Source organism: Chryseobacterium potabilaquae (assembly GCF_902728265.1).
GTDB classification, from domain to species: Bacteria; Bacteroidota; Bacteroidia; order Flavobacteriales; family Weeksellaceae; genus Chryseobacterium; species Chryseobacterium potabilaquae.
The window spans coordinates 1-57,671 of sequence record NZ_CACVBR010000024.1 but is presented as its reverse complement, the minus strand read 5'-3'; the positions used below and the strand labels follow the sequence as shown (position 1 = coordinate 57,671).

The 57,671-nt window shown below is 32.6% G+C and carries 51 protein-coding genes and 1 tRNA gene (1 of these 52 running past the window's edge); 20 read left to right on the top strand and 32 right to left on the bottom strand.

The window, feature by feature from the left end; translation table 11 throughout:
• From ftsZ to mraZ, 13 genes are all read right to left on the bottom strand, one after another.
• Positions 1-210: the 5' end (the start) of a cell division protein FtsZ gene (gene ftsZ, locus CHRY9293_RS12575; protein ID WP_162033296.1), read on the bottom strand. Its footprint begins 1,674 nt before the window's first position; the window shows 210 of its 1,884 coding nt (coding positions 1-210); its start codon is at positions 208-210; the stop codon falls past the left edge of the window.
• Between the two features lie 81 nt (positions 211-291).
• Positions 292-1,674, bottom strand: coding sequence for a cell division protein FtsA (ftsA, locus tag CHRY9293_RS12570; RefSeq protein WP_162033295.1), 1,383 nt, complete (start codon positions 1,672-1,674; stop codon positions 292-294).
• Between the two features lie 21 nt (positions 1,675-1,695).
• A complete protein-coding gene (locus CHRY9293_RS12565) occupies positions 1,696-2,658 on the bottom strand; it encodes a cell division protein FtsQ/DivIB (protein WP_162033294.1) in 963 nt (320 codons plus the stop codon).
• A gap of 57 nt (positions 2,659-2,715) precedes the next feature.
• Positions 2,716-4,086, bottom strand: a complete 1,371-nt coding sequence (murC, locus tag CHRY9293_RS12560; RefSeq protein WP_162033293.1) for a UDP-N-acetylmuramate--L-alanine ligase — start codon at positions 4,084-4,086, stop codon at positions 2,716-2,718.
• 61 nt (positions 4,087-4,147) lie between these two features.
• Entirely contained in the window at positions 4,148-5,257 is a 1,110-nt protein-coding gene (gene murG, locus CHRY9293_RS12555) for an undecaprenyldiphospho-muramoylpentapeptide beta-N-acetylglucosaminyltransferase (RefSeq protein ID WP_162033292.1), read from the bottom strand.
• 15 nt (positions 5,258-5,272) lie between these two features.
• The gene (locus tag CHRY9293_RS12550; protein ID WP_162033291.1) at positions 5,273-6,511 is read right to left on the bottom strand and encodes an FtsW/RodA/SpoVE family cell cycle protein; all 1,239 of its coding nucleotides are present in this window, start codon (positions 6,509-6,511) and stop codon (positions 5,273-5,275) included.
• Positions 6,512-6,576: 65 nt separating this feature from the next.
• A complete protein-coding gene (murD, locus tag CHRY9293_RS12545; protein WP_162033290.1) occupies positions 6,577-7,905 on the bottom strand; it encodes a UDP-N-acetylmuramoyl-L-alanine--D-glutamate ligase in 1,329 nt (442 codons plus the stop codon).
• A 35-nt stretch (positions 7,906-7,940) separates the two neighbouring features.
• A complete protein-coding gene (gene mraY / locus CHRY9293_RS12540) occupies positions 7,941-9,182 on the bottom strand; it encodes a phospho-N-acetylmuramoyl-pentapeptide-transferase (RefSeq protein ID WP_122545522.1) in 1,242 nt (413 codons plus the stop codon).
• Between the two features lie 26 nt (positions 9,183-9,208).
• Complete coding sequence (locus CHRY9293_RS12535) at positions 9,209-10,669, bottom strand: UDP-N-acetylmuramoyl-L-alanyl-D-glutamate--2,6-diaminopimelate ligase (protein WP_162033289.1); 1,461 nt, start codon at positions 10,667-10,669, stop codon at positions 9,209-9,211.
• A gap of 22 nt (positions 10,670-10,691) precedes the next feature.
• Positions 10,692-12,683, bottom strand: a complete 1,992-nt coding sequence (locus tag CHRY9293_RS12530; protein WP_162033288.1) for a penicillin-binding transpeptidase domain-containing protein — start codon at positions 12,681-12,683, stop codon at positions 10,692-10,694.
• The gene (locus tag CHRY9293_RS12525; protein WP_122545519.1) at positions 12,667-13,032 is read right to left on the bottom strand and encodes an FtsL-like putative cell division protein; all 366 of its coding nucleotides are present in this window, start codon (positions 13,030-13,032) and stop codon (positions 12,667-12,669) included. The genes CHRY9293_RS12530 and CHRY9293_RS12525 overlap by 17 nt, the downstream gene beginning before the upstream one ends.
• Before the next feature lie 61 nt (positions 13,033-13,093).
• Entirely contained in the window at positions 13,094-13,987 is an 894-nt protein-coding gene (gene rsmH / locus CHRY9293_RS12520; protein ID WP_122545518.1) for a 16S rRNA (cytosine(1402)-N(4))-methyltransferase RsmH, read from the bottom strand.
• A 24-nt stretch (positions 13,988-14,011) separates the two neighbouring features.
• The gene (gene mraZ / locus CHRY9293_RS12515) at positions 14,012-14,482 is read right to left on the bottom strand and encodes a division/cell wall cluster transcriptional repressor MraZ (protein WP_162033287.1); all 471 of its coding nucleotides are present in this window, start codon (positions 14,480-14,482) and stop codon (positions 14,012-14,014) included.
• 270 nt (positions 14,483-14,752) lie between these two features.
• On the opposite strand from mraZ, the gene CHRY9293_RS12510 reads away from it, so the two are divergent.
• Genes CHRY9293_RS12510 through CHRY9293_RS12500 form a run of 3 tightly spaced genes read left to right on the top strand, consistent with a single transcriptional unit; the run spans position 14,753 to position 16,638 of the window.
• Positions 14,753-15,514, top strand: a complete 762-nt coding sequence (locus tag CHRY9293_RS12510; protein WP_162033286.1) for an alpha/beta fold hydrolase — start codon at positions 14,753-14,755, stop codon at positions 15,512-15,514.
• Between the two features lie 58 nt (positions 15,515-15,572).
• Complete coding sequence (gene yihA / locus CHRY9293_RS12505) at positions 15,573-16,196, top strand: ribosome biogenesis GTP-binding protein YihA/YsxC (protein ID WP_162033285.1); 624 nt, start codon at positions 15,573-15,575, stop codon at positions 16,194-16,196.
• Entirely contained in the window at positions 16,189-16,638 is a 450-nt protein-coding gene (locus CHRY9293_RS12500; RefSeq protein WP_162033284.1) for a GNAT family N-acetyltransferase, read from the top strand. Before yihA ends, CHRY9293_RS12500 begins: the two co-directional genes overlap by 8 nt.
• A gap of 33 nt (positions 16,639-16,671) precedes the next feature.
• On the opposite strand, the gene msrA is transcribed toward CHRY9293_RS12500, so the two are convergent.
• The 7 genes from msrA to CHRY9293_RS12465 form a co-directional block, all read right to left on the bottom strand.
• A complete protein-coding gene (msrA, locus tag CHRY9293_RS12495; RefSeq protein WP_162033283.1) occupies positions 16,672-17,229 on the bottom strand; it encodes a peptide-methionine (S)-S-oxide reductase MsrA in 558 nt (185 codons plus the stop codon).
• A gap of 139 nt (positions 17,230-17,368) precedes the next feature.
• The gene (locus tag CHRY9293_RS12490) at positions 17,369-18,337 is read right to left on the bottom strand and encodes an ROK family protein (RefSeq protein WP_162033282.1); all 969 of its coding nucleotides are present in this window, start codon (positions 18,335-18,337) and stop codon (positions 17,369-17,371) included.
• Between the two features lie 84 nt (positions 18,338-18,421).
• Positions 18,422-19,633, bottom strand: a complete 1,212-nt coding sequence (locus CHRY9293_RS12485) for a PepSY-associated TM helix domain-containing protein (RefSeq protein WP_162033281.1) — start codon at positions 19,631-19,633, stop codon at positions 18,422-18,424.
• 240 nt (positions 19,634-19,873) lie between these two features.
• Positions 19,874-22,012, bottom strand: coding sequence for a TonB-dependent siderophore receptor (locus CHRY9293_RS12480; RefSeq protein WP_162033280.1), 2,139 nt, complete (start codon positions 22,010-22,012; stop codon positions 19,874-19,876).
• Positions 22,013-22,330: 318 nt separating this feature from the next.
• The gene (secA, locus tag CHRY9293_RS12475; protein WP_162033279.1) at positions 22,331-25,405 is read right to left on the bottom strand and encodes a preprotein translocase subunit SecA; all 3,075 of its coding nucleotides are present in this window, start codon (positions 25,403-25,405) and stop codon (positions 22,331-22,333) included.
• Positions 25,406-25,529: 124 nt separating this feature from the next.
• Complete coding sequence (locus CHRY9293_RS12470) at positions 25,530-25,751, bottom strand: DUF2795 domain-containing protein (RefSeq protein WP_002662059.1); 222 nt, start codon at positions 25,749-25,751, stop codon at positions 25,530-25,532.
• A gap of 144 nt (positions 25,752-25,895) precedes the next feature.
• Entirely contained in the window at positions 25,896-26,921 is a 1,026-nt protein-coding gene (locus tag CHRY9293_RS12465) for a GDP-mannose 4,6-dehydratase (protein ID WP_162033278.1), read from the bottom strand.
• A gap of 86 nt (positions 26,922-27,007) precedes the next feature.
• On the opposite strand from CHRY9293_RS12465, the gene CHRY9293_RS12460 reads away from it, so the two are divergent.
• Genes CHRY9293_RS12460 through hemF form a run of 3 tightly spaced genes read left to right on the top strand, consistent with a single transcriptional unit; the run spans position 27,008 to position 31,374 of the window.
• Entirely contained in the window at positions 27,008-27,805 is a 798-nt protein-coding gene (locus tag CHRY9293_RS12460) for a DUF2797 domain-containing protein (RefSeq protein WP_162033277.1), read from the top strand.
• Between the two features lie 26 nt (positions 27,806-27,831).
• Positions 27,832-30,411, top strand: a complete 2,580-nt coding sequence (locus CHRY9293_RS12455) for an AsmA family protein (RefSeq protein WP_162033276.1) — start codon at positions 27,832-27,834, stop codon at positions 30,409-30,411.
• A 54-nt stretch (positions 30,412-30,465) separates the two neighbouring features.
• Positions 30,466-31,374: an oxygen-dependent coproporphyrinogen oxidase gene (hemF, locus tag CHRY9293_RS12450; RefSeq protein WP_185153217.1), complete on the top strand. Its 909-nt coding sequence runs from the start codon at positions 30,466-30,468 to the stop codon at positions 31,372-31,374.
• A 219-nt stretch (positions 31,375-31,593) separates the two neighbouring features.
• Here the strand turns inward: hemF and CHRY9293_RS12445 are convergent, their stop codons facing one another.
• Entirely contained in the window at positions 31,594-31,944 is a 351-nt protein-coding gene (locus tag CHRY9293_RS12445; RefSeq protein ID WP_162033274.1) for a hypothetical protein, read from the bottom strand.
• A 151-nt stretch (positions 31,945-32,095) separates the two neighbouring features.
• Here CHRY9293_RS12445 and CHRY9293_RS12440 point away from each other — a divergent pair, with 151 nt between their 5' ends.
• The 3 genes from CHRY9293_RS12440 (at position 32,096) to CHRY9293_RS12430 (ending at position 34,427) form a co-directional block, all read left to right on the top strand.
• Positions 32,096-32,290: a hypothetical protein gene (locus tag CHRY9293_RS12440; RefSeq protein ID WP_122545504.1), complete on the top strand. Its 195-nt coding sequence runs from the start codon at positions 32,096-32,098 to the stop codon at positions 32,288-32,290.
• Positions 32,291-32,557: 267 nt separating this feature from the next.
• Positions 32,558-33,208: a prephenate dehydratase gene (locus CHRY9293_RS12435; protein WP_162033273.1), complete on the top strand. Its 651-nt coding sequence runs from the start codon at positions 32,558-32,560 to the stop codon at positions 33,206-33,208.
• A 172-nt stretch (positions 33,209-33,380) separates the two neighbouring features.
• Positions 33,381-34,427 (top strand): PA0069 family radical SAM protein, encoded by a 1,047-nt coding sequence (locus tag CHRY9293_RS12430; protein ID WP_162033272.1) that lies wholly within the window; start codon positions 33,381-33,383, stop codon positions 34,425-34,427.
• 55 nt (positions 34,428-34,482) lie between these two features.
• Here the strand turns inward: CHRY9293_RS12430 and CHRY9293_RS12425 are convergent, their stop codons facing one another.
• Positions 34,483-35,433, bottom strand: a complete 951-nt coding sequence (locus CHRY9293_RS12425) for an isopenicillin N synthase family dioxygenase (protein ID WP_162033271.1) — start codon at positions 35,431-35,433, stop codon at positions 34,483-34,485.
• Between the two features lie 223 nt (positions 35,434-35,656).
• Between CHRY9293_RS12425 and menD the strand changes: the two genes are divergently transcribed.
• Positions 35,657-37,333 (top strand): 2-succinyl-5-enolpyruvyl-6-hydroxy-3-cyclohexene-1-carboxylic-acid synthase, encoded by a 1,677-nt coding sequence (gene menD, locus CHRY9293_RS12420; RefSeq protein ID WP_162033270.1) that lies wholly within the window; start codon positions 35,657-35,659, stop codon positions 37,331-37,333.
• On the opposite strand, the gene CHRY9293_RS12415 is transcribed toward menD, so the two are convergent.
• Both CHRY9293_RS12415 and CHRY9293_RS12410 read right to left on the bottom strand, forming a co-directional pair.
• On the bottom strand, positions 37,330-37,956 hold the full coding sequence (locus CHRY9293_RS12415) for an aminotransferase class IV (protein WP_122545499.1): 627 nt from the start codon (positions 37,954-37,956) through the stop codon (positions 37,330-37,332). The two genes, menD and CHRY9293_RS12415, sit on opposite strands and share 4 nt — an antisense overlap.
• Complete coding sequence (locus tag CHRY9293_RS12410) at positions 37,940-38,917, bottom strand: aminodeoxychorismate synthase component I (RefSeq protein WP_162033269.1); 978 nt, start codon at positions 38,915-38,917, stop codon at positions 37,940-37,942. Before CHRY9293_RS12410 ends, CHRY9293_RS12415 begins: the two co-directional genes overlap by 17 nt.
• Before the next feature lie 49 nt (positions 38,918-38,966).
• Between CHRY9293_RS12410 and CHRY9293_RS12405 the strand changes: the two genes are divergently transcribed.
• The 4 genes from CHRY9293_RS12405 to CHRY9293_RS12390 all read left to right on the top strand — a co-directional run bounded on the left by CHRY9293_RS12405 (position 38,967) and on the right by CHRY9293_RS12390 (position 41,855).
• Positions 38,967-39,686 carry a hypothetical protein gene (locus CHRY9293_RS12405; RefSeq protein ID WP_162033268.1) on the top strand — a complete coding sequence of 240 codons (720 nt, stop codon included), beginning with the start codon at positions 38,967-38,969 and terminating at the stop codon, positions 39,684-39,686.
• 73 nt (positions 39,687-39,759) lie between these two features.
• Positions 39,760-40,497, top strand: coding sequence for a beta-carotene 15,15'-monooxygenase (locus tag CHRY9293_RS12400; RefSeq protein WP_162033267.1), 738 nt, complete (start codon positions 39,760-39,762; stop codon positions 40,495-40,497).
• Positions 40,498-40,499: 2 nt separating this feature from the next.
• Positions 40,500-41,582, top strand: coding sequence for an AI-2E family transporter (locus tag CHRY9293_RS12395; RefSeq protein WP_162033266.1), 1,083 nt, complete (start codon positions 40,500-40,502; stop codon positions 41,580-41,582).
• Between the two features lie 18 nt (positions 41,583-41,600).
• Positions 41,601-41,855 carry a DUF3820 family protein gene (locus CHRY9293_RS12390; RefSeq protein ID WP_162033299.1) on the top strand — a complete coding sequence of 85 codons (255 nt, stop codon included), beginning with the start codon at positions 41,601-41,603 and terminating at the stop codon, positions 41,853-41,855.
• 51 nt (positions 41,856-41,906) lie between these two features.
• Here the strand turns inward: CHRY9293_RS12390 and uvrB are convergent, their stop codons facing one another.
• A complete protein-coding gene (gene uvrB / locus CHRY9293_RS12385) occupies positions 41,907-43,898 on the bottom strand; it encodes an excinuclease ABC subunit UvrB (RefSeq protein WP_162033265.1) in 1,992 nt (663 codons plus the stop codon).
• 194 nt (positions 43,899-44,092) lie between these two features.
• Between uvrB and CHRY9293_RS12380 the strand changes: the two genes are divergently transcribed.
• Positions 44,093-44,998 carry a PQQ-dependent sugar dehydrogenase gene (locus CHRY9293_RS12380; RefSeq protein ID WP_262887715.1) on the top strand — a complete coding sequence of 302 codons (906 nt, stop codon included), beginning with the start codon at positions 44,093-44,095 and terminating at the stop codon, positions 44,996-44,998.
• Positions 44,962-45,300, top strand: a complete 339-nt coding sequence (locus CHRY9293_RS18885) for a PQQ-dependent sugar dehydrogenase (protein WP_262887714.1) — start codon at positions 44,962-44,964, stop codon at positions 45,298-45,300. Before CHRY9293_RS12380 ends, CHRY9293_RS18885 begins: the two co-directional genes overlap by 37 nt.
• Positions 45,301-45,342: 42 nt before the next feature.
• Here CHRY9293_RS18885 and CHRY9293_RS12375 read toward each other — a convergent pair whose 3' ends face one another.
• The gene (locus CHRY9293_RS12375; protein WP_162033264.1) at positions 45,343-47,778 is read right to left on the bottom strand and encodes a TonB-dependent receptor plug domain-containing protein; all 2,436 of its coding nucleotides are present in this window, start codon (positions 47,776-47,778) and stop codon (positions 45,343-45,345) included.
• A gap of 278 nt (positions 47,779-48,056) precedes the next feature.
• On the opposite strand from CHRY9293_RS12375, the gene CHRY9293_RS12370 reads away from it, so the two are divergent.
• Positions 48,057-49,310 carry a pyridoxal-dependent decarboxylase gene (locus CHRY9293_RS12370; protein ID WP_162033263.1) on the top strand — a complete coding sequence of 418 codons (1,254 nt, stop codon included), beginning with the start codon at positions 48,057-48,059 and terminating at the stop codon, positions 49,308-49,310.
• Here the strand turns inward: CHRY9293_RS12370 and CHRY9293_RS12365 are convergent.
• The 4 genes from CHRY9293_RS12365 to CHRY9293_RS12350 all read right to left on the bottom strand — a co-directional run bounded on the left by CHRY9293_RS12365 (position 49,307) and on the right by CHRY9293_RS12350 (position 52,733).
• Positions 49,307-49,933, bottom strand: coding sequence for a DUF502 domain-containing protein (locus tag CHRY9293_RS12365; protein WP_162033262.1), 627 nt, complete (start codon positions 49,931-49,933; stop codon positions 49,307-49,309). The genes CHRY9293_RS12370 and CHRY9293_RS12365 overlap by 4 nt on opposite strands.
• A gap of 20 nt (positions 49,934-49,953) precedes the next feature.
• A complete protein-coding gene (miaE, locus tag CHRY9293_RS12360; protein ID WP_162033261.1) occupies positions 49,954-50,532 on the bottom strand; it encodes a tRNA-(ms[2]io[6]A)-hydroxylase in 579 nt (192 codons plus the stop codon).
• A 92-nt stretch (positions 50,533-50,624) separates the two neighbouring features.
• Positions 50,625-51,713, bottom strand: a complete 1,089-nt coding sequence (locus tag CHRY9293_RS12355) for an acyltransferase family protein (RefSeq protein ID WP_162033260.1) — start codon at positions 51,711-51,713, stop codon at positions 50,625-50,627.
• Between the two features lie 132 nt (positions 51,714-51,845).
• A complete protein-coding gene (locus CHRY9293_RS12350; protein WP_162033259.1) occupies positions 51,846-52,733 on the bottom strand; it encodes a neutral zinc metallopeptidase in 888 nt (295 codons plus the stop codon).
• A gap of 182 nt (positions 52,734-52,915) precedes the next feature.
• On the opposite strand from CHRY9293_RS12350, the gene rplU reads away from it, so the two are divergent.
• The 3 genes from rplU to CHRY9293_RS12335 all read left to right on the top strand — a co-directional run bounded on the left by rplU (position 52,916) and on the right by CHRY9293_RS12335 (position 54,273).
• Positions 52,916-53,488: a 50S ribosomal protein L21 gene (gene rplU / locus CHRY9293_RS12345; protein ID WP_162033258.1), complete on the top strand. Its 573-nt coding sequence runs from the start codon at positions 52,916-52,918 to the stop codon at positions 53,486-53,488.
• Positions 53,489-53,503: 15 nt separating this feature from the next.
• Complete coding sequence (gene rpmA / locus CHRY9293_RS12340; protein ID WP_122545485.1) at positions 53,504-53,761, top strand: 50S ribosomal protein L27; 258 nt, start codon at positions 53,504-53,506, stop codon at positions 53,759-53,761.
• Between the two features lie 344 nt (positions 53,762-54,105).
• Positions 54,106-54,273, top strand: a complete 168-nt coding sequence (locus CHRY9293_RS12335; RefSeq protein ID WP_122635319.1) for a bacteriocin — start codon at positions 54,106-54,108, stop codon at positions 54,271-54,273.
• Positions 54,274-54,341: 68 nt separating this feature from the next.
• On the opposite strand, the gene CHRY9293_RS12330 is transcribed toward CHRY9293_RS12335, so the two are convergent.
• Both CHRY9293_RS12330 and CHRY9293_RS12325 read right to left on the bottom strand, forming a co-directional pair.
• Entirely contained in the window at positions 54,342-56,867 is a 2,526-nt protein-coding gene (locus CHRY9293_RS12330; RefSeq protein ID WP_162033257.1) for a DUF5686 family protein, read from the bottom strand.
• A 244-nt stretch (positions 56,868-57,111) separates the two neighbouring features.
• A tRNA-Asn gene (locus CHRY9293_RS12325) sits at positions 57,112-57,185 on the bottom strand.
• Positions 57,186-57,671: the final 486 nt, after the last annotated feature.

The following is a 57,671-nucleotide window of genomic DNA, read 5'->3' as shown; positions in this document are numbered from 1 at the left end:
TGTTCCTAATTGGACTTTATTAGCAACAGGGTTATTATCTAAAGTTTGAGCATCAGTATTACAAATCACGAAATCTACCCCGTGAATTCCTTTTTCGTACATGTGTTTAAGGGCATTGTTGCCACCACCTCCAACACCGATTACTTTTATAATTGATGAATTTCCTTTTGGTAAATCAAATGAAAATCCTTGAGCACCTATATTTTCCATAACTATACTTTTTATGATAACTGATTAATGATAATTGATAAGAGAAAAATCGTTTATCGCTTATCATACATCATTTATAATTTATTCTACTTCTTCAAAGAATTTTTTAACTTTTTCCATGAGAGACTGACCAAAAGTTAATTTAGCCTTTCTGTTTTCCTGCTGTTTATTTAGAGTATTTGGCTCCTGATTGGTAACTTCCTCTTCTATATTTTGCAATGTTTCTTCAACCATGGTAGTGATACTTTGCTTAGGTTGTTCTTTAACTGGAAGTTCTTCTATCACGGCGTTATGCTTTTTATCTCTAATTTTTAAACTCTCCATCAGTAATCCAATAGAAGTTGCAAATTCAGGGCCTTTAAGATATTGATTTTTATCATTAGCAATATACTCATTTGCAAAACCAATTCTACTGTCAAAGCCTGTTGTATAGTTAGCAAGCTGACGAAGATGTTTCAAGTTTGAGCCACCACCAGTCAACACAATTCCCGCAATTAGCTTTTTCTTTTGTTCAAATGCTCCATATGCTTTCAATTCTGTATTGACCATTTCTAGAATTTCTTCTACTCTAGCATTAATAATTTGGGCTAATGTTTTTAAAGAAATTTCTTTATCAGGTCTTCCATGAAGACCGGGAATAGTAACATAAGTGCTGTCTTTTTCTAGTTCAGGAACTGCAGAACCAAATTTTACTTTTAATTGCTCTGCGTGCTTCTCTATGATTGAACAACCCTCTTTTATATCTTCTGTAATAATTCCACCACCATAGGGTATTACACAAGTATGACGAATAATATTATCTTTAAAAATAGCAATATCTGTAGTACCACCACCAATATCTACGATGGCTACACCTGCTTCTTTTTCTTCTTTGGTTAATACAGCTTCAGAAGAAGCTAAAGGCTCTAAAGTGAGTGCTTCCATTTCTAAGCCGGCTTCTCTTACGCATCTTGCAATGTTTCGGATACTACCCATTTGTCCTACAACGACATGAAAATTGGCTTCTAAACGCTTTCCATGCATACCTATAGGTTCTTGGATTTCACCTTCCGAATCTACTTTATACTCCTGTGGAAGAACATGAATAATTTCTTCTCCGGGGAGCATGACTAGTTTCTTTACTTGCTCTTTTAGTGCCTCAATATCATCATCGGTAATGAATTTGTCAGGATGCTCACGCATAATATAATCAGAGTGTTGCAAAGAACGGATATGTTTTCCTGCGATGCCAACTGTTACTTTACGAATGGGTACCCCGGCACTGGATTGTGCTTCGGATACAGCTGCTTTTATGGAATTAATGGTTTGTGAAATATTGTTCACAATTCCTTTATGAACCCCAAGACTTTTCGCTTTTCCTACTCCGAGAACTTCTATTTTCCCGTGCGCATTCCTCCTTCCGACAATGGCGACAATCTTTGTTGTCCCAATGTCCAGACCTACTGAATACTCTTGATTTTCCATTTTATATCGATTTGATTTTCTTTATTTGACTTTATCTTTTGTTTTCGACTTTACAGTCGTTGGTTTCTTCTCGATTTTTTTATTTTCTTTCGAGGAGACGACTACTGTTTTTGGTTTTAGTGTTTCCTTTTTTAATAAACCTGAGCTTGCTTTTTTTACCTCATGCTTTGGTTTTGTTTCATGCTTCTTAGCTATCACTAAAGCAGGAGCTTTTGCAAGTTCTTTATGTGCTGCTTTTAAGATGCTATCATTTTCTTTAAAATGCGGGTTTAATGTAGTTACAATTTGATTTTGATACTTTACAGAAATCATATTATACTTTTGCGGATCCTGATAGACAAGATACTTTTCCACAAATGTTTTAAAACCTTTTACTTTAAAGTCAATATTATCCAAATCACCAATTTCTACTTTATAATTACCTTCACTAGTTAGAAGGTTATAGTCATTATTATCTTTTGAAATCCCAATAAAATACTTTCTACTGAAATCATCTCCATCAATTTTTTTTACTAATTCGGCTAGCTTTTCATATTCATCAGACTCCACTTTTCCAGTAACTAACATACATGGATGAGAATAGGCTTTCGAAATAGGAAATTCAATTCCTTTTTCATCTACATAAAAGTCTTTTCCGTCTTTGTTTAATCTAAAAATGGGAACCCTCTGTTCAATAATTAAATTTAGCTTTCCGTTTAAATTTAAATAGACATTCGCACTATCTACGGCAGGGAGGGCATTGATTGTCTTTTCTAAAGAGGGAATATTTAAATCTCCCACTTTTCGCGATGGGTTTTCTTTTTTTATAATTTCTCTAATATCCTTTTCATCAATAAAATAAACAGCTGTTTTGTCGTTCATTTTTACAGAAATTTTATTATCAGTGATGGTCTGACTACTGAATTTCTTCAATGAGAAACTCAGCAGGAATCCAAGAATGATCACTGTGATAACAATTTTTAATATTCTGTATTTATTTTTCATTGTCTTTATAATGACAGATTTCGGACATAAGATATCAGAAACTGTAAAATTTCAATATTAATTCTTATTTATATTATTTTTCATCCATTCACAAATTGGGTCATATAGAGTGTCTATATTTCCTGCACCTACTGTGAGAAGAATATCAAAATCTTTTTCTTTTATTTTATTGAAAGCATCAGCTAATGTCGATACTTCTTTTTTATTTAATGTCACTTTTTCTAATAGCCAATCTGACGTGATTCCTTCAAAATTCTCCTGAAGTTCTCTTGCAGGATAAATATCTAATAAAATTAATTCATCAGTATTACTGAGACTTTCTGCAAAACCATCTGCAAAATCTCTTGTTCTACTGAATAAATGGGGTTGAAAGACTATTAATATATTTTTTTCAGGGTAAAATGTTTTAACTGAGCTCACAACTGCATTGATTTCTGTCGGATGATGAGCATAATCATCAATATAAATTTTACCGTTCTGATAAATATGTTTAGTATATCTTCTTTTAATTCCTTTAAAATTTGCAATTGCTTTTTTTAGGGACTCAAAATCTACCCCTAAATTATAAAGAATAGCCAAGGCTACCGTTGCATTTTCTACATTATGAATTCCTGGAATTTCCCAAACAAAATCTTTTACTGTTTCGGTTGGAGTGTGAAAATCAAAATAGATTTTATCATAATCCATTCTAAGGTTATCCGAATAATAATCAGCATTTTCATTTACAGCGTAAGTATAATGATCTCTACCTATTTCAATCCCCTTTCTTACAAAAAGTTTTTTATCACTGGGAACCAGTTGGGCAAATTGCTTGAATCCTTCTTCAATATGAGTTTTATCACCATAAATATCTAAATGATCAGCATCTGTTGAGGTAACGACAGCCCAATCTGGAGAAAGGTTTAGAAAACTTCTGTCATATTCATCTGCTTCAACTACAGAATATTTTGATCCATTATATAAAAAGTTCGATTTGAAATTCTCTGAAATTCCTCCTAGAAAACATGAAAAAGGTAAATCGGCTTCTTTACATAAATGTGATATAAGAGTGGATGTTGTTGTTTTTCCATGAGTTCCGGCTACAGCAATACATTCGGTATTAGCTGTTATTAATCCCAATACTTTGGAACGTTTTAAAACTTCAAATTGATTTTCATTGAAGTAATCTAGAATATCTAGTTTCTTAATAGCGGGGGTATAGATAACCAATGTATTCTCTTTTGAAAGAGATGTGATTTTTTGGTCAATGTCATCCTCGAAAGTAATATCAATTCCCTCCTTCATCAGCTGTTGAGTAAGTTTAGTGTTGGTTTTATCATAGCCCAATACATGCTTCCCTGAAGCATTAAAATAGCGTGCCAAAGCACTCATTCCTATTCCTCCAATTCCAACGAAATAAAAATTTTGATATGTTTCTAAAATGTTCATTTTTAATATATTACTCTATTTTATGAAATGTATTCAACATATTTGATATACTTGAATATATTTATAATCTATTTTTTATAATTTTAAATATCTCGTCAACAATTTCTTTTGTTGCATTGGGCTTAGAAAAATAGGTGATATTTTCAGCCATTTCTTTTCTTACATTTTCGTGCTCCGTAATTTCTGATAATGTCTCCCAGAATTTTTCTTGTATCTCCGAATCCTTTACCATTTTGGCTGCATTTCTTTCTACCAAATTCATCGCATTTTTAGTTTGATGATCTTCCGCTGCAAAAGGAAAAGGAACCAACAATACGGGCCTTTGTGCAACAGCCAGTTCTGAAATAGCAATTGCACCTGCTCTCGACACAATTATATCCGCTGCAGAATAGGCCGTTTCCATATCTTTAATAAACTCGACAATCTTGATATTAGTGTTATTACTATTTTTGTTTTTCTCAATGATATCTTTATAATCAAGTTTTCCTGTTTGCCAGATAAGCTGATAGTCCTTATTTTTTAGATCATTTAAATGGGCTGTCCATGCATTATTTAAAGTTCTTGATCCTAAAGATCCTCCTACGGAAAGAATGGTAAGTTTGTCTTTGTCTAATCCCATTTTTTCTTTTGCATGAGATGTTTCTTGCATCCCAAAAATGATATTTTCACGGATGGGATTTCCTAAAAATTTTATTTTTTCAGATGGAAAGCCCTCAACTTGTGGATAAGCTGTAAATACAGCCTTTGCTTTTTTACTTAGAATTTTATTTGTAATCCCAGCATAGGCATTTTGCTCTTGAATGAAAATGGGAATACCTAATTTGCTGGCTTCATATAGTGCCGGTCCACTAGCAAAACCTCCTGTACCAATGGCAAAATCGGGAGAAAAGCTTTTAATAATTTTTTTGGACTTGGATAAACTTTTTAAAATTTTAAAAGGGAGACTCAAATTGGATAGTATATTTCCCCTATCTATTCCGGCAATGTTAATTCCTTCTATGCTGTATCCTGCTTGTGGAATCTTTTCCATTTCCATTTTTCCATTGGCTCCAATGAACAAAAACTCTGAATCTGGAAATCTTTTCTTGATTTCGTCCGCAATGGCTATAGCAGGAAAGATATGCCCTCCTGTTCCTCCACCAGATAATAATATTTTTAACTTTTTGTTCATTCCCCTTATTTGTACTTAAGCGATATCGTTAATTTCCGCTATATTTTGTTTTTTACCCATACCTTCTTCATCATATATTTGTATTCGTGAGCTTATATTTAATATAATTCCTAATTGTAAGTAGGTGACTAGCATGGAAGTTCCCCCATAACTTATTAAGGGAAGAGGCTGTCCTGTTACCGGAATTAAATTGATTGCTACAGCAATGTTTACAGAGAGTTGTATAAAAATCATAACTCCAAGACTGAGAACAAGTAATGACCCAAAAAAGGCAGGCATTTTACTTGCGATCATTATAATCCTAATCATCATGATCAAATATAAACTGATGAGAAAAGCGGCCCCAATTAATCCATATTCTTCAACAATTACAGCAAAAATAAAATCAGAAGCAGATTGTGGAAGCATTTGCTTTAAGGCACTTTTTCCAGGTCCAATTCCTGTAATTCCCCCATGGACAATCGCTGCTTTGGCTTGCATTACCTGATAATTTTTTGCTTTTACACTTTCGTCATCAACATCCGCGTGTTTTGTTTTGCTAGAGGTAAAAGTTTCTATACGACTCATCCATGTATGAACACGATTTCCACCAATCAGGCTCGTATTTAGAGCAATGAGTAAGAACAAGACAATCGCAACAAATGAAGCCGAAATAAACCCTGTAATATATTTCCAATGAAGCTGACCGATCACCAAAACAATTATGGAAACCATCAAAATCATTAGTGCCGTAGAGCCATTATCTTTTGCAACTAATACAAATACCAATAGAATGGGTCCAAAAATGTATGTAATGTTTTCGATTGGAAGTCTCTCTCTCGTAATTTTTTTTGTTAAGTATCTGCATAGATAAATAATAAGCATTAAGAATGCGAACGAAGAAGGTTGAAATGAAATAGGAGTTCCTGGAATTTTTAGCCATCTGGAAGCACTTGCTCCATCAATAGTTTGTCCAGTAAACATAGTGAAAATCAATAAAATAATCATTAGACCAAGTAATATACTGCTTAGCTTTCCGATGTATTCATATTTTATCATTCCTACAATTCTCATAATACCCAAACCTAAAATCACAAAAAACATATGCTTGATAACGTGACCTGTTGTGGTCCCGTTATTTACAATATATTCTAGATTCGAACTTGCAGAGTATACAGGGAAAATAGAGAAAATAGAGATCACAAGAATGACCATCCAAAGAACTTTATCTCCCTTTAGAAATTCAAATCTATTTTCTGTTTCTTGTTCGTTCATAATATTGAATTCATGTACATTGTACTAAATAATATGATATTTACCTTTCAGACAATATTTTATTTTTAATCTTTTAAAACCTGTTCTTTAAATTGACCACCTCTGTCTTCATAACTTTTAAATAAATCAAAGCTTGCACAACAAGGTGATAATAAAACAGTATCTCCTTTTGTTGCTAAAGATTTTGATATTTTTACAGCTTCTTTCATACTTGATGTATCATAAATGAATTCCTTTTTCTCTTTGAAAAAATTTATAATTTTATGATTATCAATTCCTAAACAAACAATTGCTTTTACTTTCCTTTTGACTAAGTCTTCAATTTCGGTATAATCATTTCCTTTATCCAATCCTCCTACAATCCAAATAGTGGGAGTTTTCATGCTTTCTAACGCATAGTAGGTGGCATTTACGTTAGTTGCCTTGCTATCATTAATGTATTTTACCTCATTAATCTCTGTTACCAACTCTAATCGATGTTCAACTGCTTGGAAAGTCATTAATGAATTTCTTATACTTTCATTATTAACATCTAATATTTTACCCGCGATTGATGCCGCTAAACTATTTGCAATATTATGAGTCCCAAGCAAAGATAACTCCTCAATTTTCATTGAAAATTTGTCTTTTAATTGTACTACAATTTGATCCTCTTCAATAAATCCTCCTTCCGATAGTTGCTCCTTTGTAGAAAAAGGGATCATTTTTGCTTTTATTTCTAACTTTTCAAGAATACTCTTACTCATTTCATCATCTTTATTATAGATGAAAAAATTATCATTCTCTTGATTTTCAGTTATTCTAAATTTTGCAAGTGCATATTCCTCATAGTTATAATTGTATTGATCTAAATGATCTTGTGATAAATTCAACAATAAAGAAATATAAGGTCTGAAGTTTTGGATATCATCTAGTTGGAAAGAACTTACCTCTAAAACATAATATTCATAATTTTCATCAGCAACTTGTTTCGCAAAGCTGTAGCCAATATTTCCTCCTAAGCCTACATTTAATTCATCCTTTTTTAAAATATAATAAACTAACGACGTTGTAGTTGTTTTTCCATTGCTTCCTGTAATGGCAATTATTTTTGCATCGGTGAACTCTGATGCAAATTCAATTTCGGATGAAATTCTAATTCCCTTTTCTTGAATTTTATAGATTATTTCTGCTTTTTTAGGAATTCCTGGACTTTTCACAATCCAATCTGCACTTAAAATCTTTTCTTCAGTGTGATATCCTTCTTCAAATTCAATTTCATTTTCTAGGAGAAACTGTTTATAGTTATCCTTAATAGCAGATTTGTCTGAAAGAAATACTTCCAAGCCTCTTTTTTTAGCTAAGTAAGCTGCTCCGCAACCACTTTCTCCCCCTCCTAAAACAACTATTTTCATATTAATCTTTTTTACACTAATATACTTTACAAGGTTTATCTCATTTTTAATGTGATTAAGCATACGATAGCCAACATCACGCCTATAATGATCATTCTATTCACAATTTTACTTTCATGGAATCCTCCTTTTTGATAATGATGATGTAAGGGAGACATTCTAAATAGTCTATTGTTCTGAGCATACTCCAATCCATATTTTTTCTTTCTGTATTTGAATACAATTACTTGAAGCATGACAGATACATTCTCTATTAAAAATATTCCGCATAACACAGGAATCAATAATTCTTTTCTTAGGATAATAGCGAGAACTGCAATAACTCCTCCTAGCATCAAACTTCCCGTATCTCCCATAAAAACTTGTGCAGGATAGGTGTTATACCAGAAAAAACCAATGACAGCACCCACCATTGCTACCGCAAAAATGGTTGTTTCTCCCATGTTGGGAAGAAACATAATATTGAGGTAATCGGCAAAAATTATATTTCCGGAAAGATAAGCAAACAAGGCTAAGGTTAGTAAGATGACAACGCTTGTTCCTGCTGCGAGACCATCAATTCCATCCGTAATATTGGCTCCGTTAGACACGGCTGTTACAATAAAAATTACGATAGGGATAAAGACAATCCATGCCCATTCATGGGCATCTTTATCATTCATCCAAAATAAAATTCCACTATAATCAAACTCATTATTTTTAGCAAAAGGTACGGTAGAAACGGTTATTTTTTCTGTAGGCATGAAATTCTGTTCTACGTTATTCCGATTAACTACTTTTGCATCCGCATATTTTCTTTTAACAGTAATATCAGGGTGAAAATACATCGTAATTCCTACAATTAATCCTAAACCAACTTGTCCTACAATTTTGAATTTGCCGCTTAATCCGTCTTTGTTTTTTTTCACTTTTTTTAGATAATCATCTAAAAAACCAATAGCCCCCATCCACAGCATGGAAACAAGAAGAAGTACAATATAGATATTGGTAATTCTAGTAAATAGTAAAACAGGGATAAGAGTGGCTAAAATAATAATCAGCCCCCCCATAGTTGGGGTTCCTTCTTTTTGTTTCTGACCATCTAAGCCCAGATCTCTGACCAATTCACCCATTTGTTTTGTTCTCAGATAATTGATGACTCTTTTTCCGTAAACAAGTGCAATAATCAAAGAAAATAAAACGGACATACCTGCACGAAACGATATGTATTTTAGCATTCCCAATCCCGGTATATGGATTCCTTGACTGGTTAGATATTCATATAGATAGTATAACATGATTCCTTTTTAATTTTCAATTAAGCTTACTTACTCATTAATTTCCAAAGTTCATTGATTATTTCCTTATCATCAAAATGATGCTTCACACCATTAATTTCTTGATATGTTTCATGGCCTTTGCCAGCAACCAATATAATGTCTTTGGGTTCTGCAAATTTTATGGCCATTTTTATGGCTTCTTTTCTATCGGGAATTGAAGTGTATTTGCTGAAATTTTGAGGTTCAACGCCTGCTTCAATCTCTTTTATAATTTGATTAGCATCTTCTGTTCTTGGATTGTCAGAGGTAATAATTGCCAATGTTGACTTTTTTGTCGCAATATTTCCCATTTCAGGTCTTTTTGAATGATCTCTATCTCCTCCACAACCAAAAACGGTGATTAATCTCTCATTTTTAGTTCGAATATCGTTAATGCTATCCAAAATATTTTCTAAGGCATCGGGAGTATGTGCATAATCAACAATAAAGAAAATACCCCCATCTGATTTGAAGGTTTCAAATCTTCCAGAAACTCTTTTTAATTGACTAATTGCCTGAAGAACTTCATTTTGCTCATAACCCAGTTCTGTAGCAATTCCAAAAACAAGCAGCAAATTGTAAACATTGAATTTTCCTGTTAATGTTGTCCAGAATTCTTTTCCATTAAAATTTAATAACATTCCATTGAAGTCAACTTCTAAAAGTTTTCCATGATAGTCAGCCATTGTCTTCAAGGCGTAAGATTTCTTTTTTGCCTTGGTATTTTGAAGCATGATATTTCCATTTCTGTCATCAATATTGGTAACAGCGATAGCAGTATTATCAAGTTCGTCAAAAAATCTTTTCTTTGTTTTTAGATATTCATCAAAAGTTTTGTGATAATCTAAATGATCATGGGTAAGGTTTGTAAAACCTGCTATTTTAAAATGTAATCCTTCTATTCTGTTTTGAGAAATTCCATGAGAGCTTACTTCCATAAAGGCAAATTCACAGCCTTCTTTCACAGCCTGAGCTAAAATTTGGTTAATGCTAATGACATCAGGCGTAGTGTGGGTAGCTGGAATTATTGTATTTCCTATTCTAATTTCAACAGTAGAAAGTAAAGCGGAGGTATATCCTAAATTTTTGAAAACATCAAAAAGTAACGTCGTAACAGATGTTTTCCCATTAGTCCCCGTAATCCCAATTAATTTTAATTTTTCTGATGGATTTCCATAGAAATTTGATGCTAAGTGACCTAAAACCTTAGATGTATCCTTTACTTTAATGTAAGTGATATTCTCATCAATATGGGTAGGAAACTCTTCACAGACAATAGTTTTAGCACCTTTTTCTACAGATGATGCAATATATGAATGTCCATCTACAGTTGTTCCTCTCATAGCAATATATAGAGAGTTGTTGGTAACTTTTCTACTGTCGAACACCAATCCCGAAACCTCACGATTATTATTACCATGAGTTTCTAAAACGGGGATTCTATTTAATAATTCAATTAATTGCATTTCTTTTTTAATGCTTAATATTTTAATTTTGTAGAGATAAATAAATCCTTTGGTTTTTACTTATAGTGGTTCCCTCCAAAGGAAATTGCTCTTTAATTCTTCCTACTCCTTTATAGTCAACCCGGTATCCCAGATTTTCTAATTGTGGAATGATATTCTTGCCTACTAGACCTACTACATTGGGCATCTGCTTGTTATTGACTGATATTTTCAGATTGGGTTCCACCATTTTGTTGAGATCAACTTTTTTGTCCACCAGCATTTCTTTTTCAATATTTTGTGGAGTTTTTAGGAATGTTTTTCCCGCAATTTCCTTAAATACAGGTGCTGAAACAGTTCCTCCATAAAAACCTTTTGCTGTATTGGGCTCACTAATCATTACATAGCAAGTATATTTAGGGCTATCAGCGGGGTAGAAGCCTGCAAATGAAGCTCGATATTTCATGGGACCAGGAAGCCAATATTCGAACCTTGCTGTTCCTGTTTTTCCTGCCATTTTTAAATTAGGAGTAAAAATACTACGTCCGGTTCCTTTTTCTACCGCTTTTGTTAAAGCATTGGTCATCATTTGGATAGCTTTTTCAGAAGCCATTTTATTTACCATTACTTCTGGTTGAGCTTGATACATAACTCTACCATCTTTCATAATCTTATCTATAAATAATGGTTTCAGCATTTTACCACCATTAGCAACCCCGTTATAGAAAGTTGCTAATTGTAATAAGTTGATGTTAGATGAGTATCCATATGCAATGGAAGCTAGTGTGGCGGCATTCCATCTTTTATTTTTTGGAGTTACAATTTTTGGTTTTGTAATTCCGGGAAGTTCGATGTCCATTTTATCAAACAATTTCCATCGTTTGAGATGATCAAGAAATATTTGTGGTTTATCTGCATAGTATTTAGTGATGAGCTTTGCAGTTCCTACGTTACTAGATTTTGCTAAAACATCGCTAATGTCGTAAATTCCACCCCCGTGACCATCTGAAATTCTTTGCTTTGCATAGGTCCAGACACCATTTCCAACATTGACCGTAGTGTTTTCATCAATGAATCCATCATCCATTGCAGCGAGGAGAGAAATGGTTTTGAATGTAGATCCTGGTTCAATATTATCTTTTAAGGCATAATTATATGAGTCTACGTAATCTCCGGATTCGGTTCTTCTTAAGTTAACTAATGCACGAACCTTTCCGGTAGAAACTTCCATGACAATTACAGTACCATGTTTTGCTTCAAAATTAACCAGTTGTTTTTCAAGAGCGGAATGGGCAATATCTTGAATTCTAAGATCTAATGTAGTGTATACATCTTCCCCATCAATAGGTTCCTGAACTTTCCAAAAATCGATAGGTTTCCATTGGGATGAATTGATTCTTTGCTCCAACCTTTTTCCGTCAGTTCCTTTCAAATACTTTGAGAAAGCGCCTTCAAGACCAGAGCTATATTCGCCATTATCTATCCCTATCGTGCCTGCTCCAATTTCTGTTGTAGCTAATTCTCTTTTATAATTTCTATCAACGATGAATCCTCCTTTATTTTTACCTCTTTTAAAGATTGGGAATTTTCTTATTCTGTCGTATTGATCATAATCTAAGCCTTTCACCAACGTATAATATTGGTTTTTCTTTTTCCGCTGTTCGTCAAATTTCTGCCTAAACTCACCTCTTGACTTGCCAAACATTTTCCCTAAAGAATCACATAAAGCGCTGATATTATTACTGTAAATTGTGTCTTTTATTGTTTTAAAGTCGAGATAAATATCATAGCGCATTACTGTTGTAGCTAAAATCGATCCATCGGAGGCAAATAAATTTCCCCTAGCCGCTTTTAAAGTTGCCTCGCGATAATTTTTATTAATATAATCATCTTTTATTTCTTGGACATTCGTATTTTGAAGAATGACAATTCTGGTTAAAAACAATATAAACACGCCTAAAGCTACTACTGCAAAGAGGTAGCCCCATCTTAACGTTTTTTTACGTTTGTTATCGTATTCATTTTGCTTTTGCATCTGTCTTGTCCAGTTTTATTAGCAATTTGTGAGGATGATTTTCTAATGTCATCAAAGAATCTTTAGCAACTTCTTTTCCCAGTTCAGATTCCATTTTTACTTTTATAAGTTTACTTTGTGCGTATGCGTTTCTTGATTTATATTCTTCTGTTTCTTCTTTTAGAGCGTTGACAATTTCAATTTTTTTATTCACTAAATGATTACTATAAATCATCACCATCATCAAAACAAAAAGAAGTGAAAAATATTTATAGTGTGTCTTGATCTCATCACGATTCAAGAAGTTTCCTTTTATAATATCTATAAAAGTCAATTTCTTTTGGGGACGATATGTTGGTCTTTTTGCCACAACTATTTTAATAATTTCTCAACTGAAGTTCAGTTTTTTATAACACTATAATTTCTAATATTTAAACTTTAATTCCTATTCTCATTTTTGCACTTCTTGCTCTCGAGTTTTCTTCAACTTCTTTTTCGTCAGGAATTATTGCTTTACTTTTTAATAATTCGAATGCCTTTTTATAATTTCCGTATATATCTCTTTGAGGTTCGCCTTCAAACATTCCATTTTTTAAAAACCTTTTAACAAGACGGTCTTCCAATGAATGGTAGGAAATTACGACCAGTCTTCCATTAGGCTTTAGTATGCTATATGATTGTACGAGCATTTCCTTTAAAACTTCGAGTTCCTGATTTACTTCAATTCTTATAGCCTGAAAAAGTTGAGCATAAAATTTATTAACCTTGTGAGGAGGGATATAACTAAAAAGTTTTTTTAAGTCCTCGGTAGTTTGTATGCTTTTTACTTTTCTATGGTGAACAATATCTCTTGCCAATTTTCTTGCCTCTCTTAATTCGCCATAATGGTAAAAAATGTCAGCAAGCTCTTCTTCTTCGTATTCATTAATTACTCTTTTAGCATCTAGATTTTGCATCACATTCATTCTCATATCTAAAGGAGCATTACTTCTTGTAGAGAATCCTCTTTCTGCTTCATCAAATTGATGAGAAGAGACCCCAAGATCAGCTAAAATTCCATCAACTTGATGTATTCCATACATTAATAATGAGTTTTCTAGAAATCGGAAATTCTGATTGATCAGTGTAAATCTAGGATCATCAATTTTATTTTTAAGAGCGTCTAAATCTTGATCAAAACTAAATAATCTTCCTTCATGGGAGAGTCTACTCAATATTTCTTTTGAGTGGCCACCACCACCAAAAGTACAGTCTACATAGATTCCGTCTGGATTTGTTACCAAATCATCAACACTTTGCTTCAACAAAACGGGGTTATGATACATGTTTGAGTTGTGTTTTTTCGCTTTTTATATAGCGTGGTTATCTTCATTGAAAGAGCCCATCACATCTTCGGCAAGGCTCGCGAAATCAATTTCGTTGGTAGAAATAACTTTTTCATAAGTTTCCTTATTCCAAATTTCAAAAAGTTCTCCTGCGCTTGTAATTACAATATCTTTATGAAGGGATGCAAAATTTGCTAAGTCCTTCGATATCTGTAATCTTCCTGCGTTATCCAATTCTACTGTTTTTACTCCTGCCGTAAACATTCTTATGAAATCAGCATTCTTTTTAATGAATCTGTTTAGTTTATTAATTTTGCTCATTACCTTTTCCCATGCATTCATAGGATAAACCTCTAAGCAATTTTGGAACACAGATCTTTTGACTACAAAAACCTTATTGTCGAAGTTTTCCATCTGTTTAATAAGAGATGAAGGAACTTTTAAGCGGCCTTTGTCGTCAATTTTGCACTCATATGTTCCAATGAAATTTTCCATTTGGGACAAATGTATACAATAATTTCCAATAATTCCCACTTTTTCCCACTTTTTCCCTTAATGTTAATAAGTTTTGTTTTGATTCATGCTTTTAATGTGTAACTTATTGGCATGTAATACCTTGTTTAATCTGTTATTTGTGCCATAACAAAGAGAGTTTGAAAAAATTATTGAAAACAGCTTTATTATATTATTTTTACTTTAAATTAGAGATATCAAAATTTTTTTGAGGTTTAATTTGTATTTTTGCAGGGCTTTATTAGGCATTTTATGATATTTAGTACAAAAAAAGAAAAGAAATATACCTTTGTAGAAGCAGGGGAAGGACGTCCATTAGTGTTGTTACACGGATTAATGGGTGGGTTGAGTAATTTTGATAAAATGGTGGATTTTTTTTCAGATAGAGGCTTTAAAGTATACGTACCTCAGTTGCCTATCTATGATTTGCCAGTTCTCAATACGAATCTTACAACTCTTGCAAAATATATTATTAAGTTTATAGAAAGTCATATTTCTGAACCTATAACTATTGTAGGTAATTCAATGGGAGGACATATTGGACTTATTCTGACATTAGCAAGACCTGATTTGGTGAAAAATCTGGTTCTAACAGGGAGTTCAGGCTTATACGAAAGAACTTTTGGAGATAGTTTCCCCAGAAAAAATGATAGATCATATATAAGAAAAAAGACAGAAGAAGTTTTTTATGATCCAGAGGTAGCAACAGAAGACTTGGTTGACGAAGTGTTTTCAGTGGTAAATGATAGAATGAAAGGAATAAAAACGGTAATGTTGGCAAGAAGTGCTATTAAACATAATATGCTAAATGATCTTCCTAAAATTTTGACCCCGACCTGCTTGATATGGGGAAAGCAAGATAATGTAACCCCCCCTGAAGTTGCTCAAGATATGCATAAGTTTATTCCCAATTCAGATTTATTTTGGATAGATAAATGTGGTCATGCAGCAATGATGGAAAAGCCAAATGAATTTAATGAAATTCTGTATGGCTGGTTAAAAGATAAAATGTAAAATATATAAAACCATCAAGAAGACGCTTGGTGGTTTATTTTTCTAAAAATATTCGAAAATGGTTATTAAAACAGCGGATTTTGTAAAAAGTAGTGGAAAATGGCAAGAGTGTCCAGAACCGAATATACCCGAATATGCTTTTATTGGGAGATCTAATGTGGGAAAATCCTCATTGATTAATGCAATGATGAATAAAAAAGATTTAGCTAAGACATCCCAAACTCCAGGAAAAACCCAATTAATCAATCATTTTTTAGTAAATGATGGCTGGTATTTAACGGATTTGCCGGGGTATGGGTATGCAAAAGTATCTAAAGTTCAGAGAAAGGATTTTGAAAAATTAATCACGAATTATATTTTAAATAGAAGGAATTTGGTTAATCTTTTTGTGTTGATTGATGTAAGGCATAATCCCCAAAAAATTGATTTAGAATTTATTCAATGGTGTGGAGAAAGCGGGATTCCTTTTTCGATTATATTTACAAAAGCAGATAAACTGAAAGGTAATGCTGTTGTGAAAAATGTGGATGCATATAAAGCTGAACTACATAGAACATGGGAAGATCTACCGGAATTATACATTACTTCTGCTGAAAAAAAAGAAGGATGTGACGAAATTTTGAATTTTATAGGAAAAACAAATGATTTTCTAGTATCCAATAATGTGAGTTTTGATGAATAATATGGTTTGGAAAATTAAAAGCTTTCATGAGTTTTCTGTAGAAGAATTATATGCTGTCTTAAAAGCGAGAGTAGATGTTTTTGTTGTTGAACAGAATTGCCCTTATCCTGATTTGGATAGTTTTGATCAAAAAGCAATCCATATTTGGGCTGAAGAAAAAGAGACTATTTTAGCTTATTGTAGAGTCTTTAATAAAGGTGTTAAATATAATGAAGCTTCTTTAGGAAGGGTTTTAACTACCGAGCAGGGCAGGGGGGAAAATTTAGGGAAACAATTGATCAGATTTGCAATTGACGTTATTGAGAATAGGTTTAATACCTCTGAAATTAGAATTTCTGCACAGGATTATCTCTTGAACTTTTATGGTGGATTTGGTTTTGAAGATACAGGAAAGAAATATTTAGAAGATGATATTCCGCATACCGAGATGGTAAAAAAATAGAAATGGCTGTCTAAAAAGGCAGCCATTTTTTTATTATAAACTTGTTTCTAACATTTCTAATTCTCCAAAATGGATTTTAAATTTTTGGATTTTGGGACCTACTACACTACTGCAATAGGGTTGGGTGGGATTGGCATTGTAATATCCTTGATGATATTGTTCCGCCGGCCAAAATTTCTCAAAAGGTGCTAGTTCTGTAACGTAGGTGCCATTCCATTTTCCGGATGCTTCGGATCGTTTAATGGCTTGCTCGGCTTTTTGTTTCTCGATATCATCTTTATAAAAAATAATAGAGCGATATTGAGTTCCTATATCATTACCCTGTCGATTAAGTTGCGTTGGGTCGTGAAGAAAGAAAAATACTTCCATCAATTGTTCATAAGAAATTATGGATGGATCATAAGTGATTTTTACAACTTCTGCGTGCCCAGTTTCTCCCGTACACACTTCCTGGTAAGTTGGATGGCTTTGGTGCCCACCAGCGTATCCTGAAATGGCAGATTCAACCCCTTTTAATATATTAAAACAGCTTTCTACGCACCAAAAACAGCCACCGCCAAAAATGATTTCTTCCAAGTTATTCTTATCCATATATAGTCTGGTTATTTTTATTTATTACTTTAGTAATATAAGTCCAAATTAATAAAAGTTCTTTCCTATTGATTGAAAGAAAGCTCTAAAGCTAAAAACAGATTGTTTAGCTTATAATTAATGTTATAATGATGAAAGATTATTTTTCCCAAACTAATGCGCTTGCTCCAAGAATAGCAGCATCAGCTTCATCAAGTTCACTGAAAACTAACTTTACTTTGTTTCTAAATATAGGGAGAAGATTTCTTTCCATATAAAGTTTAGCCGGTTTTATTATAAAATCCCCTGCCTTAATAACCCCTCCAAACAAAAGGATGGCCTCTGGGGATGAAAACATGACAAAGTTTGCCAATGCTTCTCCCAATTTTTGCCCTGTATATCTAAAAACTTCAATTGCAATCGGATCTCCTTTTAATGCACATTCATGTACAGTTTTCGAATTAATGGATTCTTCCGGATATTGGTTTAGCATAGATTCGGGAAATTCTGCTCTCATTTTTTTTGCAGTGATGGCAATACCAGTTGCTGATGCGTATGCTTCAAGACTGCCTTCAGATCCTGTACTCCAATGTTTTCTGCCTCCTGGTTTTACAATAGTATGTCCGAGTTCACCGGCAAAGCCATCATGGCCATATATAAGTTTACCGCTGGCAACAATTCCACTTCCCACACCTGTTCCGAGTGTAATCATAATGAAATCTTTCATTCCTCTTGCTGCTCCAAATAACATTTCTCCGAAAGCGGCAGCATTGGCATCATTGGTAATTGTACAAGGCATATTGAACTTGGCGGTCATCATTTCTCCAAAGGGAATTACTCCTTTCCAGGGAAGATTGGGAGCTTGTTCTATTGTTCCCTTATAATAATTTCCATTGGGTGCTCCTACACCTATACCATCAAAATTTTTTTCTTTTCCATGACGTTCTATAAGAGGATGGATTTTTTGGTATAAAGCATCTATAAAATCTTCTACTTTTTCGTAAGCGTCTGTTCTTAGGTTTCCTTTTTCAAGAACTTCCCCACGATGGTTAACCACTCCGAACTTAGTATTCGTACCGCCTATGTCAATTCCTAGGGCAACGTGTTTTGATAAATCTATTAATGACATTTCTATTCTTAAAATTCTAAAACGTTAAAATTATAAAAAAGATTGTATTAATGATTAATAACTAGACATTTATTTGAAAAAGTTTTATAATCCCTTTGCTACTTTCTTTTTTCTTCTTCCCCACCAAATCAAAAAACCGGTTACGGGTAATGATGCACATATGATGCTTACGACGAAGGCAATGATTTTTGTAGGTAAACCTAAAATAGCTCCCACGTGAATATCATAATTGGCAGCTACCACTTTTTCACCCATGTTTTTGTCTTTAGGATCATGGGAATGAAGTAATTCCCCTGAATTTTCATCAAAGATTAAGCTGCTATTTTTATGATAAGAATAAGATAAATGCTTTACGAAGACCTCAAAATTAGGATGGGTGTGATCGTCCATATGTTCATGTCCAAGATCTAAAGAAAAGCCATAAGAATTTGGGTATTTTTCTTGTATGGTATAGATTATTTTATCTAAAGTAATATCTGTTCTTACTTCTATTGGGGCTTTTGTTTTTATATGAGAAAAATCCGGATATTGAGTTTCTCCGCCCGAGAAGACCACATAAATCATAGATTGTACGATTAGAAATGCATAAAAAAGGCCCGTTATAGAGAAAATTAGGGCAAAGATTGAAGCATAAAAACCTAAAATATTGTGAAGATCATAGTTTTTTCTTTTCCAGCTTTTTATATTTTTCCAGCTAAATGAAAAACGTTGTTTTCTTGCTGCTTTATTTTTAGGCCACCATAGAATGATCCCGGAGATGAGCATAATAATAAAAATAATTACAGGGATCCCCGTAAGATATTTACCCCAATCTTGTTTTAATAGATAGCTCCAATGAATCATTTTGACGATATTGAAAAATCCATTTTTTTCATCATAAGTTCTTAAAACTTTTCCATTATAAGGATTTACATAAGCAACTTTATAGATTGGATATTCGTCAAAATAGTTCCAGGAGTCTACGTTATGTTCATACCAGTAAAATAAGTATGACATTTTTTTGTCCATCGGAATATTTACCCAATGGATAGGGTATTTTTCTTTTACTTGTTCAGCTACTGCCTTTTCCAAAACTCGGATAGGAAGAATCTGTTTTTTATCAATATTTTGTTCATGATGATAAATGACATCTTTTCTTGTCATATTTTCTATCTCGTCTTTAAATACATATAAAGCCCCAGTAATTGAGATAATAAATATTAAAACCCCGACAGATAAGCCCAACCATAAATGAATTTTTCCAATCCATTTCTTAAAAATATTAGGCTTTTTTTTATGATGATGTTTCTTTTTCATTTTTTCTTCAGTTCGACAAAGATAAACTTTAATTTTTATTTAGAATCAGTTAAAACAGATGCTTGCCCACGAAGCTTTTTAGTAAAAAAATGTTGGTTTCCATAATTGGGATGATAAATGGATAAGCCAAACTACATAGGTGGTTTGGCTTATCATTTTTGTTAATAAAAATTTATTTTATGATAATACTTTTTATTCATTGTAAAAAATTAGCCTATCTAACGATTAATTTTTAATGATTTAAAATTTATATCCTATTGATACTCTGAAATTCCTTGGAGCTTCTGCCTGATAGTAGTAATAATTTCCATAAGGAGATCCTGAATATAGATATCTATTGAATACATTAAATACATTTAATCCTACCCTGAATTTTGTATTTTCCCAAGAAAGACCTGCATCAAATTTTACATAATCATCAAGATCTTTTTGTGCAGCGGTATTTGCCCAAGCCCAAGTACTTCTATCGGCCATATATGTTCCTCCAAAGCTTAATCCAAACCCTTCTAATGTACCGTTAGTAAAGGTATAATTCAACCATCCATTTGCAGTGTGTTTAGCATAGCCAGGAATTCTTTTTCCTACCGGGTTTTCTGCTGGATCATTCGATTCTGTAATTTTATTTTCTGTGAAAGCATAATTGAAGATAGCATTGAACCCTTTAGTAATTTCACCTTTAAGATCAAATTCAATACCTTGTACTCTTGTTTTGCCTAAATCAATGACAAAGTTTTCTGCATTTATTTTGTTCAAAGGATCATTTACTGTTTCATTTCTCTTTATAATGTTATATAATGATAATGTTGTGTTCCATTTTCCATTAAACCAATCCCTTTTTACTCCAATTTCCATGTTGTTTCCTGTAATGGGTTTAGGGATTCCCCCTGATCTGAACAAACCTGCTTGTGGGGTAAAAGATTGATCATATAATCCATACACGGAAGTATTACTATCAATGGAATAGCTAACACCTATACGAGGGGAGATTTTATCTGCCTCGGCTTGGGTACCATAAGAGTTTTCTTTTACATTGGTGTAACGTGCGGCCAATGTTACTCTCAAAGCATCATCCAAGAAACCTAATTCATCTTGTACATATATACCTGTATAATTTTGTTCAATAGTTCCCAATGGTGTAGCTCTACTTTCTAATGATGTGCTGGTATTAAACTCGGCATATCCGTTAGATGGAGGAGCGTAGGTTGTTGAATTTATATTAAAAGGCTCCGAATTTGTATCCAAATCATGCCATTGATTCCAGTCTGCCAGATATTTTTTTGAGCCTAAGTCTAGCCCGGTTAATATTTTATGGGAAATATTACCTGTTTTAACATACCCATTTAAGAACACCTGACCGAATTTCATGACATTACTTGCTTCCCAAAAATAGAGCGTTCTGATCATTTCGCCATTGGGTGAAAATTTAGAAGGCCATATATCACTCCCTAAAGTGTATTCATTAATATAAGTTAGTTGAGAAGTTAATTTCCAATTTTCGTTAAAAGTATGTTGTAAATTAATATTTACGGTATTGTTGTCAACATTGGTTGGGTCTATACCAGGATCTGTCATTGTATAGTCTACCGGTTTAGTGGCGTACCCCTCATAGCTAAATACATAAGCAGAACCTACCTCGGACATTTTTGCCTTTTGGTATATATATTCTGCGGTCAAAGTTGTTTTATCTGTAAGGTTTACTTTTAAGGATGGGTTGATAATATATCTATCATTAAATTCATATTTTCTGAAACTGTTTTTATTCTGAGCCATTAAATTTAATCTGAATGAAACTTTGTCAGTAATTTTTGTATCCACATCTGTTTCTCCTCTATACATATTAAAGCTACCTAATGTTACTCTTGCTGATCCATTTAATGATTGTCCGGTAGGCTTTTTAGTAACAATATTGTAGATCCCACTAGGCTCGCCATTTGACATTAAAAAACCTGAAGGCCCTTTAATAAATTCAATATGATCGACGAATGACATATCTTCACTTAGAGGACCCCAGTTTGAAGTTACATTCACCCCGTTCATGAAGGCTGCCGCTCTCGAACCTCTCATATTTACTCTTGTATACATATCTCCCCAATGTTCTAATCTTTGTGCACCAGATACATTCCTAAGTACCCCATCGCTAAGTGTGGTAACTTGTTGGTCTTCTAAGGCTCTATTGGTAATGATGGAAATATTTTGAGGAATTTTTATTAAAGCTTCATCTAATCTCATAGATGAAGAACCTTCTTTTTCAACATATTTTTTGTAATACTTTCCATTTACGATTACTTCTTCAATATCATTAGATTTTATAGAATCTTGTTGTTGGGCAAATGCCATGGTTGTTGCAAAAAATGTTGCTGCTACTGTAAGTTTTCTCATTTTGATGTAGTAAATCCTTAGTATATTATTTTCTTTTTAATTGATGTAATACTTACTTTTCAATATTAGAGATTGAATTTTTTTATTACTATAAATTGAACCTCTATGATATTCTGTCTAGAAATAATAATTCTGGGGCGAATATTTCTGATATCAATAACTAAATATTTTTGCAAATATATTGTTTTTAATTATTCTAAATTAAAAACAAAGTTGATATTTATCATGTAATTAATATGAATTGTAATATTGATTTCATAAAATAAAAAACGCATCATTGAAAAATGATGCGTTTTTTATATGTGTATTTTGATTTTTTTAAGAAGGAATTTCACCCTTGTATAAGAACGAAATAATCTCTTTATTGAGTTTATCAATCATTTCACTGAATAAGTGGAAAGACTCTTGTTTGTAAATTACGAGTGGGTCTTTCTGCTCATAAACAGCACCTTGTGAAGATCTTCTTAGATCGTCCATTTCTCTAAGGTGTAGTTTCCAATTTTCATCAATAATAGCTAAAGTAATATTCTTTTCAAAATCATTGATTAAGCTATCACATTTAGTTTCGAATGCTTCTTTTAGATCAGTAACAATAGTCATGGTCTTATGTCCATCACTAAATGGAACTTGGATCATTTTGAACATGGCTCCTTGGTTTTGATATACATTTTCAATGATTGGGAATGACTTATCCTTTAATAAATTAAGCTTCATTTGATAATCTTCCTGAGCTGCGTTGAATAAAGCATTGGTAAGATCTTGTATACTTTTGCTCTTAAAATCATTTTCAGAAATAGGAGATTCCATGGTAAACGTTTTAATGATTTCATATTCGAAATCTTTATAGTTTCCATTAGCCCTTCCTTTAACCACAAGAGAGTTAGCCACATCAAAGATCATATTGGCAATGTCATACTTCAAATGATCTCCAAATAGAGCATTCTTTCTTCTTTTATAAATGACATCACGCTGTTTATTCATGACATCATCATACTCAAGAAGTCTCTTTCTTATTCCAAAGTTATTTTCCTCTACTTTTTTCTGAGCTCTTTCAATAGATTTGGTAATCATAGAATGTTGAATTACTTCACCGTCTTTATGACCCATTCTATCCATCATTTTAGCAATTCTTTCAGAACCAAATAAACGCATTAGATTATCTTCAAGAGATACATAGAATTGAGAACTTCCAGGATCTCCTTGACGTCCGGCTCTACCTCTAAGCTGTCTGTCAACACGTCTTGAGTCATGTCTTTCAGTACCTATGATGGCTAAACCTCCGGCATCTTTTACTTCTTTTGTCAACTTAATATCGGTACCACGACCTGCCATGTTTGTTGCAATGGTTACAACTCCTGGTCTTCCGGCCTCAGCTACAATTTCTGCTTCCTTTTTGTGAAGTTTTGCATTCAATACCTGATGCTGAACCTTTCTTAGTTGTAAAGCTTTTGATAGTAATTGAGAAATTTCAACGGAAGTAGTACCAACAAGTACGGGTCTTCCTTCTGCGGTTAGCTTTTCAACTTCTTCAATAACAGCGTTATATTTTTCTCTATTAGTTTTATATACTAAATCTTGTCTGTCATGTCTTAAAATAGCACGATTGGTGGGAATTACTACGACATCTAATTTGTAGATTTCCCATAATTCACCAGCTTCCGTTTCTGCGGTTCCTGTCATTCCCGCAAGTTTATTATACATACGGAAATAATTCTGAAGAGTAATCGTGGCAAAAGTTTGAGTTGCTGCCTCAATTTTTACATTTTCCTTCGCTTCAATGGCTTGGTGAAGACCATCTGAGTAGCGACGCCCTTCCATGATACGGCCAGTTTGTTCATCAACAATTTTTACCTCTCCATCAATTACTACATATTCGTCATCTTTTTCAAATAATGTATAGGCCTTTAATAATTGGCTCATAGTATGAACTCTTTCTGATTTTTCAGCAAAATCAGAGAAAAGTTTTTCTTTAGCTTCAAACTCTTCTTCTTTAGATAAGTTTTTAGCTTCTACTTCTGCGATTTCAGTTCCTATATCCGGAAGAACAAAGAAATTAGGATCGGAATTTCCTTGTGACATATACTCAACACCTTTGTCCGTAAGATCAACCTGATTGTTCTTTTCTTCAATTACAAAATAAAGATCTTTATCTACGGTGGGCATCTCACGGTTATTGTCCTGCATATATTGAGCTTCTACTTTTTGGAGCAAAGCTCTATTTCCGCTTTCTGATAAGAACTTAATGAGTTGTCTGTTTTTAGGAAGACCTCTATAAGCTTGTAGTAATTTAAATCCACCTTCTTTTGTATTTCCTGCTGCAATTAATTTTTTTGCTTCATTAAAAATAGCGGAAACCGTTTTCTTTTGAACCTCAACGATTCTATCAATAGATGGTTTTAATACATCAAATTCCTGTCTGTCGCCTTGTGGAACAGGCCCGGAAATAATTAATGGTGTCCTGGCGTCATCTACCAATACAGAGTCAACTTCATCAACGATAGCAAAGTTTAGCTCTCCTTGTACTAATTCAGAAGGAGAAGTTACCATGTTATCCCTTAGGTAGTCGAATCCAAACTCATTATTTGTTCCGTAAGTAATATCTGATTGGTATGCTTTTCTTCTTCCATCTGAATTAGGCTGATGATTATCAATACAATCGATAGACATGCCATGGAACTGATAAAGAGGTCCCATCCAAGCAGAGTCTCTTTTGGCAAGGTAATCATTTACAGTTACTACATGCACCCCTCTTTCAGGGAGAGCATTTAAGAAAATTGGTAATGTACCTACTAGCGTTTTACCTTCACCAGTAGCCATCTCAGCAATTTTACCACTGTGAAGAATAACTCCTCCAATAAATTGAACATCATAATGAACCATATCCCATATGACTGCTGTTCCCGCAGCATCCCATGAGTTTTTCCAAATAGCTGTATTCCCTTGGATTTCAATAAAGTCTTTTCCTGCGGCAGCCAATTCTCTGTCCCAATCATTTGCTGTCACACGAATTTCTCCATTTTGTGCCCATCTTCTTGCTGTTTCTTTTACTAATGCAAAAGCCTCCGGAAGAATTTGGCTCAAAACTTTTTCTTCTATTTCGTAAGATTCTTTCTTGAGAGCTTCTATCTTGGAGAAAAGAGCTTCTTTTTCATCAACATTGGGTGATGTTTTTATTTGCTCCTGTATTTGCTCTATTTGGGCAGTTATTTTACTGGTTGAAGATTTAATATTCTCTTTAAACTCAGCTGTTTTTTCTCTTAAACCGTCATCAGACAATTGCTGAATATTAGGTTCAACAGCTTTGATTTTTGTGACAACTTTTTTTACTTCTTTTAGGTCCTGCGCTTTTTTGTCTCCCAAAAACCCTTTAAGAACTTTGTTTAAAAAACTCATAAATTTTTTGCTTTATGCCTAAAGCGATATGCTTTAAGCGTTTTTAATAACACGCTTATCGTGCAAAATTAGTATATAAAGAAGGCAAAAAAGCTCTAAGCGAGGCCTAAAGCTCATTGCTATATTAATATTCGTCTTCGTTCCATAGGAAGTCTTCATCCGTAGGATAATCACTCCAAACTTCTTCAATAGACTCATAAATTTCTCCTTCATCCTCAATGGCCTGAAGGTTTTCCACTACTTCCATAGGTGCACCAGTTCTGATTGCATAATCAATAAGTTCTGCTTTAGTCATTGGCCAAGGTGCGTCACTTAAATATGAAGCTAATTCTAATGTCCAGTACATAATTTTCTAATTTTTTGCAAAAGTATAAAAATAGCTCATATTATATGCTTTTTTATACCTGATTTTCAATTCTTTTTATTTAATTTTTTCTCATGGCTCTCCTTGAGCCATTTTTATAGCTGTGTGTAAGAACCTACTAAGAAGTCATTTTCTCAAAAACCATTCCACAAATTTTTTTATGCCATTTTGGAAGTTTATGGCAGGTTTATAGCCGATTAAAGCCTTTGCTTTTGTAATATCGGCATTCGTCTTTTGAACATCTCCAGGTTGCATTGGAAGATTTTTTTTAAGGGCAATTTTCCCAAGATTATGCTCAATAGTAGAGAGCATCTCATTCAGATTAATGACTTGGTTCTCTCCTAAATTAATAATTTCATATACATTGTGATTGTTCTCTATGTAATGAATAGATTTAGTAATCCCATCAATGATATCATCTATATAGGTGTAGTCTCTAGCCGTTGTTCCATCGCCGTAAAAAGGGATTTCTTTATCTTCTGAAATAAGTTTCGTGAACTTATGAATAGCAAGATCAGGCCTTTGTCGAGGACCATACACAGTGAAAAACCGTAATTGAATCATATCAATGCGATATAGGTCGTGATACACGTGTCCTAGCACCTCTCCACATTTTTTGGTAGCTGCATATGGTGAGATGGGAGTGTCTACATTATCGGTCTCGGTAAAGGGTATCTTTTTGTTATTTCCGTACACGCTTGATGAAGATGCACATATAAATTTTTTTATACCCAAATCTTTACAAATCTCCCAAAGATTCATCGTTCCCCGAATGTTAACTTCTTCATATTCTAAGGGGCTTTCAATGGAAGGCCGAACACCGGCAAGTGCGGCTAAATGTATAACTAAGTCAATTGTATGGTTTTTAAAAATGTTTTCGAGCCCTTTTTTATCTCTTATATCTTGATAATAAAGCTTGTAATGATCTGATTGAGATAGGGAAATTAATTTTTTGATATCATCATCTTTCTTATTTGTGAAATCAAATTCTGAAAAATTTTGAATAGACTCTAAAGTATTCTTAATTTTTATATGATAGCTATAAAAATCATCGAAATTGTCAATGTTTATGACAGAATGTCCATTTTGTAATAATTGTTCAATAAGATGGGAACCAATAAATCCACTTCCTCCAGTAACAAGATAATTCATTTGTGATTTTTTCTGTAACAACAAAAATATAAATTTACTTTGTGTAAAAATATAATCATTAAATTTACTTAAAAAAGTGATATAGTATGCAGTTTCAAGGGCAAATTTTAAAAATGACAAGTTTTGATGGTAAACCGATCCAGTATTATCTTAATCTTTCGGGAGATCTTATTCATATGAATGAATTGATTGGGAAAGAATTAACGATAAAACATAGTGGTTTCCAATGTGTAAACTGCGGGGAAAATAAGGTAATATATAGAATGGGGTTTTGTAAAAACTGTTTTTTTGAAAGTCCTTATGCTAGTGATACTATTATTCGACCGGAGCTATCTACGGCACATTTAGGAATTGCTGAACGAGATTTAGAAGTTGAAAAAGAAATCCAATTGCAACCCCATACTGTTTATTTAGCTTATACAGGAGATGTGAAAGTGGGGGTAACAAGAAATACCCAAGTGCCTACTAGATGGATTGATCAAGGAGCAACATTTGCATTGCCAATTGCAAGAACAGAAAACCGATATGAGGCGGGAATGATAGAGGTTGCATTAAAGCAGCATATTCCGGATAAAACCAGCTGGAAAAAAATGCTTCAAGATGATTTAGAAGATGACGTGGATCTAGCAGATTTTCAACGAAAGATAAAGGAGTATTTTCCTGAAGATTTTCAAAAGTTTTATAGTGAAGGAGAAAACATGTGGAGATTTGATTATCCTTTTGAGAGGCCCAAAAAAGTAAGTTCTTTTACACTAGATAAGAAACCGGAATTTAGAGGAAGGCTAACCGGAATTAAAGGCCAGTATCTTGGTTTTGAAGGAGGTGATTTTATAAATGTAAGAGGACATGAAGGATATGTGATTGATTTGAGTATCCATAAATAACAATAGATTATTGGTAATTTAGTCAAATGGGAAGTAAGAAAAAATGGGTTAGAAAGTTGTTGTTGTTTTTCGGAGGTTTGTTTATAATTCTTTTATTAGCAAACTTTGGATTGAATCTTTGGCTTAAAACTCAGCTTCCTGACTATATTAAAAATAATACAGATTATAAGATTTCTTATAAAACAATAGAAGTAGATCTAGGGAATGGAAGTGTTTTCTCAACAGGGATCTCTATTAGTAATAAAAACCCTCAAAATGATAATATACTCGGTTTACAAGGAACAATTGATACTTTAAGAATGAGTAGATTTGGGATGTATAAGGCTATTTTTAATGATGAAATTAATTCTTCAGATCTTTTACTTGCCAGACCTAATCTTGATGTTACATTAGCTAAACCCGTCGATCATAAAACAGGCAAAAAAAGAAAAGAGTTTTTGTTTGAAAATATTACTATTAGGAAAGGGAAAATTTCTATTTTTAAATCTACAAGGCAGAAACTTTTGTCAGTTGATCCTCTTGATTTATATGTTGAAAATTTACAGTTGACAGAAGAATCTGTAAAAAATAAGCTTCCTATCATTTTCGATCAATATAATATTCAAGGAGGAAATTTCTTTTTTCGTCCGAATAATATATATGCTTTAAAAATTAAGACTGTAGAAACGATTAACGGGCAAGTTTCAATTGAAGGTCTGAGGTTGATCCCATTGTTGACTGTTGATCAATTTAAAAGATTTTATTCAAGAAAAGCCAACATGGTTAAGGGGGAAATTAGAAAAATGAGGTTTAAGAATGTTGTATTAGATAACAATAAAATTTCTATTACCCATGCTTATTTTCAGAATCCTAATTTTTCAGTGTATAGAACAAATGCTTTGCCTCAAAAGTCCAATGAATTTTTTCCTTTTGAAATTAACTTGAATGAAATGAATATGGATAATGGGGCAATTCAAGTGGTGAAGGCAGATGGAACGAACGCTGTGTTTGCTAAAAATATTAATATGAAAGTGGATCAGCTAAAACTGGATGAGAAAAAAACAAAAGAAGCTTTTCCGTTAGACTTTAAAAATTTTCAGATTTCAGGGAAAGATATATTATTTTCCGACCATGAGGATTATAAAATTGGTGATCTTGCCTTAAATACCAAAAGTGGAGAATTAAGAAATATTTCAGTCATATCAAATAACTCTTCTTTACAAGAAACTAAGACGAATTTAAGTATTGATCATATAGCCTTTAATCTTAATAAATTAAAGTTTATTAATCAAAAACTGAATATTGATGTTAAAGACCTTTTAGTAGAAAATAGTAATGGAACTATTAAAGAAAGTAAGCGAGGTAGAAAAGATAAAAAAACGGATTTAACAGGGGTACAGTTCCCGGTTTTGATAAGAAAGGTTACATTAAAGAATGCCAATATATCTTATGAGAAAAATAATCAGGAATTAAAACTTAATGAGCTTAATGCTAGCCTTAATAATATAGAATTTACCTCAAAGTCGAAAACAGGAGGATTGGGAATAAATGTAAAAGATTATATTTTTACAACGAAAAATTTAGGATATAATACAACGTTTTATCGTTTGAGTGTAATGTTTTTGAAATGGGATAAAAATAGCTTTCAGGTGGATAATTTTGCAATGAAACCTCTTGTTTCTAGGGCTCATTTTGTTAAAATGATACCAGTTGAAAGAGATTTATATGATCTGAAAGTGGAAAAGATTTTTGGTGAAGGGGATTGGAATATTTTCTCACAAAACAAATTTATTAATGTATCTCAACTAACCATTCAAAAGGCTGATGCGAATATTTTCAGAAGTAAAATTCCAAAAGACGATCCGAAAGAAAAGCTTTTATATTCCGGAATGCTTAGATCTATAAAACTTCCTCTATTCGTTAAGAATTTGGACGTGAGAAGTTCAGTTTTGGTATACGAAGAAGACACTCCTGAAAGTGTGGGGCCAGGAAAGCTTACTTTCAGTAATTTTAATATGAACGTTAAGAATCTGAACTCTGCAAAAATGAAAGGCAAACCGACTTTGGTAGATATTGATATCAATTGTTCGTTTATGAAACTTGCACCCTTAGCCGTCAACTGGAATTTTGATGTAGCCGATACACAGGATGTCTTTACTATTTCTGGGAGAGCGATTAATTTGCCAGCAAGAGGAATTAATCCTTTTATCCGACCTTATTTACACATTATGGCCACCGGGAGTATACAAGAAATGCTTTTTAGTTTCAAAGGAAATCCGTTTGGCTTGAATGGAAGTTTTAATTTGAGGCACAAAGATTTGAAAGTAGCTATTTTAGATAAGAATAATCAGGAGAAAAAAGGACTTTTAACTGCAGTTGCTAACCTTTTGGTAAAATCAACATCAAGCAAATTACCTGAAACAGTTGTGATTGAAGGAGTAGAACGCGATCCTACAAAATCTTTCTTCAATTTGTTTTGGAAAGGCATAGAATTAGGACTTAAGAAAACCCTGATTAGTAAACATATAGAAAAGAAAGAACGTAAATTAAAAAAAGTGGTTTCAGATGTGAAAAAAATGAAGAAGAATGTACAAGAAATAAAGCAAGAGATAAAAAAAATAAAATAAAAATAGGCTAGAAGGAGTTATAGCCAGTATTAGTTAATTTTAGTAATTATGAGCATTAAGAATAAATTTATCACATTTATACATGATTTACAAGATGAAATTTGCCAAACTCTTGAAGAAATAGACGGTAAAGCTACTTTTCAAGAAGATTTATGGGAGCGCTCGGGAGGCGGAGGCGGCCGGACTCGTGTAATTGCAGATGGAAATGTATTTGAAAAAGGCGGTGTAAATATTTCAGTAGTTGATGGTGATTTGCCTCCCCTAATGGCAGAACAGTTTGGTGTTGAAAATACTCAATTTATGGCGTGTGGCATTTCACTCGTTATTCATCCTATTAATCCTTTTGTTCCAACAGTTCATGCTAACTTTCGGTATTTTGAATTATATGATCAAAATGGGGAATTAAAAGATAGTTGGTTTGGTGGAGGTGCCGATCTTACTCCTTATTATCTTGAAGAAAAAGATGGGAGTCATTTTCATCAAGCATTTAAAGATGCGTGTGATCCTTTTGGAAGTGAACTTTATCCTATGTATAAGAAAAAATGCGATGAATACTTTGTAAATAAACATCGCAATAATGAAGCTCGAGGTATTGGAGGTATTTTTTATGATTATCTTCGTCCTGACAGTGAAAAAAATGCTGAAGAACTTTTAGCGTTTTCCCAAGCCAATGGAAATGCTTTTTTAAAAGCTTACCTTCCTCTCGTAGAAAAAAATAAAAATGTTTCTTATGATGAATCCCATCGAAATTGGCAAGCTTATAGACGGGGCCGTTATGTGGAATTCAATCTTATTCATGATCGAGGAACTTTATTTGGATTAAAAACAGGAGGTCGTATAGAGTCTATATTTATGAGTCTACCCCCCATTGCAAGGTGGGAATATGATTTCCATCCGGTATCAGGTAGTCCAGAGTCACAACTTTTGGAATGGTTAAAGCCTCGAGATTGGATTAATATTTAAAATAAAAAGATAGGCTTAGTGGGTGTATATATTAGATTTCCTATATATGCGTCTCCACAATATTTTATATCTTAGTACGAAATAAGATACGGTAAAATTAATTTAAAAGAGGCTGGCCAAAAAAGGCCGGCCTCATGGTTGTTAACAAAGTAATGTTGGTAATATACTTCCCAAACTTAATTGATGAGATTTATTGATATTTTTTAGATTTAATTCTTTTTAAAAATTGTACTCATCATTTTCTTCAACAGGTATATTTCTTAAAAAAGAATCAAATTTTTCTCCTGAATAATTGCTATCGGCCCCGTAAGAGTCAATAATCATCCCTCGGTTACCTAATGTATCTTTGACAACATACAAAACAGCGTTATCATCAGGATTACTATCACCTTCAAAGCGGTATGTTTTCAGGATGGTTAAATCAGAAGGATGATAATTTTTTTCAGAGTTTTCAAGTTTCATTTCTTCTTTTTCATTCATTCTGAACTCTCTCTTTATCCCTCTTTCTGATAATTTCCTCATAACTTCACTTAATGTTGTCATTTTGTCCATATTTCCAGCGTTTTCCATAGTTATCTTTTAAGAATAAATGCAATAATTAAACCATAAAGGGGTGATTTAATTATAATTTTTCTTAAATTCTTTGTTAACAAAATTTATAATTAAAAGAAGGTGGATAGGTATGCTTTTTGTAGTAATAATCAAGTAAATCGGACAAAATATGAAAAAAGAAGTTGGAGTTTTAGTTGCTGGAGGAGTTGGTCTTTTAGCAGTATTAAGTTTTATTGGGATTAGAAAAATTTTAACTAGAAAGGAAAAAAAATATAGTGATAATTATTCTGATTATCATAGACATTTCGATACTAATTATCAAGATGAAGAACATCACGGAGTAGAACTTTATGCAGTGAAGTAGAAAATAGTTTAATTAACCAGTGTATATTTTAAAAAAAAGAGGAAAATGTGTAGAATAGGGTTTCTATAGAAACTTTTTCCTCTTTTATATGATATGTAATTGAGTTTTAATGTGTTTTACTTTCTTTTAAAACGGATAACCTTAATTTAAAAGTATTGACATAGTCCTAATAAGAAATAGTTATAATAACTAGTTCAAATTGAAAATTATAATGTATAATTAGAGATATGGCCCCAAATATATAATCATTCTAAAAATTTGAAATCTATGCTAAGAAAAAATAACATTTGGAGAGGAGTTATAAAATATTGGGCAGGAATTATTTTGTTTTGTGTGTTTTTTTATGGCTGTTCTCTTAGGAAAAAATCTCTTTCAGATAAAGTAGCTTACCTTGGGCCTCCTGGATCTTTTACTCATTTAGCTGCGGGCAAAAAATTTCCTGCAGAATTATTGGTTTTTCAAAATAGTATTGAGGATTGTTTCATTTCCGTTCATTCAGGAAAAATAAAGAAAGCCGTGGTTCCCTTAAGAAATTCGATAGGAGGTGTTGTTGTGCCCACTCAAAAGGCCTTGAAAGAGTTTAGCGATATTAAAATAGAAGACTCACTAGAATTGCCGATATCTCAAAACTTAATGGTTATTCCTGGAACAAATGATATTAAAAAGATTTATTCTCATCCACAGGCATTAAGACAATCCCGGCATTTTATCGACAGTTTATATCCTAATGTTCCAAGAATAGAATATTCTTCTACCTCAGCTGCTGCAAAATGGGTTTCCGAACATCCTGAAGAAAAAGGAGCCGCTATTGCCAATACGGAAGCAGCTAAGTTATATAAATTGAAAATTATTTATACTAATATTCAAGAGGATAAAAATAACAAAACACAGTTTATCATAATCTCTTCCAAAAAATAAAAATAAATACCCTAATATTTGTATAATGACAAGATGAAATAATAGGGAATTCGTTGGCTATCAGACTGATTAGTTTCAACGCTTTATAAGAACCTATTCTATTTTTTGTGGAAAACTTGAGTGTTAAAACTCATTATTTTAGAAAATTCTCATTCTATTTTTGTTCTATCATATGAAGAATGAAAATATTATAAAAGGTCAAGGGGCTCAGAGGAATGTAATCAATCGGTTTGATCGATATACATATGAACCCGGGTATGAAGATTTTGAAACAGTGAAAACATCTTTTACTGAAGTTTATCCTAAAACAATTGTAAATCAGGTTAAAAGTGAAGATTTACCAATGGATTATTCTATGAATCCATACCAAGGATGCGAGCATGGTTGTTCTTATTGCTTTGCAAGGCCCACTCATGAATATTGGGGCTATAGCGCAGGAATTGATTTTGAAAGAAAAATTATGGTGAAAAGAAATGCACCTCAATTATTGGAAAAACTTTTTCAAAGGAGAGGGTATAAGGCAGCATCTATTTTGCTTTCTGGAAATACAGATTGCTATCAGCCAGCAGAAAGACAATTTGAAATTACCAGAAGGTTACTGCAAATTTGTCTTGATTATAGACATCCTGTTAGTATTTTGACAAAAAATGCATTGGTTTTAAGAGATTTGGATATTCTAAAGCCTATGTCTGAGCAAAACTTAGTTTCTGTTTCCCTAAGTATTCCCACTATGAATGAAGACTTAAGAAGAAAGATGGAGCCAAGAACTAGCTCTACAAATAATAAATTAAAAGCTATAGAAATTCTTTCTAAGAATAAAATATCTGTTAACGTAATGGTTGCGCCTATTATTCCCGGACTGAATAGTGATGAACCGCTGAATATTTTAAAAACAATTTCTGATGCAGGGGCTTTAAGTTTTGGATATACTTTAATAAGGTTAAATGATTCTGTAGAGCCTGTTTTTGTTAATTGGATTGAATCTCACTTTGCTGATAGAGCGCAAAAAGTTTTGAACTTAATTCGTTCCATGAGAAAAGGAAAGTTGAGTGAAAAAAAATATTTTGAGAGGCAAAAAGGTGAAGGAAATACGGCAAAAATGATTCATGATACCTTTAAAATTGGGCGGAAGAAGTTTTTTGACGGAAAGAATTTTCCTTCTCTTTCTACTGCAGCTTTTACGGGATCAAAAGATCTACAATTAAGATTATTTGAATGAAAATAAAAACACTGCTTTAGTAAAAAGCAGTGTTTTTATTATTACGGTTGATAAACTATTTTTTGATTAGGCCTAGCTCAATTAATCTTTCATGTAAAAAATCACCGGCAGTTATATCTTCATATAGTTTCGGCGTATTTTCATCAACACAATTTTCAAGTGCATTTAATGACATTTCACTTACAGGGTGCATGAAAAAGGGAATTGAGTATCTTGAGGTACCCCACATTTCTCTTGGAGGGTTTACAACCCTATGAATAGTAGATTTCAATTTATTATTAGTATGCCTAGAAAGCATATCCCCTACATTGATCATCAATTCATCAGGCTCTGCAATGGCATCAATCCAGTCTCCTTTATGATTCTGAACCTGGAGACCTTTTCCTTGAGCTCCCATTAGGAGAGTTATGAGATTAATATCTCCATGTGCAGCTGCCCTTACAGCGTCATCCGGTTCTTCTGTAATAGGAGGATAATGTAGGGGTCTTAGAATTGAATTGCCTTCTGCAATCTTGTTATCAAAATAAAATTCATCTAAACCGAGATGCAATGCTAAAGCCCTTAAGACATATTGTCCTGTCTTTTCCAACATCTGGAAGGCCTCTTTTCCAACATTATTGAAGTCATGAAGCTCATCAACAATAACATTGTCGGGATATTCAGTTTTGTATTTTGAATCTGCAGATAAGTACTGTCCAAAATGCCAAAATTCTTTTAAATCTCCCTTTTTGAAACCTTTTGCTGTCTCTTTACCAAATCCAACGTAGCCCCTTTGTCCACCAATACCCGGTATCTCATATTTTTTTTTGGTTTCAACTGGTAGTTCAAAAAAGTTTTTAACTTCTCCGTATAGTTTTTCCACCAAGCTCTCATCTAGGAAGTGGCCTTTTAAAGCAACAAATCCAATTTCTTCATAAGCTTTTCCGATTTCATTTACAAATTTCTGTTTGCGTTCCGGTTCACCCGAAAGGAAATCACGCAGGTCTACACTAGGTATTTTATCCATTTTTAGAAATTTAACGTGGCTGCTAAATTACATTTTTTTAATTATTTTTATCAACACTTAGTATAAAATAGGAAAAATGTATCGTTAGAATAGAAGAGTTTTTTTTGGATTTAATAACGAAGAGTTTTTATATTTAAAGGTCTAAATTTTTAAATCTATAAAAATGAATAATTATAAGGATGAATCGTTTTTCAGAGTTGATTTTATAAACTAAATTTGCGGTATGAAAAAATATTCTTCTAAGAGAAGCATTCAGATACTTGCACACCTTTTTCAGCAGTATGGTATTTCAGATATTATCATTTCACCAGGATCTCGAAACGCTCCTTTAGCGATACACTTTTCAGAAGTTGATAAGTTTAATTGCTATAGTATTGTAGATGAAAGAAGCGCTGCTTTTGTAGGGATTGGAATGGCAAAAAGTGAAAAAAAACCGGTTGCAATAACCTGTACAAGTGGTTCTGCAGCGGCAAATTATTATCCCGCCGTAACAGAAGCATTTTATCAGAATGTTCCTCTTTTGATCTTAACTGCAGATAGACCCACAGATTTTGTTGATATATTTGATGGACAGACTATAAGACAAAAAGATATTTTTCATCAACATTCTTATGGGGATTTTCAACTGTTGGAGGATAGTAATGAGAATGCTGAAGACACCAATTTTGAAATAATAAAGAAAGCAATTGAACTCTGTTTTGAAAAACAAGGCCCAGTTCATATTAATATTCCATTAGAAGAACCTCTTTATGACTTAGTCTCTGAACTTCCCAATTTTCCCACGGTAGAAAAAACAATTAGGAAGAAAGAATATGAAATTCCCTCCCATTTAGTTGTAGAATGGAATACTTCTCAAAGGATTATGATTCTGGTAGGTACAAGAGATAATAGTCCTGAGTTGGAAAATCAATTGCTACAGTTGGTTAAAAATCATTCTGTTGTAGTATTGAGTGAAGCAAATTCTAATTTATATAATGAAAAATTTTTCAAACATATTGATCGCTATATTTTCAATTTTTCTATAGAAGATTATAAAACGTATGCTCCGGATTTATTAATAACGATAGGTCAAAATGTGGTTTCTAAAAAAGTAAAACAGTTTTTAAGAAGTGCTCGTCCCAAGAAACATTGGCATTTAGATGAAATTTGGCAACCAGATACTTATTTCGCACTCACTGACAAAATTGAAACGAAACCCGAAGCCTTCTTTTCTAAATTGTTTAACTTTATCAACTTAGAGCCCAGTGCATATTATAATCTTTGGGATGTTTTACGAAATAAAAAAGATTCAAAACATTTACTTTTTTTAAATAAAGTAGAGTTTTCAGACTTTTATTTTTTCAATAAAGTTTCACAATCAGTTCCAGAAAATTATAATATTCATTTTAGCAATAGCTCTGCGATTCGTTATGCTCAGTTATTTGATTTTGGTAAAAGAAGGATTTATTGTAATAGAGGGACCAGTGGAATTGATGGTTCAACTTCCACCGCCATGGGTTTTGCTATTAAGAATAGCAATCCCACATTACTTGTTACAGGTGATTTGAGCTTTTTTTATGATATTAATGGACTTTGGAATCAATATATTCCCCCTTTTGTAAGAATTATTATCTTTAATAATGGGGAAGGAAATATATTTAAAATTATTCCGGGGCCCGGTAATGCCAATCCGAATACGTTAGATGAATTTATTGCCACTAAACATCATAAAAGTGCAGAATACCTTACTAAACATTTTGGGTTTTCTTATGTAAAAGTAGAAGATGAGCCTACGCTTGATAGAGTTTTAGAAAACTTTTTTAAACCAGATATTAAGCCAAAAATATTAGAAGTGAATACACAGGGCAAAAACAATGCGGATATTTTAAAATCTTATTTTGAATTTATAAAATCAAGTTAAAAGTTTAAATATTCTTCATTACCAGGGACGTTAATAATTCTGTCGATAGGATAAATAAACATATCATCAAAATCATTTAAAGCATTAATGATTTGGAAGTGAGAAAACTCCATTATATTTTGCAATGTGATTTCTATTTCTTTGATTTCTTTTCGTTTTAAAAGATTTTGTCTTTGTATTCCATTAAGAAGATAAGATTTTGGAGTATACCAATCCTTACCTTTGCGAAATAAGAGATTAGAGAAGGATGTATCGGTGATATGGTTATTTTTTACAATAATAATCTCTTCCGCTTTTGCTTTTGTTTTCATCTTTTCTAGCTCTTTTCGATCTTCAAACTTAAATGAATAATCAAAAGTATTATTTTCAATCAATTGGAAATCTAATATTTCCGGAATAGCATAGGGGATCATTTGGGTACGAATTTTTTTATCTAAATCATAAGCAATTCTTAATTTAAATAGTCCGTCCTCTTTGTGTTTAAGACTTTTATAGATTTTTGCTAAATCAATAGAGTCTTCTTTCCCAAAATGAGAAAAAGTTTGGTTTACTCTTTTTTGATGAAATTCTAACAGGAAAACTTCCTGATCTTCTACTTTGATGCTTTCAATGAATTGGTACATAGATTTTATTTTTCATTTCCTGATATTCGTCTTCTAATTTACTCATGTGTGTTATCCCTCCTCCACTTTTGAAATAAAGATGATTTCCTTCTTTTTCAATAAAGCGTATCATAACACAGCTGTCCAGATTCTCTCCATCAAACCAACCACATACTCCTGTGTAAAACCCTCTATTGTATTTTTCTGCAGCAAGAACTATTTCTAACGTTTTCGATTTTGGAGCTCCTAAAATTGAACCGGCAGGAAGAAGTTCTTTCATTATACTTCCAATTTTTCCCTTAAATTCAGGCTTCAATATCCCTGATACTTCTGAACTCATGGCATATAAATCCTTTTGCTCAGTTTTGATAAAATCAATATGCTGAAAAGTATCTACTTGTACATTATCCGCAACTATGCTAAGGTCATTTCGAAGCAAATCGACTACGGTATAATGTTCTGCCTTTTCTTTTTTATCGTTCTTTAATGTTTCAACAGCATTCTCCAAGGAGGCATCGATGGTTCCTTTCATGGGATAAGTCAAAATTTTCGTATCCATGATTTTTACAAAAGTTTCAGGAGAAAAAAATACAAAAAAATCTTTATAAAATACCTTGTATTTAGCATCGGCACGATAAAATATTTCTTCGAGGGTTAAATTGGTTTCAATTTTAGTTTTTCTGGTATAATTGGCAAGATATGAATTTCCTGCCTGAATATTTTTTTGAACAAAATCAAAACCATTTTTGAAGCTTTCTAAATTTTCAGGAAAGGATTTCCATGTAATTTTTTCCTGTAATTTAGGTTTTGATTTTGTAGTTGAAATACCTTGGAAATCAATTATTAAACCTGAACTTTCGATTTCATTCTCTAGATATACTTCTACATTCTCTGCAAGGAAATCGATGATAAAAAAATAAGGAACTTTCCGAAGAGAAAGCTCATCCATCTCCATAAATTTTTGATGATTCATTGAAAACATTTGACAAAAGTAATTATTGATGTTTACTTTTGCACTAAATTTTTTTTAAATGCAGAATAAATATCCGCAGAAACCGGGAATAGATTTTATATTGAAGCAGGCTTTTTTTTACTGGAATAGGACGTTGTTTTTTCAACTTGCCTTTTCTATAATATATTTTTCGATTTTCTTTACAGCCGTTTTTTTCTTTGCTGAAAGATATGGAATTTGGGATCAGCAAAGAGAATTACTAGAAGCTTTTAAAGTGAGTGCCATAGCATATAAGGAAAAGGCAGCAGCATTGGCTAATACTGAAAATTCGGTAAAATTCAGTTATGCTTTTTTAGGAATACTCACATTTTTGTATCCTTTAAATCTTGGATTTTTTCAGATTTATAAGAAAATTGATCTTAATGAAAAGTTGGAACTTGGTGATTTACTAGCGGGTTATAATGGTTTTAATTTCTTTAAATATATAGGGTATTATTTGTTTTGGATTATGATTTTTTTGTTTACATTTCAGACTATTATACTTGCTATTTTATGGTCTTTAGTAACAATTCTCGTGGCACCACTTATGTTTTTTGATAATAAGAGAATTTTCGAAGCCATATCTTTAAATTTTAAGGCATTAAAGCTTTTTTCAATAGAAATTTTTGTATGTATTATTGTGGCTTGTTTTTTTAAATATTTAGGGTTTATTATATTTTTAGTTGGAGGGCTATTTACATTTCCTTTTTGGAATGCTATGATTTATTCTTTATATAAAGTTATTTTCTCGAAAAAATAATAAAATTAGATATATTAATGGTTTTTTTTGCTAAAAAAAGTTAAATTTGATATAATCATTAAATATTTAAACTATGTCTGAATTTAACGAATTTGATCAGCAAGGTTCTGTCCCAGAGAAGAGTACAGGATCAATCATTTCACATGCGTTTGAAATGTATAAGGGCGTATTTCTTTATGCTATTGTTGCGATGATAGTATATCTCATCGGTGGCTTTATTATTCAATCAGTGAGTGGTTTTAACTCTACTGCTATGGTTGAAGAAATGAGAGACTCTGGAGGTGATTATTCTAGCTTTAGCTATTGGAGAGCTCCGGGTTTTTCCATGTACATTACTTTATCTAGTTTATTGGGGGTTCTATTGGCGCCATTATATGTAGGGCTTATCTATATGGTGAATAAGTACAACACAAAGAATCCTATCGAATTTTCTGACTTATTTATTGGCTACCGTCAAAATTTTGTTAATATTTTAATATACAGTATAATTTCAGGAATAATATCAAGTATCTCTGCATTTATTTGTGTAATTCCTTTCTTTTTTGTGTATCCATTATTTTTATTAGGATATCCTATTTTGCTTTTTGAAAATGCATCTGCAACTGAGGCATTGGGAAAATCCTTTAATATTGCGAAAGAGAATTATTGGATATTTTTTGGGACTACTTTTTTAGGACTTGTCATATCAGTTGCAGGGGTTATACTTTGTGGTATAGGAGTTATTTTAACGGCTCCTTTCATAATGGTGGTTATGTATTCTGCCTACTGTGCCTTCTTGGGTAAGCCAAGACAAATAACATACGATAAATAAGAATGAATAAAGATCAACAGATAAGCAATGTAAAAATAAAACAGGTTTCATTATTTGTTATTATTTTAGTGCTGGCTGCATTAATATGTTTTAATCTTGCTCTTTTTATACCTTCAGTGCTAGGCGCAATCACTATTTATGTGGTTTGTAGGAAGTATAATTTTTATTTGCAGGAACAAAAAAAATGGAAACCTTGGTTATCTTCATTGGTACTTATGCTTGCAAGTTTGATCATTCTTATCTTACCTATTTATTTTATTGGAGACCTTCTTATTGAAAAGCTTGGAAATGCCCAAGCTTACATGGCTAAATTCAATATATTTCTAGAAAAAATACATTCATATATTTACTCCAAGACGGGATTTGATATTTTGAGTAAAGAAAATATGGATAAACTTAAAAGCTCAGTTGGACAGTTTTCAACCAAAGCGCTTAGTGGGACATTTAATACTCTTACAGTTATCATGTCAATGTATTTTATTCTTTATTTTATGTTGGATAAACCAAGACTATTTGAACGTATTTTGGTGTCATCTGCACCCCTAAAAAGATCCAATGTATCATTAATAGGAGAAAAAATGCGTAAGCTCATTATGGCCAATGCAATTGGGATTCCTGTAGTTGCCTTGGGACAGGGAATTGTTGCTCTTATTGGTTATTTTATTTTTGGATCTCCAAGTCCAGTATTGCTATTTGCGTTGACAGCGGCAGCATCGATGGTTCCCGTAGTAGGGGCCGCCATTGTATATATCCCTGTTTGTATTTTTATGATTGCAGAAGGTAATACGGGAGCTGGATTAGGGTTAGCTGCATATTGTATTGTTATTGTGGGGTTGACAGATAATCTACTACGTTTTACACTATTGAAAAAATTAGAAAATGTACATCCTTTAAATACTGTTTTTGGAATCATAATGGGAATGAATATATTTGGTTTTATGGGATTGATTTTTGGACCGATTATGATCTCTTTTACGCTTCTTCTTATTCAGGTATATAGAAATGAATTTGCGGATGAAGATGTACCCCCTGATTTAAAGTTAGCTAATGAGGCTGATGAGGTTGAGAATAAATTAATTTACTAGTATATAATGGAAGATGGAATAAACCCAGAAATATTAAAAGAAATTTGTATAGTTAAGATGCCATTTGGAAAATATGAAGGGATAATCCTTGCAGATTTACCCATTAGCTACTTGGAGTGGTTTTATAGAAAAGGAATGCCTAAAGGAAAGCTTGGGATGCAGCTTTCAACAATTTATGAAATCAAATTGAATGGATTAATGGATTTGTTGATTCCCATTCGAGGAGGGCAAGTAAGTTTTGAAAAGCCAAAAAATAAAACATATAAATTTTAAAAATAATTTTCGGCGGCATTTTAATGCCGCCGAAATATTTTTCCAAGGATCTTATCCTTTTAAAGCCGCGATTTCGTCTCTGAGTTTAGCAGCTTTAATAAAATCAAGATTTTTAGCCGCTGTTTCCATTTCTTTTTGCTTTTGGGATATAATTATATCGATATCTTCGGAGCTATAAGAGGCTTTGGTTTCTGCTACTTTCTGTAAAATTTCTTTTTGGGTATATTTTTCGTCAGGGAAATCTTTGCTTCTTCCAACTAAATTTTCAGAAATTTTTTTGTTCAACGCTTGAGGAACTTTTCCGTGTTCTTCATTATATTGCATTTGTTTTGAACGGCGATATTCTGTTTCGTCTAATGTTGCTTGCATGGATTTTGTAATTTTATCTGCATACAGAATGGCTTTTCCATTAATATTTCTTGCAGCACGTCCAACAGTCTGAATCATGGATCTCCTACTTCTTAGCATACCTTCTTTGTCAGCATCTAAAATAGCAACCAAGGAAACCTCCGGTAGGTCTAATCCCTCTCTCAATAGATTGACCCCAATTAACACATCAAAAAGGCCTAGACGTAAATCTTGCATAATCTGGATACGCTCTAATGTTTCCACATCTGAATGGATATACCTAGTTCTAATTCCGAATTTGGTAAAATATTTGGTCAACTCTTCTGCCATCTTTTTTGTCAATGTAGTGACTAAAACTCTTTCATCAACGTCCGACCTCTTTTGAATTTCTTCCATGAGATCGTCAATTTGATTCAATGTGGGTCTTACTTCAATAATGGGATCTAATAGGCCTGTAGGGCGTATTATTTGTTCAATATAAGCTCCTCCTGTCTTTTCCAACTCATAATCTGCCGGAGTTGCAGAAACATATATTACTTGGTTTTGTATATTTTCAAACTCTTCAAACTTCAAAGGCCTGTTATCCATAGCAGCAGGGAGCCTAAAACCATATTCAACCAGAGATTCTTTTCTACTTCGGTCACCTCCGTACATAGCATGAACTTGGGGAACAGTAACATGGCTCTCGTCAATGACCATTAAAAAATCTTTGGGAAAATAATCAATGAGGCAAAAGGGTCTTGATCCGGGTACTCTTCCATCCAGATATCTTGAATAATTTTCAATTCCAGAGCAGTATCCTAATTCTTTAATCATTTCGAGGTCAAGCTCTGTTCTTTCTTGCAATCTTTTTGCTTCTAAAGGCTTTTCAATAGAATTGAAGAAATCAACCTGTTTTACTAAATCGTCCTGAATACTTCTGATAGCTCCGTTCAATGTTTCTTTTGAGGTTACAAAGAGATTAGCAGGGTAAATTTGGATTTGTTCAAAACTGGAAGTGATATTTCCTGTAACAGGATCAAAGCTTTGAATTTTTTCAATCTCATCACCAAAAAATTGGATCCTTATAGCATTATCCGCATAAGCAGGAAATACATCAATAACATCTCCCTTTACACGGAATGTTCCTCTTTGGAACTCGTTTAACGTTCTTGAATATAAGGCATTAACTAAGGAATGAAGTAAAGCTGTTCTCGTAATTTTTTCGCCAATTCCGATGGAAATAAGTGATTTATGAAATTCTGAGGGATTTCCAATACCATATATACAGGAAACGGAAGCGACAATTATGACATCTCTTCTTCCCGAAAGTAGGCTTGCTGTTGCAGAAAGTCTAAGTTTTTCTACTTCTTCATTTATGCTGAGGTCTTTTTCGATATAGGTACCCGTAGTAGCAATATAGGCTTCTGGTTGATAGTAATCGTAATAGCTTACAAAATATTCAACTGCATTTTCAGGAAAAAATTCCTTGAACTCCATAAATAGTTGAGCTGCTAGTGTTTTGTTGTGTGCTAAAACGAGTGTGGGTTTTTGTACATTTTGAACAACATTGGCTACTGTAAATGTTTTTCCTGATCCTGTAACTCCAAGTAATGTTTGATACTTTTCGCCGATCTCAAGTCCTTCGGTAAGTTTTTCGATGGCTTGAGGTTGATCTCCGGTAGGTTTGTATTCTGATTGAAGTTTGAAATTCATATATCAAATTTACAAAATAAAAAGAGTCCCTTAAGATCTCTCCATGTAAATATTCTAAATGCTTTTTTGTATGCCTATTTCTTTTAACTTTAAGAAATTTGAAATGATTTCTGTTAATTAGTGATAAGGGAGGGTAAAGAGCCATTTTATGGCATTATTTTTCCATTCATTTTTAAATTACTAATTAAATAACTATGAAATTCAACCATTTTTATGCTTCTTCTCTCATTATTTTTTTAATTATAAGCTCATGTGATAAGAATAATGCACAGGCTCAAAAATTGAGATCAGATGAAAGTGTGGAAACAGAAAATCCCAATAGTGATTATAAACCTGCTTTCAAGGGGCAAACAAGAATTAAAGCGGTGAAAACATCTACCCCGTATAAGGTGGAAGTCTTAAGTAATAATTTAGGAAAGCCATGGGGTATTGTCAATTTGCCGAAAGGCCAATTTTTGATTACGGATAAACGAGGGTATATGAATGTGGTATCATCAGATGGAAAACAGGTATCTAAAATTGATGGATTTCCAAAAGTGGATGCAAAAGGTCAAGGGGGGATGCTCGATGTAGCGTTAGATCCAGACTTTAAAGTCAATAATATAATTTATTTTAGTTTTTCTGAGCCTTTTGGGAAGGGGAATTTAACCTCTGTTGCAAAAGGAAAACTCTCGTCTGATTTTAAAAATATTTCAGAGCTAAAGGTGATTTTTAGAGCTGAACCTTCTTATGATGGAGATAAGCATTACGGGAGTAGGCTTGTTTTTGATAAAGAGGGTAATTTATTTGTGAGTACTGGAGAAAGATCCGATAAAGAAACAAGAGTATTTGCTCAAAAAACAGATAATTATTTAGGAAAGATTCTCAAAATTACGAAAGAGGGGAGACCTGCAATTGGTAATCCTTTTATTGGTAAAAATAATTATAAACCTGAGATTTATGCTTATGGAATAAGAAATCCTCAAGGATTGGCAATTGATCCTAGTGGGAATATTTGGGATGTAGAAATGGGACCCAGAGGAGGAGATGAAATTAACCTAATCCAAGCTGGTAAAAACTATGGTTGGGGGATGGAATTGAATATTCTGGAGAGAAAGTAGGAAAGGGGATTACCCAAAAGGAAGGAACTGAGCAACCTGTTTATTATTGGGATCCGGTAATTTCTCCAAGTGGAATTACTTTTTATACAGGAAGTATGGATGAATGGAAGGGGAATTTAATGATAGGATGCCTGAGTGGAGAGCATATCAATAGGATTGTGATGAAAGATAACAAAGTAATTGGGGAGGAGCGTCTTTTGGAAGATCAAAAAGAAAGGTTCAGAGATGTATTGGACGGCATAGATGGAAATCTATATGCAGTTACAGATAGCGGAAAGTTGTATAAAATTTCAAAAAAATAAAAGATCAAAGGCTATTAAATTCGATAGCCTTTGAAAAATATATTAAAATTTAAAATTGAATCTAGCAAAGGCTTGTCTTCCGGCAAAGCCCATTTGAACCGGATCAAAAATTCCTCCGGATTCTGTATTGCCAGCAGTGACTTGGTCTCTTTGTAATGTTGGATATCTGTTGAAAATATTTTTGCTTCCAATGGTTAAACTGAGATTTTTAGAAAAGTCATATCCAAAAGATAGATCTGTTGTGACCTTTGGATTATATACTTGAAAATCCTCTGGACCGTTGTATCCTATTAATGTTAATTTATCAAATCTAACCAATTGTAAATTAGCATTGAATTTATTGATTTTGTAGTTGAGGTTTACATTAATTTTTGTCTTCGGGGCAGATGCGAGAATAAAACTCCTTTCTCTAGGGCTTAAGTAAATATCCTCTTTTCCTGATAGCTTTTCTGAAGTATGAACATCTGTGATTTCCATTTCATTGTAGTTTCCTGCTAAAGTCGTTGAGAGTTTTCCCGATCCAATATTTTCTACATAGCTTAAAATTAGATCAACACCTTTGGTTCTTGTATCAATGGCATTGGTGAAAAATTGAGCTTGATCAATATAAGGATATTCCTGCTGAACATCAGCCGGTAAATCTGCTTTTGAAAAATTTCCTGTTAATACAATTCTGTTTTTTACTCGGATATAATATCCATCAACAGTCGCTGTAAATTTCCCAGTATTAAAGGTGAATCCGGCACTTCCATTTAATGAAGTCTCCTCTTTTAATTGGGGAATACCTACGTCTTTTGCCAGATTACTATCATTGGGAGCAAGCTGAATGGTAACTAAATTGCCGCCTTGGAAATTCGTAAACTGTAAAGTATAATATTTTTGAGCTAAAGATGGAGCTCTAAAACCTGTAGAAAAAGATCCTCTGAATGCCAATTGCTTTGTAAAGGCATAACGTGTAGCAAATTTACCATTTATGGTACTTCCAAAGTCATTATAATTTTCAAATCTACCTGCAATACTTATCATCCAAGCTTTCGTAATATCTAGTTCTGTATCGATATAGGCTGCAAAGTTATTTCGGTTTTTTTTGACCTCCTGAGAGTATCCAGGAAATCCTTGAGATCCTCCAGGCCTGATATTTCCGGTTAGGGGATTTGTGACGAGTAAACTAGGATCAGTATTGGATGTGACAATGTTTCCATTAATATCGTACATTGCATAGGAAGCCTGTTCTCCTTTGATAATATTAAAATCTTCATATCTAAATTCGGAGCCAAAAGCAATATTAAGACCTTCTAGTACATTAAAATGTTTTGAAGCATTAATCCCGGTGGTATTCTGAAGTAAAGAATGCCCACCTGCATTAAATTGAGTTGGAGATTTTATTCCTAAAGTCGCATTGAGGGTATTCTCTATTTCATAAGTGAAACGGTTGCTTCCAAAAGCATTATAGAAATCTACATCCCATTCTAATACTTCAAATTTAAGACCATTGTCAAAAGTGAAATCAGTAATATGAGTGTTTTGAATAGGATTAAAGCCATTTGGGTAAATTTCTGGAATATTTCCGTCTGCATTTGCACTTCTTGTCCAGGCATAAGCATGAGTATTTCTGTTTGAAAACCCTTGACGCGAATAGAACTTTAGATTATCTGATAAAGGAACTTCGATGTTTCCAAAGAAATAAATATTTTGAGATTTAGCATCCCCAAAACGTTGTCTAGGCGCATCATATATTTCAGGATTAGCATTTCTAATTGCATAATCTTTATTTATAAATTCCATGGTAAAATTTCCAAAACCGCCTTTTGATCCAATTTTTGTTCCTAGATTTCCATTAAAATCAAAAGTATTTCCATCTATTTTGTGATCGGATATGATATCATGGTTTCCCGGACTTTTAAAAAGGTTTGCTCCGTAAAAGGCATTTCCTTCAAAACCTTTATCTCGATCATTTAAAACAACATTGATTACCCCTGCAATAGCATCTGATCCATATTGAGCTGATGCCCCATCACGCAGAACTTCTACTCTTTTTATTGCACCTATTGGAATGGTATTCATATCGGATCCAGTATTTCCTCTGCCTTTTGTACCAAATAAATTGATCAGTGAAGATTGATGATATCTTTTTCCATTAAGTAATAGTAATGTTTGATCTGGTCCCAATCCTCTCAATGTTGCCGGATCTACTGCGTCAGCTCCATCAGATCCGGATTGCTTATTGGAGTTGAAAGAAGGAGCAGAAAATTGTAATAACTGATTAACTTCTACTTGTCCTGTGGATTGACTGACTTGCTTTATATCTATAACATCAATGGGTACGGGTGTATCGATAACAGTTCTTTTCTTATTTCGGCTTCCTGTAATAGCCACTTCCTCTATTTTTTTTTCCTTTGGTATGGAATCTTTTATGGTTTGAGAGTAGTAAGTTGGAGCCGTTGTTAAGAAAACAATAGTTATGTATTTAAATTTCATTTATTTAATGTGTTTATTGGTGTTTTGTATATATATAAAATCGGCCATTAATATAATTAAAATCACTACATATTGAATAATTTAATTTGATTTTTTTTCCACATAAATGATGAAAATATTATTTAGTGTTTTATTATTTTGATTTTTAATTGATTTACTTATAGTATTTTGTAAATTAGATTAATGTTATGTTATGCCTTTTATCTAATAAAAATGTAAATTTGCCAATCTATTCTAGGTCTTTAGAGTAAGATAATAATGTATAAAATGTAAGCAAAATGTATTGGGGGAAACTATCAACGGAAACGGTAAAAGAAAAAGTATTTGACGCTTTAAATAAAAATTTAAATTACGCTACCGAGCCTATTTTAGGGCTTCCGGGTACTTATTTGGATCGAGAACAATTTTATGACTCTCCTTTTTTAAAGGAAGCTGCCTATCTTTCAGTTTTAATGAATAATCCTAACCATATTGGGTGCCATACTTATAATCAAGGAGAAAAATATTTTTTAGGGACACAACAATTAGAACTAGACCTTTTAAGAATTTGTGCTGAAGAGATTTTTGGAGCTCCCAAATTGCAGTATGATGGCTATGTGGCGCCGGGGGGGACGGAAGCGAATATTCAAGCCCAATGGATGTACCGAAACTATTTTGTCCAGAAGAATAATGCAAAATTTTCTGAAATTGGGGTTGTTTTTTCTGAAGATGCTCATTACTCTGTTTATAAAGGAGCTAATTTATTAGGTATTCGACCTATTGCTGTTAAAGTAAATCATGATGATAGACAAATTTTACTTGACGACTTGCATACTCAATTGAAAATTGCCCATGATGATGGAATTAAGTATTTGGTCGTGCATTTGTCTATGGGGACCACTATATTTGGCAGTGTGGATGAGCCAAATTCTTTTTTAGAAGTTGCTAAACAGTATTTTAAGGAATATTTTGTACATGTAGATGCTGCTTTTGGAGGTTTTATTTACCCTTTTTCATCTTCCAACAAGGATTTGACGTTTCAAAACCCTGAAATTAGCTCCATCACGATTGATGGGCATAAAATGTTGCAGTCTCCCTATGGTACAGGTATTTTTTTATGTAGAAAAGGATTAATAGAAAACGTCCAAACACCTGAGGCAGCTTATGTGTATGGTTCAGACTTTACTCTTTGTGGGAGTCGTTCTGGTGCGAATGCTATTTCTATTTGGATGATTTTAATGACCCATGGGTCAGTTGGTTGGACAGAGTCCATACATGATTTGGTAGAACGTACTAACTATATTTCTAATGCTTTAGATATAATGGAAGTAAAGTATTATAGAAATCCTTATATGAATATTATTGCTATTGATGCTAATGAGGTTTCTGAAGAATTGGCCAAACGTTATTTTTTGGTTGCAGACAATTATAATAACCCTCAATGGTGGAAGATTGTGGTAATGGTACATGTAAAGCAAGAGACACTTGATGAGTTTCTAGAAGATTTAAAAAAAGAAAGAAAAGAATCAGGTTTGTTGGCTAAAAAACACTAGATTTTTTCTTCTGAAGACTTGAATATATTCTCATCCGAATGGAATCCTGCAACACCTCCGCTCACAGCAAACTTCATTGCTGAGGCGGCTGTCATTCCAACTACGGGCTTAATGTTTTTTTCTTCTGTAATAATTACCCATCCTGAAATAGCATAAGAATGAGGCAGGTAAACAGCTACATAATTATGTTTATCTACATCTGCCATTTCTTTTTGAGTGAGAAAGCCTATTCTCCATATTTCAGGATGTTCATTGGTTTTTACCCATACTGGATGATTGAATTTTTTCTTATCTCCAACAAATGATGACATTACATCTTTTGTAGGGGTATATATATGTTTTACTCCGGGTGTTTTTTCCAAAAGACTATCAACAGCTTCAAAAAAGAATTTTCCCATGACAAATTTGTTACCTAAATATCCTAGAAGAGCAGTAATTAGTATTGCAGAAACAAAAACTAGCCCCGGAATTTCCTTTGCGACAGAAGGTATTATATTATCAATGGAAGAAATAATGTACCATATGACAAATATGGTAAGACCTATTGGACCAATAATGACCAATCCTTGAAAGAAATTTTTAAGTAAAATATTGACTATGCTTTCGAAATTTATTTTTTTCAACTGTGTGCTTTTTTATTTATTTATCCGTGAATAGTTTCTCTATTTCCGTATGATTTAATAATGTTGGCTTCATACTCAAGCCATTGTTCCCAACGTAAATTTACTTTTTCAGGGTTACCGAGCTGTCTTGCAAATCCAATAAAAGTGGTATAATGATTAGCTTCTGAGATCATTAATTCTTTATAAAAAATTTTTAATTCCTCATCTTTTATATTCTCTGTAAGGACTTTAAATCTTTCGCAACTTCTCGCTTCTATCATGGCAGCAAAAAGCATCTTATCTACAATTAAATCTTCTCTACTTCCTTGAACAATAAACTTCATTAACTCATTCACATAATCATCTTTTCTAGCTCTCCCGAAAGAAAAACCTCTTTTTATGATAATCTCATGAACCTGATTGAAATGATCTAGCTCCTCTTGAGCGATTGAAATAAGTTCCGTCACAATTTCAGGATACTCCGGAAGCATGGTGATTAATCCGATCGCATTTGTTGCCGCTTTTTGCTCACACCAAGCGTGATCAGTCAAGATTTCTTCAAGATTTCCTTCTGCAATATTGGCCCATCTTGGGTCAGTGGGAAGCTTTAACTTAAACATGTTATAAATTTTTGTAAAATTAAAATAAATTGTAATAAGTCTAAATTATATTGTTACAATAACTAAGGTTGCAATAATAAAAAATAATTCAATTATTCAGATGTTTTTTTTCGTAAATATGTGAGTATCATCCATCCGAATTTATCGAATTTTTGTAAACTCCATGCGATAATAAAGGCTAAAAATATATTAATAATATAAACTTCAATCATAAGGAGAAACCAATTCATTTTTTCATTGAAGAAAACGACTATGAAATATATTAATGAAGAACTTATACCTTGTGCAAAGTAAAAAAAGATAGCATTTTTTCCTATATAAGTAAGGATGTTTTCTTTTTTTATTTTGAGCCTGTTATAGAATACAAATAAGGTTACCAATGAAAATAGAGACCAAATAATATAAGGTATTTTAGGGGGGAATTTATTATTGTTAATTTTATAAAAAATTTCCTTACCGTAATACCAAAACATCCCTGTAAGTATAATAAAAACTATTCCATATAGAATGGGGATCATATTTACTGGAATTTTTTTTCCTTTCATTTTATTTGCAATTAAAAATAGGGAAAGATAAAATGTTATATATCCTACTTGTCCTGTTGGATAATATGTTGGAAAAATATTAAATAATAATGTTAATGTGATACAAATTATTAGGAATAAATTCTTGTGTTTAGGGAAAAATTTTAAAATTAAAACTCCAAACATGGTTAATATGAAATAGACTTTTAGATACCAAAAACTTCCCATTACTACAGGAAAAGTATCAACCGGAGTATATTGATGAAGATACCAATTTCCCAGATTTTGCCATCGCGGCTCTAAAGAAATATCCGATACAATATACTTTGAACCAAAAGTAGCATAGAAGTTTTTAAGATCGTCTAAAGAAAAAAAGAGGAGTCCAAAAACTTTAAAAAAATAATCTAGAAAAAACAATCCTGTCACAAAAATCATATAAGTGATTTGTAATTTCAATAATCTATAAAAAGTCTTTTCAATATTATTTCCTGATGTAATACCACTGAGTGCATAAAATATAGCGACATCAAAAACTAATGAAAATACTCTTATTTCTGCAGGAATATAGAACTGCCCTGACCAAAAAGCGGTATGTATGAAAATGATTGAAAGTGTGGCGAGTCCTTTGGAAAAGTCAATATAGAGATCTCTGTTCATTATTCATTTATAATAGTTCAAAAATAATTAAAGTTTAGGAATTTTTTTAAGTATTTAAGATATTGGAAAATAAAAAGAGACAGGATTGGGTAAATCCTGCCTCATTTCTATAAGGGAGCTTTATTGATAATATTATTTTAGTTTTTTAAATTCTTCTTCTGAAATTTCCCCAGTTTGTATTTTTTTTAGCTCATCGATATAATAGCTCATATAAGCATCAATTTCTGGATTATTGAGATTTCTCCCGGATTTATATGTTCCATTGAGGACGCCTTGATAATAATAAAGAAAATTATAATCAAAATCTACAGCTGAAAGGCTATATTGTCCTAAAAGAAAACCTAAACGAACGGCTGATCTCCTCTGAGGTGGTGTTCCATGATGGTTAGGGCTGTTGGTGGAATAGTCTCCAATACTTTGCGCAAACTCATAAGCTGCTGCAATTTGAGTAAAATTACTCTGGTTATATCCATTAGGTCTTCTCAAATAATATCCTGCAAAGCCGTCTGCTTCTAGTTCCATGGGCCTTGCTGTATACTCCTGTATATTGGGGAGATTATAAATATATTGCAATTGATGACCATATTCATGAGCAAGGATCATGGCATTAACAATATTCCCTCCTTTACTTTTTGCATCATAAAAAATAGCATACCCATAATAGATTTTCCCACCCGAATAAGAAATAGCGTTATAGGTTGAATTGTAATTATAAGGATCATTAACAAACCTTAGTAAGGGGGCGCTTTTCCCCCATAAACTGGCAATCGTGTTCATCTGAGAATACATGAAATTTGTATCTGTTGTATTCTGAAGACTTGTTGTTAATACAGCGTTAGGACTCCATGATTGATCTACATAATTACAGTTTTTTTCAAGATCTGTAGGTTGTTCGATTTTCAAACTTTCGAGCTGTTGTTCTGTAGGTAAATTTTCATTAACACTTTCGTCGTTACATGCTGATAATGTGAATACAGCAAGTGCTCCTGCTAATAAGCAGAAATTAAGATTTTGTTTCATATGTGATGTTTTTTTGAAAAATAAATGTAAAGAAAAATTCACTATGTGAAGAATATTAAATGTTAAATTTTTTCAAGGTAAAGTGAAAAAGTTTTTTATTTAGTAAATGTTGCTTTTATATGTTCATTATTTAGAAAAAATGCATATATTTGCACCTCGAATTAATTAAAAAATTATAAACAATGTTTGCAATTGTAGAAATAGCAGGGCTTCAATATAAAGTTGAGCAAGACCAGAAGTTGTTTGTAAACCGTTTGAAAGGAGAAAAAGGAGAAAAAGTATCTTTTGATAAAGTACTTCTTACTGTAAACGGAGCAATCACTGTAGGCGCCCCAGCTGTAAATGGTATCGCTGTTGAGGCAGAGATATTGGATCATGTAAAAGCTGATAAAGTAATCGTTTTCAAAAAGAAAAGAAGAAAAGGTTACAAAGTGAAAAATGGTCACAGACAATCTTTAACTCAAATTCAAATTACTGGGATTACTGGTTTTGAAGGAGGTGCAAAAAAAGCAGCAAAGAAAGAAACTAAGGCTGTAGTAGCATCAGATCATGCAACCGTTAACTTTGGTGAAGATCATGAATTGAATTATCACTTAAAGAAAAACGGCTTATCTCAATCTAAAGAAAATAGAGAAGCTCTAGTTGCTTTAGGAAAAGAGGTTAAAGAAGAATTAGGGAAAAATATTCTTACTCACGAAGATGTAGATGCAGCTATCGCTAAGAATATTGAAAACTTTAAAGCGTTAAATAAATAATAATCCACTAATAAAATGGCACACAAGAAAGGAGTTGGTAGTTCCAAAAACGGTAGAGAATCTCACTCTAAAAGATTAGGTGTGAAGATTTTCGGAGGTCAAGATGCTATTGCCGGAAACATTATTGTGAGACAAAGAGGTACTCAACATCACCCAGGATCAAATGTGGGGATTGGTAAAGATCACACTTTGTTTGCTCTAATTGATGGTAAAGTAGTTTTTACTAAAAAAGCAAATAACAGATCTTTTGTATCTGTAGAACCCAACGCATAATAAGCGTTTTATAAAAATTAAAACTTCAACAATTTGTTGAAGTTTTTTTTGTTCATAGAATAGGAAATAAGTTTTTTATTATTCATTTTTATGTGAATTATTTATATATTTGAAAAAATCAACAATTATAATGTTCATTAAAATTGAAGATCGGACATGAGGAATATATACTTTAAGAAAATGAAACTTAGGAATCATTTAATAGAAAAAGTATATGCTGATATTACGATAAGAGAAGATATAAGAACGTTTTAAAATGATTATTAAAGCTCCATTTAGTTTGAAATAGAGAGGTCTTTATTAGCACAAAATATGGCTTAGGCTACAAATCAAATAAAATTATTATGAAAAAATTAAAAAAACTTTCCAAAAAAGATTTGAAATTAATTGAAGGGGGTGCGATAGGTTGCCCGCTTCCAGCTTATTCTTGTGCAGATTGGTGTATGTGGACAGACTCACAAAAAGCAAGATGTCCAAATTTTTTATTGGAAATTTCTGCATGTGTATGCTAAGTATTTCTAATAAAAGGATCTCAGAATCAAGCTCTGAGATCTTTATTTTTTTATAATATGAGGGTATATTAAAATCCTACTTGGAATCCTACTTTTACTCCAAATCGTGAAATATCGGGTCTGTCAAGATAGTTACCTCTCCAGTTAAAATCAATTCTAAAAATTCTTAAGTTTCCAAATCCAATATTTTCAAACCCGAATCCATATTCATAATATATATGCTCACTTGGAGCAGAATATTTAAAACCCTCTACATTAATAGCTTTTGAAGGATCACTTAATGTTCCGTAGGCTCCTCTAATAAATGCAATCTCCCTCAATTTCAACTTTTTTATTAGAGGAATGAAAGAAAGAATTTTTCCATTAAAATGGTGTTCCAAGTGAAGGGTTGTATAAGTATCGGCAACAAATTCATAATAATTAAGCTGTGCAAATGTATTGCCTACTAAACTATATGATTGGTTACCTGGAATTACATTTTGCAGGGCCAAGGGAACAGTATTAAAATTCTTACCCGCTTCAAAATTGATTAGAGTTTTACCCCAACTTCCAATAAGGACGGGTTTATAAAATAAGAATTGTAATTTATTATAATTGAAATCCGCATTGAATAATCCTTCAAGTCCTCTTGTGTATTTTAAAACAATGGTAGGGGCTAATGTTCCGTGTTCGTACCTATCAATACCAGTTTGAGAGAATTTTGCCCCTGGTCTAGCAATTAAGCTAATTGTTACATGGGAGTCATTTACTGTTTTTCTTAAATAATTCCCTTGATAATACGTCAAGTTGAAGTTTTCAGGATCTGCTGATTTTATACTTTGGACAGTACCATCTATTCTAATTTGGATATTTTTCCATGGTTCTATTGAGGTGAATAAGTTTGTTTGATTTACAGAACTTAATGAAGTGTTTTCTCCTCTGGCGAAAATGGTAGATGAAGCAAATGAACGTGACATAATGCCATCATCAGTTGTTAATTGTACTCCTAACTGAATGATATCTCTTCTATTTCCTCCACCTATCGTAAAACGATTTACTCGGTTAAACATGAATCGCCCTTCTGCTCCATACTTAACTTGATGATCTTTAAAGCCGTAAGCTGTATAGAATTGAACTCTCCATGGGTCATTTCTTGTGAAGTAACTTCTGGCTCCTATTCTTATCCTGTCTCCTTCTATTTCATTTTTTCCATAAATAGAAAATATAGGGCCTAAATCGATTCCTTTAGTGATATTATAATAGCCGGATCCTAAAGTTTCGTATAGTTTAACAATCCTATTGAATTTGGGTGTTTGCTGAAGTTTATCAAGCATATCATAAACCCCTTGTTCTGTTTTGGATAATGAATCTGGCCTTGCTTTTACCCAGTAGGCATCATCTCTATCAACAAATTTGTCATCATACTCTTCTTCTTTACGTATGAATACTTTATTTTCTAAAGGCTTGTCAAATACATATTCTGAATAATCTACAGACCTTTTAGCAAGGATACTTTTGGCGGTTTTCTTTTTAGAAAAAGGAGTCATTTCGATTTCAGTGACAAACTTTTTAGGCAAAAAAGTATTTTCATCAGGGTTATCGTATTCTAGTTCAGTAGAAATACCGTTAATAAAATTTACATTAATTTTTTTTGTAGATTTCAAAGTTGCCCCTAGGACGGCATAATTATCAGTGTCAATATATAAATATCCTTGAAATGCGAGAACTTCCGTTCTTTTAGGCTGATATCTTATTTTATATGCATTTTCACCTCTTATTGATATGGTATCAATTAAATTATAATCATACGTACTGAAGCCGGTTTGACCCGCGGGACTGGGAAAGCCAATATCGAAATAGTTTAGTGTATTATCATAAATGTTGATATCCCGATAAAGGTTTTTTGCAGTAAGTGTTACGATTTGGTTATCTTGAAAACCGGATGTTTTTTGTGCTACTAAAAGGCGTTTATTTCTTTTTTCAGGCTTATTTTTTCCGTAGTTTTCATAGACGGCTTCATTAAGAAAAATCGGTAGTCCAATTTTACCACTTGCTGTTGAGTCTGCATAATCAAAAATAAAGTCCAATTTATTAAAGATTTTTTTCTTCATAAATGTACTGTCAAGATTGTTGGCATCAAACTGGATTTTCTCATATTCCTTATAGGAATAGGTATTGAACTTATCTAAACCATTATTTCGTTTTCTTTTCCATACTTCTTGCATAATAGCATAAGCTGGATTTTCTTTCTTATTTTTATATTTAGGTTTTTCATTATGAATGACTACCTCTTCAATATTACTTACCTTTTCAGGTGAAAGTTTTACTAATAAATTTTTAGTGTTCAAAGAATCAATATCAATGCTTTGGAGTGCATAGTTTTTTCTAAGAAACTTTAATTTATATATGATACTATCCGACTGGACATTAAAAATTCCATTGGTCGTCGTGAGTGCGGGATTGTTATTATTGTTTATAAATATATCTACCCCTGAAATTTCTTTATTGGTTTTTACATCTATAATGCTGCCAGATACCGTATTTTGGGCATATGTAAAGCATGAAAAAATGATTAAATAAAAAAGAAAATGATATTTTAATTTTATAATTAGCATTTGTATTCTTAAGCATTTAGCATAAACAAAAAGTATGCTGTTTATTTGAAAAGTAAAAGATTTTTATATATTTTTTTAAATAGCAATAAATATGTAATTGTAACGAAAAAAATGATATAAAATTATTAACCAATATACTGTTTTGTTATAAAATGGTAAAATGAGAGTGTGAAATTTGATTTTTTATGGGCTATAATCAAAATAATATAAAATAAAAAGACTTACAGAAATGTAAGTCTTTTTGCTCCTCCTGCTGGGCTCGAACCAGCGACCCTCTGATTAACAGTCAGATGCTCTAACCAACTGAGCTAAGGAGGAATATTCTTTGTTTTAAGTGGTGCAAATATAGGACGAATATTGATATTAACCAAATTTTTACTTGGTAAAAACACTTAATTTTCTAAAGTCAATAAGCTATAATAGCTAAATATATGAGAATGAGTGCTGTCGAATTCTAGGTTATAAAAAATATTATAAGATCTCTGAATTGGTCTCTGTAATAAATATGTTTTTGGATGCTTTATCCCGACAATCTCTCAGAATCTCTATCTTTATACGAAGTAGCTTTGTCGTATGGAGAGCTTTATACAGTTCTTACCTCTAAAAAGGTGAAGGGCAGAAAAGGGACGTAGGTGTTGTAAAGGGAATTCAGAGGGGTAAAAGACAGAACCTTTTTCGGCTCAGGCGCAAAAGTTGGGGGGAACTTTTAATACTATTATCTTTGCTTTATGATAAATGATCAGGAACTTCTTAAATTATTACTTCCAGAATTTTTGGTAGAACACTTTGATATACTAAAAGCCG

Excerpts from the sequence above, each read along its gene's own strand:
- CHRY9293_RS12375 (WP_162033264.1), bottom strand. The coding sequence starts at position 47,778 with ATGAAATTTAAATACATAACTATTGTTTTCTTAACAACGGCTCCAACT.
- secA (WP_162033279.1), bottom strand. The coding sequence starts at position 25,405 with ATGAGTTTTTTAAACAAAGTTCTTAAAGGGTTTTTGGGAGACAAAAAA.
- CHRY9293_RS12500 (WP_162033284.1), top strand. The coding sequence starts at position 16,189 with ATGAATAATATGGTTTGGAAAATTAAAAGCTTTCATGAGTTTTCTGTA.
- CHRY9293_RS12510 (WP_162033286.1), top strand. The coding sequence starts at position 14,753 with ATGATATTTAGTACAAAAAAAGAAAAGAAATATACCTTTGTAGAAGCA.
- yihA (WP_162033285.1), top strand. The coding sequence starts at position 15,573 with ATGGTTATTAAAACAGCGGATTTTGTAAAAAGTAGTGGAAAATGGCAA.
- CHRY9293_RS12440 (WP_122545504.1), top strand. The coding sequence starts at position 32,096 with ATGAAAAAAGAAGTTGGAGTTTTAGTTGCTGGAGGAGTTGGTCTTTTA.
- CHRY9293_RS12485 (WP_162033281.1), bottom strand. The coding sequence starts at position 19,633 with ATGAAAAAGAAACATCATCATAAAAAAAAGCCTAATATTTTTAAGAAA.
- mraY (WP_122545522.1), bottom strand. The coding sequence starts at position 9,182 with ATGTTATACTATCTATATGAATATCTAACCAGTCAAGGAATCCATATA.
- CHRY9293_RS12490 (WP_162033282.1), bottom strand. The coding sequence starts at position 18,337 with ATGTCATTAATAGATTTATCAAAACACGTTGCCCTAGGAATTGACATA.
- CHRY9293_RS12405 (WP_162033268.1), top strand. The coding sequence starts at position 38,967 with ATGCAGAATAAATATCCGCAGAAACCGGGAATAGATTTTATATTGAAG.
- rplU (WP_162033258.1), top strand. The coding sequence starts at position 52,916 with ATGTTTGCAATTGTAGAAATAGCAGGGCTTCAATATAAAGTTGAGCAA.
- CHRY9293_RS12350 (WP_162033259.1), bottom strand. The coding sequence starts at position 52,733 with ATGAAACAAAATCTTAATTTCTGCTTATTAGCAGGAGCACTTGCTGTA.
- CHRY9293_RS12330 (WP_162033257.1), bottom strand. The coding sequence starts at position 56,867 with ATGCTAATTATAAAATTAAAATATCATTTTCTTTTTTATTTAATCATT.
- CHRY9293_RS12370 (WP_162033263.1), top strand. The coding sequence starts at position 48,057 with ATGTATTGGGGGAAACTATCAACGGAAACGGTAAAAGAAAAAGTATTT.
- CHRY9293_RS12435 (WP_162033273.1), top strand. The coding sequence starts at position 32,558 with ATGCTAAGAAAAAATAACATTTGGAGAGGAGTTATAAAATATTGGGCA.
- murG (WP_162033292.1), bottom strand. The coding sequence starts at position 5,257 with ATGAACAAAAAGTTAAAAATATTATTATCTGGTGGAGGAACAGGAGGG.
- murD (WP_162033290.1), bottom strand. The coding sequence starts at position 7,905 with ATGAAAATAGTTGTTTTAGGAGGGGGAGAAAGTGGTTGCGGAGCAGCT.
- CHRY9293_RS12425 (WP_162033271.1), bottom strand. The coding sequence starts at position 35,433 with ATGGATAAAATACCTAGTGTAGACCTGCGTGATTTCCTTTCGGGTGAA.
- CHRY9293_RS12470 (WP_002662059.1), bottom strand. The coding sequence starts at position 25,751 with ATGTACTGGACATTAGAATTAGCTTCATATTTAAGTGACGCACCTTGG.
- CHRY9293_RS12400 (WP_162033267.1), top strand. The coding sequence starts at position 39,760 with ATGTCTGAATTTAACGAATTTGATCAGCAAGGTTCTGTCCCAGAGAAG.
- CHRY9293_RS12410 (WP_162033269.1), bottom strand. The coding sequence starts at position 38,917 with ATGTTTTCAATGAATCATCAAAAATTTATGGAGATGGATGAGCTTTCT.
- CHRY9293_RS12460 (WP_162033277.1), top strand. The coding sequence starts at position 27,008 with ATGCAGTTTCAAGGGCAAATTTTAAAAATGACAAGTTTTGATGGTAAA.
- CHRY9293_RS12565 (WP_162033294.1), bottom strand. The coding sequence starts at position 2,658 with ATGAAAAATAAATACAGAATATTAAAAATTGTTATCACAGTGATCATT.
- mraZ (WP_162033287.1), bottom strand. The coding sequence starts at position 14,482 with ATGGAAAATTTCATTGGAACATATGAGTGCAAAATTGACGACAAAGGC.
- CHRY9293_RS12480 (WP_162033280.1), bottom strand. The coding sequence starts at position 22,012 with ATGAGAAAACTTACAGTAGCAGCAACATTTTTTGCAACAACCATGGCA.
- CHRY9293_RS12445 (WP_162033274.1), bottom strand. The coding sequence starts at position 31,944 with ATGGAAAACGCTGGAAATATGGACAAAATGACAACATTAAGTGAAGTT.
- CHRY9293_RS12355 (WP_162033260.1), bottom strand. The coding sequence starts at position 51,713 with ATGAACAGAGATCTCTATATTGACTTTTCCAAAGGACTCGCCACACTT.
- ftsA (WP_162033295.1), bottom strand. The coding sequence starts at position 1,674 with ATGGAAAATCAAGAGTATTCAGTAGGTCTGGACATTGGGACAACAAAG.
- CHRY9293_RS12465 (WP_162033278.1), bottom strand. The coding sequence starts at position 26,921 with ATGAATTATCTTGTTACTGGAGGAAGTGGATTTATTGGTTCCCATCTT.
- msrA (WP_162033283.1), bottom strand. The coding sequence starts at position 17,229 with ATGGATAAGAATAACTTGGAAGAAATCATTTTTGGCGGTGGCTGTTTT.
- CHRY9293_RS12535 (WP_162033289.1), bottom strand. The coding sequence starts at position 10,669 with ATGCAATTAATTGAATTATTAAATAGAATCCCCGTTTTAGAAACTCAT.
- CHRY9293_RS12415 (WP_122545499.1), bottom strand. The coding sequence starts at position 37,956 with ATGTACCAATTCATTGAAAGCATCAAAGTAGAAGATCAGGAAGTTTTC.
- CHRY9293_RS12430 (WP_162033272.1), top strand. The coding sequence starts at position 33,381 with ATGAAGAATGAAAATATTATAAAAGGTCAAGGGGCTCAGAGGAATGTA.
- CHRY9293_RS12455 (WP_162033276.1), top strand. The coding sequence starts at position 27,832 with ATGGGAAGTAAGAAAAAATGGGTTAGAAAGTTGTTGTTGTTTTTCGGA.
- menD (WP_162033270.1), top strand. The coding sequence starts at position 35,657 with ATGAAAAAATATTCTTCTAAGAGAAGCATTCAGATACTTGCACACCTT.
- murC (WP_162033293.1), bottom strand. The coding sequence starts at position 4,086 with ATGAACATTTTAGAAACATATCAAAATTTTTATTTCGTTGGAATTGGA.
- rpmA (WP_122545485.1), top strand. The coding sequence starts at position 53,504 with ATGGCACACAAGAAAGGAGTTGGTAGTTCCAAAAACGGTAGAGAATCT.
- miaE (WP_162033261.1), bottom strand. The coding sequence starts at position 50,532 with ATGTTTAAGTTAAAGCTTCCCACTGACCCAAGATGGGCCAATATTGCA.
- CHRY9293_RS12550 (WP_162033291.1), bottom strand. The coding sequence starts at position 6,511 with ATGAACGAACAAGAAACAGAAAATAGATTTGAATTTCTAAAGGGAGAT.
- rsmH (WP_122545518.1), bottom strand. The coding sequence starts at position 13,987 with ATGTATCATAACCCCGTTTTGTTGAAGCAAAGTGTTGATGATTTGGTA.
- CHRY9293_RS12380 (WP_262887715.1), top strand. The coding sequence starts at position 44,093 with ATGAAATTCAACCATTTTTATGCTTCTTCTCTCATTATTTTTTTAATT.
- uvrB (WP_162033265.1), bottom strand. The coding sequence starts at position 43,898 with ATGAATTTCAAACTTCAATCAGAATACAAACCTACCGGAGATCAACCT.
- CHRY9293_RS12335 (WP_122635319.1), top strand. The coding sequence starts at position 54,106 with ATGAAAAAATTAAAAAAACTTTCCAAAAAAGATTTGAAATTAATTGAA.
- CHRY9293_RS12395 (WP_162033266.1), top strand. The coding sequence starts at position 40,500 with ATGAATAAAGATCAACAGATAAGCAATGTAAAAATAAAACAGGTTTCA.
- CHRY9293_RS12530 (WP_162033288.1), bottom strand. The coding sequence starts at position 12,683 with ATGCAAAAGCAAAATGAATACGATAACAAACGTAAAAAAACGTTAAGA.